This is a genomic window from Actinosynnema sp. NPDC091369 (assembly GCF_044757065.1).
GTDB lineage: Bacteria > Actinomycetota > Actinomycetes > Mycobacteriales > Pseudonocardiaceae > Actinosynnema.
On the sequence record NZ_JBIVUG010000004.1, the window covers coordinates 57,672 to 115,342 of the forward strand.

General features: G+C 70.9%; 45 protein-coding genes (2 of these 45 cut by a window edge). 15 read left to right on the forward strand and 30 right to left on the reverse strand.

The genetic code is table 11. From position 1 onward, the window contains the following. From mmsA to ACIQMJ_RS16820, 7 genes are all read right to left on the reverse strand, one after another. Window positions 1–18 carry the 5' portion of a multiple monosaccharide ABC transporter ATP-binding protein gene (gene mmsA, locus ACIQMJ_RS16790; protein WP_499761872.1) on the reverse strand. The gene continues 1,509 nt to the left of window position 1, outside the view, so the window shows 18 of its 1,527 coding nt (coding positions 1–18); it begins with the start codon at window positions 16–18; its stop codon lies beyond the left edge, outside the window. Between the two features lie 11 nt (window positions 19–29). Further along, window positions 30–1,139, reverse strand: coding sequence for a multiple monosaccharide ABC transporter substrate-binding protein (gene chvE, locus ACIQMJ_RS16795; protein ID WP_499761873.1), 1,110 nt, complete (start codon window positions 1,137–1,139; stop codon window positions 30–32). A gap of 45 nt (window positions 1,140–1,184) precedes the next feature. Continuing rightward, window positions 1,185–2,693 (reverse strand): L-arabinose isomerase, encoded by a 1,509-nt coding sequence (araA, locus tag ACIQMJ_RS16800; RefSeq protein ID WP_499761874.1) that lies wholly within the window; start codon window positions 2,691–2,693, stop codon window positions 1,185–1,187. A 20-nt stretch (window positions 2,694–2,713) separates the two neighbouring features. Beyond that, window positions 2,714–3,367 (reverse strand): L-ribulose-5-phosphate 4-epimerase, encoded by a 654-nt coding sequence (locus ACIQMJ_RS16805; protein ID WP_499761875.1) that lies wholly within the window; start codon window positions 3,365–3,367, stop codon window positions 2,714–2,716. A 3-nt stretch (window positions 3,368–3,370) separates the two neighbouring features. Continuing rightward, window positions 3,371–5,026, reverse strand: a complete 1,656-nt coding sequence (gene araB / locus ACIQMJ_RS16810) for a ribulokinase (RefSeq protein WP_499761876.1) — start codon at window positions 5,024–5,026, stop codon at window positions 3,371–3,373. A 325-nt stretch (window positions 5,027–5,351) separates the two neighbouring features. Beyond that, the gene (locus ACIQMJ_RS16815) at window positions 5,352–6,338 is read right to left on the reverse strand and encodes a LacI family DNA-binding transcriptional regulator (protein WP_499762450.1); all 987 of its coding nucleotides are present in this window, start codon (window positions 6,336–6,338) and stop codon (window positions 5,352–5,354) included. Window positions 6,339–6,596: 258 nt separating this feature from the next. Next, entirely contained in the window at window positions 6,597–8,579 is a 1,983-nt protein-coding gene (locus ACIQMJ_RS16820) for an immunoglobulin-like domain-containing protein (RefSeq protein ID WP_499761877.1), read from the reverse strand. Window positions 8,580–9,053: 474 nt separating this feature from the next. Between ACIQMJ_RS16820 and ACIQMJ_RS16825 the strand changes: the two genes are divergently transcribed. The 4 genes from ACIQMJ_RS16825 to yjfF all read left to right on the forward strand — a co-directional run bounded on the left by ACIQMJ_RS16825 (window position 9,054) and on the right by yjfF (window position 13,657). Beyond that, complete coding sequence (locus ACIQMJ_RS16825; protein WP_499761878.1) at window positions 9,054–10,037, forward strand: ABC transporter substrate-binding protein; 984 nt, start codon at window positions 9,054–9,056, stop codon at window positions 10,035–10,037. A 136-nt stretch (window positions 10,038–10,173) separates the two neighbouring features. Beyond that, complete coding sequence (locus tag ACIQMJ_RS16830; protein ID WP_499762451.1) at window positions 10,174–11,685, forward strand: sugar ABC transporter ATP-binding protein; 1,512 nt, start codon at window positions 10,174–10,176, stop codon at window positions 11,683–11,685. Then, a complete protein-coding gene (locus ACIQMJ_RS16835; protein ID WP_499761879.1) occupies window positions 11,682–12,644 on the forward strand; it encodes an ABC transporter permease in 963 nt (320 codons plus the stop codon). Before ACIQMJ_RS16830 ends, ACIQMJ_RS16835 begins: the two co-directional genes overlap by 4 nt. Window positions 12,645–12,679: 35 nt before the next feature. After that, complete coding sequence (gene yjfF / locus ACIQMJ_RS16840) at window positions 12,680–13,657, forward strand: galactofuranose ABC transporter, permease protein YjfF (RefSeq protein WP_499762452.1); 978 nt, start codon at window positions 12,680–12,682, stop codon at window positions 13,655–13,657. Window positions 13,658–13,782: 125 nt separating this feature from the next. Here yjfF and ACIQMJ_RS16845 read toward each other — a convergent pair whose 3' ends face one another. The 5 genes from ACIQMJ_RS16845 to ACIQMJ_RS16865 form a co-directional block, all read right to left on the reverse strand. Then, complete coding sequence (locus ACIQMJ_RS16845; RefSeq protein WP_499761880.1) at window positions 13,783–14,385, reverse strand: hypothetical protein; 603 nt, start codon at window positions 14,383–14,385, stop codon at window positions 13,783–13,785. A 64-nt stretch (window positions 14,386–14,449) separates the two neighbouring features. After that, window positions 14,450–15,118: a response regulator transcription factor gene (locus ACIQMJ_RS16850; protein WP_499761881.1), complete on the reverse strand. Its 669-nt coding sequence runs from the start codon at window positions 15,116–15,118 to the stop codon at window positions 14,450–14,452. Window positions 15,119–15,179: 61 nt separating this feature from the next. Then, on the reverse strand, window positions 15,180–17,141 hold the full coding sequence (locus ACIQMJ_RS16855; protein ID WP_499761882.1) for a sensor histidine kinase: 1,962 nt from the start codon (window positions 17,139–17,141) through the stop codon (window positions 15,180–15,182). A 46-nt stretch (window positions 17,142–17,187) separates the two neighbouring features. Beyond that, window positions 17,188–17,664 (reverse strand): hypothetical protein, encoded by a 477-nt coding sequence (locus ACIQMJ_RS16860; protein ID WP_499761883.1) that lies wholly within the window; start codon window positions 17,662–17,664, stop codon window positions 17,188–17,190. 474 nt (window positions 17,665–18,138) lie between these two features. Then, the gene (locus tag ACIQMJ_RS16865; protein ID WP_499761884.1) at window positions 18,139–20,568 is read right to left on the reverse strand and encodes an NB-ARC domain-containing protein; all 2,430 of its coding nucleotides are present in this window, start codon (window positions 20,566–20,568) and stop codon (window positions 18,139–18,141) included. A gap of 153 nt (window positions 20,569–20,721) precedes the next feature. On the opposite strand from ACIQMJ_RS16865, the gene ACIQMJ_RS16870 reads away from it, so the two are divergent. The 5 genes from ACIQMJ_RS16870 (at window position 20,722) to ACIQMJ_RS16890 (ending at window position 28,411) form a co-directional block, all read left to right on the forward strand. Then, complete coding sequence (locus ACIQMJ_RS16870; RefSeq protein WP_499761885.1) at window positions 20,722–20,895, forward strand: hypothetical protein; 174 nt, start codon at window positions 20,722–20,724, stop codon at window positions 20,893–20,895. A 208-nt stretch (window positions 20,896–21,103) separates the two neighbouring features. Continuing rightward, a complete protein-coding gene (locus ACIQMJ_RS16875) occupies window positions 21,104–24,934 on the forward strand; it encodes a galactose-binding domain-containing protein (protein WP_499761886.1) in 3,831 nt (1,276 codons plus the stop codon). 494 nt (window positions 24,935–25,428) lie between these two features. After that, the gene (locus ACIQMJ_RS16880) at window positions 25,429–26,166 is read left to right on the forward strand and encodes a GntR family transcriptional regulator (RefSeq protein WP_499761887.1); all 738 of its coding nucleotides are present in this window, start codon (window positions 25,429–25,431) and stop codon (window positions 26,164–26,166) included. 92 nt (window positions 26,167–26,258) lie between these two features. Continuing rightward, on the forward strand, window positions 26,259–27,599 hold the full coding sequence (locus tag ACIQMJ_RS16885) for an MBL fold metallo-hydrolase (RefSeq protein WP_499762453.1): 1,341 nt from the start codon (window positions 26,259–26,261) through the stop codon (window positions 27,597–27,599). Then, window positions 27,596–28,411: a sulfite exporter TauE/SafE family protein gene (locus ACIQMJ_RS16890; RefSeq protein WP_499761888.1), complete on the forward strand. Its 816-nt coding sequence runs from the start codon at window positions 27,596–27,598 to the stop codon at window positions 28,409–28,411. Before ACIQMJ_RS16885 ends, ACIQMJ_RS16890 begins: the two co-directional genes overlap by 4 nt. Before the next feature lie 92 nt (window positions 28,412–28,503). Here the strand turns inward: ACIQMJ_RS16890 and ACIQMJ_RS16895 are convergent, their stop codons facing one another. From ACIQMJ_RS16895 to ACIQMJ_RS16955, 13 genes are all read right to left on the reverse strand, one after another. Then, a complete protein-coding gene (locus ACIQMJ_RS16895; protein WP_499761889.1) occupies window positions 28,504–29,442 on the reverse strand; it encodes a pectate lyase family protein in 939 nt (312 codons plus the stop codon). An 83-nt stretch (window positions 29,443–29,525) separates the two neighbouring features. Further along, a complete protein-coding gene (locus ACIQMJ_RS16900; RefSeq protein ID WP_499761890.1) occupies window positions 29,526–30,677 on the reverse strand; it encodes an enolase C-terminal domain-like protein in 1,152 nt (383 codons plus the stop codon). Next, window positions 30,674–31,960, reverse strand: coding sequence for an ABC transporter substrate-binding protein (locus ACIQMJ_RS16905; RefSeq protein ID WP_499761891.1), 1,287 nt, complete (start codon window positions 31,958–31,960; stop codon window positions 30,674–30,676). The genes ACIQMJ_RS16900 and ACIQMJ_RS16905 overlap by 4 nt, the downstream gene beginning before the upstream one ends. 8 nt (window positions 31,961–31,968) lie before the next feature. Beyond that, entirely contained in the window at window positions 31,969–32,862 is an 894-nt protein-coding gene (locus ACIQMJ_RS16910) for a carbohydrate ABC transporter permease (RefSeq protein WP_499761892.1), read from the reverse strand. Then, entirely contained in the window at window positions 32,859–33,734 is an 876-nt protein-coding gene (locus tag ACIQMJ_RS16915) for a carbohydrate ABC transporter permease (RefSeq protein WP_499761893.1), read from the reverse strand. Before ACIQMJ_RS16915 ends, ACIQMJ_RS16910 begins: the two co-directional genes overlap by 4 nt. Beyond that, a complete protein-coding gene (locus tag ACIQMJ_RS16920; protein WP_499761894.1) occupies window positions 33,731–35,908 on the reverse strand; it encodes a pectinesterase family protein in 2,178 nt (725 codons plus the stop codon). The genes ACIQMJ_RS16915 and ACIQMJ_RS16920 overlap by 4 nt, the downstream gene beginning before the upstream one ends. Window positions 35,909–36,229: 321 nt before the next feature. Beyond that, complete coding sequence (locus tag ACIQMJ_RS16925) at window positions 36,230–37,318, reverse strand: NsdA family TPR-like regulatory protein (protein WP_499761895.1); 1,089 nt, start codon at window positions 37,316–37,318, stop codon at window positions 36,230–36,232. A 93-nt stretch (window positions 37,319–37,411) separates the two neighbouring features. Then, window positions 37,412–37,807 carry a DnaJ family domain-containing protein gene (locus ACIQMJ_RS16930; RefSeq protein WP_499761896.1) on the reverse strand — a complete coding sequence of 132 codons (396 nt, stop codon included), beginning with the start codon at window positions 37,805–37,807 and terminating at the stop codon, window positions 37,412–37,414. Further along, window positions 37,804–39,030, reverse strand: coding sequence for an RNA polymerase sigma factor (locus ACIQMJ_RS16935; protein WP_499761897.1), 1,227 nt, complete (start codon window positions 39,028–39,030; stop codon window positions 37,804–37,806). The genes ACIQMJ_RS16930 and ACIQMJ_RS16935 overlap by 4 nt, the downstream gene beginning before the upstream one ends. After that, the gene (locus tag ACIQMJ_RS16940; RefSeq protein WP_499761898.1) at window positions 39,027–39,431 is read right to left on the reverse strand and encodes a YciI family protein; all 405 of its coding nucleotides are present in this window, start codon (window positions 39,429–39,431) and stop codon (window positions 39,027–39,029) included. Before ACIQMJ_RS16940 ends, ACIQMJ_RS16935 begins: the two co-directional genes overlap by 4 nt. 150 nt (window positions 39,432–39,581) lie before the next feature. Then, a complete protein-coding gene (locus ACIQMJ_RS16945; protein ID WP_499761899.1) occupies window positions 39,582–40,700 on the reverse strand; it encodes a cellulose binding domain-containing protein in 1,119 nt (372 codons plus the stop codon). 9 nt (window positions 40,701–40,709) lie between these two features. Beyond that, a complete protein-coding gene (locus tag ACIQMJ_RS16950; protein ID WP_499761900.1) occupies window positions 40,710–42,326 on the reverse strand; it encodes a cellulase family glycosylhydrolase in 1,617 nt (538 codons plus the stop codon). 533 nt (window positions 42,327–42,859) lie between these two features. Next, entirely contained in the window at window positions 42,860–43,879 is a 1,020-nt protein-coding gene (locus tag ACIQMJ_RS16955) for a LacI family DNA-binding transcriptional regulator (RefSeq protein WP_499761901.1), read from the reverse strand. A 104-nt stretch (window positions 43,880–43,983) separates the two neighbouring features. Here ACIQMJ_RS16955 and ACIQMJ_RS16960 point away from each other — a divergent pair, with 104 nt between their 5' ends. Next, window positions 43,984–44,952: an acetylxylan esterase gene (locus ACIQMJ_RS16960; RefSeq protein ID WP_499761902.1), complete on the forward strand. Its 969-nt coding sequence runs from the start codon at window positions 43,984–43,986 to the stop codon at window positions 44,950–44,952. A 57-nt stretch (window positions 44,953–45,009) separates the two neighbouring features. On the opposite strand, the gene ACIQMJ_RS16965 is transcribed toward ACIQMJ_RS16960, so the two are convergent. The 3 genes from ACIQMJ_RS16965 to ACIQMJ_RS16975 are packed head-to-tail and all read right to left on the reverse strand — an operon-like array spanning window position 45,010 to window position 51,407. Then, a complete protein-coding gene (locus ACIQMJ_RS16965; protein WP_499761903.1) occupies window positions 45,010–48,057 on the reverse strand; it encodes a glycosyl hydrolase 115 family protein in 3,048 nt (1,015 codons plus the stop codon). A gap of 33 nt (window positions 48,058–48,090) precedes the next feature. Next, the gene (locus tag ACIQMJ_RS16970; RefSeq protein ID WP_499761904.1) at window positions 48,091–50,424 is read right to left on the reverse strand and encodes a beta-xylosidase/alpha-l-arabinosidase; all 2,334 of its coding nucleotides are present in this window, start codon (window positions 50,422–50,424) and stop codon (window positions 48,091–48,093) included. Next, entirely contained in the window at window positions 50,418–51,407 is a 990-nt protein-coding gene (locus ACIQMJ_RS16975; RefSeq protein WP_053716050.1) for a LacI family DNA-binding transcriptional regulator, read from the reverse strand. The genes ACIQMJ_RS16970 and ACIQMJ_RS16975 overlap by 7 nt, the downstream gene beginning before the upstream one ends. A gap of 193 nt (window positions 51,408–51,600) precedes the next feature. On the opposite strand from ACIQMJ_RS16975, the gene ACIQMJ_RS16980 reads away from it, so the two are divergent. From ACIQMJ_RS16980 to ACIQMJ_RS17000, 5 genes are all read left to right on the forward strand, one after another. Continuing rightward, window positions 51,601–52,896 carry an extracellular solute-binding protein gene (locus ACIQMJ_RS16980; protein ID WP_499761905.1) on the forward strand — a complete coding sequence of 432 codons (1,296 nt, stop codon included), beginning with the start codon at window positions 51,601–51,603 and terminating at the stop codon, window positions 52,894–52,896. Next, on the forward strand, window positions 52,896–53,750 hold the full coding sequence (locus tag ACIQMJ_RS16985) for a carbohydrate ABC transporter permease (RefSeq protein WP_499761906.1): 855 nt from the start codon (window positions 52,896–52,898) through the stop codon (window positions 53,748–53,750). The genes ACIQMJ_RS16980 and ACIQMJ_RS16985 overlap by 1 nt, the downstream gene beginning before the upstream one ends. Continuing rightward, window positions 53,747–54,565, forward strand: coding sequence for a carbohydrate ABC transporter permease (locus ACIQMJ_RS16990; RefSeq protein WP_499761907.1), 819 nt, complete (start codon window positions 53,747–53,749; stop codon window positions 54,563–54,565). Before ACIQMJ_RS16985 ends, ACIQMJ_RS16990 begins: the two co-directional genes overlap by 4 nt. 27 nt (window positions 54,566–54,592) lie before the next feature. Continuing rightward, window positions 54,593–55,621, forward strand: a complete 1,029-nt coding sequence (locus tag ACIQMJ_RS16995; RefSeq protein WP_499761908.1) for an endo-1,4-beta-xylanase — start codon at window positions 54,593–54,595, stop codon at window positions 55,619–55,621. Between the two features lie 400 nt (window positions 55,622–56,021). Continuing rightward, the gene (locus tag ACIQMJ_RS17000) at window positions 56,022–57,065 is read left to right on the forward strand and encodes a LacI family DNA-binding transcriptional regulator (RefSeq protein WP_141976779.1); all 1,044 of its coding nucleotides are present in this window, start codon (window positions 56,022–56,024) and stop codon (window positions 57,063–57,065) included. 10 nt (window positions 57,066–57,075) lie between these two features. Here ACIQMJ_RS17000 and ACIQMJ_RS17005 read toward each other — a convergent pair whose 3' ends face one another. Both ACIQMJ_RS17005 and ACIQMJ_RS17010 read right to left on the reverse strand, forming a co-directional pair. Beyond that, complete coding sequence (locus ACIQMJ_RS17005) at window positions 57,076–57,639, reverse strand: hypothetical protein (RefSeq protein ID WP_499761909.1); 564 nt, start codon at window positions 57,637–57,639, stop codon at window positions 57,076–57,078. Beyond that, window positions 57,639–57,671, reverse strand: the 3' portion of a protein-coding gene (locus tag ACIQMJ_RS17010; RefSeq protein ID WP_499761910.1) for a lytic polysaccharide monooxygenase. It continues 1,260 nt past the right edge of the window; the window shows 33 of its 1,293 coding nt (coding positions 1,261–1,293); the start codon falls outside the window, past its right edge; it ends in the stop codon at window positions 57,639–57,641. Before ACIQMJ_RS17010 ends, ACIQMJ_RS17005 begins: the two co-directional genes overlap by 1 nt.

Here is a 57,671-nt window from a genome sequence, read left to right on the forward strand (position 1 = left end):
CAGGATTTCGTCGGACATGGTGTGCAAACCTACTTCAGCTGATCCGCGGTGTAGTAGCCGCTGTCCACGAGGACCTTCTGGTAGTTGCCCTTGTCCACGATGACCGACTCGAGCAGGTACGACGGCACGACCTTCTTGCCGTTGTCGTAGTCCTTGTCGTTGTTGACCTCGGGCTTGCCGCCCTTGAGCACGGCGTCGGCCATCTTCACGGTGGTCGCCGCGAGCTCGCGGGTGTCCTTGTAGATGGTCGAGTACTGCTCGCCCGCGATGATGGACTTGACCGACGCGACCTCGGCGTCCTGGCCCGTGACGACCGGGTACGGGTTGCCGCTCGTGCCGTAGCCGCTGCTCTTGAGCGCGGACAGGATGCCGATGGACAGGCCGTCGTAGGGCGACAGCACGCCGTGCACCTTGTCACCGCCGTAGGTGGAGGTCAGCAGGTCCTCCATGCGCTTCTGGGCCGTGGCCGGGTCCCAGCGCAGGATGGCGACGGTCTTGAAGTCGGTCTGGCCGCTCTTGACCACCAGGGTGCCCTTGTCGATGTGCGGCTGGAGCACCGACATCGCGCCGTTGAAGAAGAACGTGGCGTTGTTGTCGTCCGGCGAACCGGCGAACAGCTCGACGTTCAGCGGGCCCTTGGCGTCACCGGGGGTGCCGTCGACCTTGATCACGTTCAGGCCGGTCAGCAGCGAGGTCGCCTGCTGCACGCCGACCTTGAAGTTGTCGAACGTGGCGTAGTAGTCGACGCTGTCGGTGTTGCGCAGCAGCCGGTCGTAGGCGATGACCGGGATGTTGGCGTCCTGCGCCTGCTGGAGCTGCGAGGTGATCGCGGTGCCGTCGATCGAGGCCACGATGAGCAGCTTCGCGCCCTTGGTGATCTGGTTCTCGAGCTGGTTGGCCTGCGTCGGGATGTCGTTCTCGGCGTACTGGAGGTCGACCTTGTAGCCCTTCTCCTCCAACGCCTTCTTGATGTTGTCGCCGTCGTGGATCCAGCGCTCGGACGACCGGGTCGGCATGGTCACTCCGACCAGCACGTCACCCGACGACCCGGACTGCTGGTCGACGGTCTTCTCGGCCGACCCGCAGGCGGCGAGCATCAAACCGGCCGCGGCGATGGCGGCGATCCGCGGAAACCTCATTGTTTCTTCTTCTCTCCCTAGATGGTGGTGCAAGCCCAGGGCCTGCTAGCGCAGGCCCTGCGCGAGTCGGAAGTACGCCTGGTTCCAGCGCAGGCGGTCGCCGAACGACGCGGTCGTCGTGTCCTGGTCGATGACCACCAGTTCGGTGCTCACCATGGTGGCGAAGTCGCGCAGCGTATCCGAGCCCACGGCCTGCGTCATCACGGTGTGGTGAGGGCCTCCCGCGGTCAGCCAGGACTCGGCCGAAGTGGACAGCGACGGCGCGGGCTTCCACACCGCGCGCGCCACCGGCAGGTTCGGCAGCGGCTCGTCCGGCGGCACGACCTCGACCTCGTTGGCCACCAACCGGAACCGCTCGCCCAGGTCGGCCAGGCCCACGACCACGGCGGGACCCGCCGCCGCGTCGAACACCAGCCGCACCGGGTCCTCCCGGCCGCCGATGCCCAGCGGGTGGATCTCGCACGACGGCCGGTCGGCCGCGATGGTCGGGCACACCTCCAGCATGTGCGCGCCCAGGATCTTCGGCTCGCCCGGCCCGAAGTGGTAGGTGTAGTCCTCCATGAACGACGTGCCGCGGCCCGTGCCCGCGCCCATCGCCTTCACCGCGGCCAGCAGGGCGGAGGTCTTCCAGTCGCCCTCGCCGCCGAAGCCGTAGCCGTCGGCCATCAGCCGCTGCACGGCCAGGCCCGGCAGCTGCCGCAGCCCGCCCAGGTCCTCGAAGTTCGTGGTGAACGCGCCGAAGCCGCCGTCGGTGAGGAACCGGCGCAGGCCGGCCTCGATGCGGGCGGCGTAGCGCAGCGACTCGTGCTGCTCGGCGCCCTTGCGCAGCGAGTCCGCGAGCCGGTAGGTGTCGGCGTACTCGGTGACCAGGACGTCGATCTCCGAGTCCTCGACCGCGTCCACCAGCTCGACCAGGTCGTTGACGCCGTAGGTGTTCACCGAGACGCCGAAGCGCAGCTCGGCCTCCACCTTGTCGCCCTCGGTCACCGCGACGCCGCGCATGTTGTCGCCGAACCGGGCCAGCTTCATCCCGTTGAGGTGGCTGTAGCCGGTCGCGGCGCGCACCCAGCCGTCGATCCGCTCGGCCAGCAGCGGGTCGCTCGCGTGGCCCGCCACGGTCTTGCGCGGCACGCCGATCCTGGTCTGGATGAACCCGAACTCGCGGTCGCCGTGGGCGGCCTGGTTGAGGTTCATGAAGTCCATGTCGATGGTCGACCAGGGCAGCGCCTCGTTGAGCTGCGTGTGCAGGTGCAGCAGCGGCTTGCGCAGCGCGTCCAGCCCGGTGATCCACATCTTGGCGGGCGAGAACGTGTGCATCCACGCGATCACGCCGATGCACGACGGGTCGGCGTTCGCCGCGAGCATCACGTCGCGGATGGCCGCGGTGTCGGTCAGCACCGGCTGCCACACCACCTCGGCGGCGATGCGGCCCGACTCGGTGAGCATCCGCTGGATCTGCTGCGACTGCTGGGCGACCTGTTCGAGCGTTTCCGGGCCGTAGAGGTGCTGGCTCCCGGTCAGGAACCAGACCTGCGGCTTCCCAGCAGGCGACATGCGGGTCTCCCCTCGTGGGCTCATTGCCCGTAGACGTTCTGGTAACGGGCGTACAGGCTGTCGACGTGGTGCTGCTCGATCGGCTTCGGCGTGCCGAGCTGGTGTGCGAAGTGGACGGTGCGGGCCACGTCCTCCAGCATCACCGCGGCCTTCACCGCCGACCGGGCGTCCTTGCCGATCGTGAACGGGCCGTGGTTGCGCATGAGCACGGCCGGTGACCGGCTCTCGCGCAGCGTCTCCACGATGCCCTGGCCGATCGAGTCGTCGCCGATGAGCGCGAACGGGCCCACCGGGATGTCGCCGCCGAACTCGTCGGCGATCATGGTCAGCACGCACGGGATCGGCTCGCCGCGCGCCGCCCACGCCGTGGCGTACGGGGAGTGCGTGTGCACCACGCCGTTCACCTCGGGCATGTGCCGGTACACGTAGGCGTGCGCGGCGGTGTCGGAGGACGGCGAGTAGTCGCCCTCCACCAGGTTGCCGTGCAGGTCGGTGACGACCATGGCCTCGGGGGTCAGCTGGTCGTAGGACACGCCGGACGGCTTGATGACCATGAGGTCCTGGCCGGGCACGCGGGCCGAGACGTTGCCCGCGGTCCAGATGACCAGCTCGTAGCGGGTCAGCTCGCGGTGCAGGTCGGCGACCGTGCGGCGGAGGTCTTGGATGGCGGACACCGGTCACTCCCCCTTCGCGGCGCGGCGGCGCGCCTTCAACCGGTGCATGACCTCGTTGACGCCGCGGCCGAAGTAGTCGTGCAGCTCCTGGTACTCCACGAACATCCGCTCGTAGGCTTCGACGTTCTCCGGGATCGGCAGGTACGCGCCCCGCTTGATCGAGCCCATCGCCTTGGCGGCGGCGTGGATGTCCGCGTGGGCGCCGGCCGCCACGGCGGCGTGCATGGCCGAGCCGAGCGCCGGGCCCTGCTCGGAGCCGATGACCGACAGCGGCAGGTTCGTCACGTCGGCGTAGATCTGCATCAGCAGCGGGTTGCGCAGCAGACCGCCCGCGATCACCAGCTCGGTGACCGGGATGCCCGCGTCGGTGTAGGAGTCGACGACCACCCGCGTGCCGTAGGCCGTGGCCTCCAGCAGCGCCCGGTAGGTGTCCTCGGCGCGGGTGGCCAGCGTCTGCCCGACGACGACGCCCGACAGCTCGTGGTCGACCAGCACCGAGCGGTTGCCGCTGTGCCAGTCCAGCGCGATCAGGCCGTGCTCGCCGATGCGCTGCTGCGCGGCCAGCTCGGTGAGCAGCTCGTGCACCGAGATGCCGCGCGCCCTGGCCTGCTCGTGGTACTCCGGCGGCACGTTGTGCTCGACGAACCAGGCGAAGATGTCGCCCACGCCGCTCTGCCCGGACTCGTAGCCCCACAGGCCCGGCACGATGCCGCCGTCCACCACGCCGCACATGCCGGGCACGTCGGCCAGCACGTCGGCGTTCATCACGTGGCACGTGGACGTGCCCATGATCGCGACCATCTGGCCGGGCTCCACGGCGCGCGCGGCGGGCGCGGTCACGTGCGCGTCGACGTTGCCGACGGCGACCGCGATGCCGGGCTTGAGGCCGGTCCACTCGGCGGCCTGCTCGGTGAGCCCGCCCGCGCGGTCGCCGAGCTGGCCGAGCTGGTGCTCCAGCTTGTCGGTGACGAAGTCGGAGAAGTCGGGGTTGAGCGCGGACAGGAACTCCCGCGACGGGTAGCCGTCCTGGTAGATGCCCTTGTAGCCGGCCGTGCACGCGTTGCGCACGTAGGTGCCGGCGAGCTGCCAGACGATCCAGTCGGCGGCCTCGACCCAGTGGTCCATCGCCGCGTAGACCTCGGGGGCCTCCTCCAGCAGCTGGAGGCCCTTGGCGAACTCCCACTCCGAGGAGATCAGGCCGCCGTAGCGGGGCAGCCAGCTCTCGCCGCGCTGCGCGGCGAGGTGGTTGATCCGGTCGGCCTGCGGCTGGGCCGCGTGGTGCTTCCACAGCTTCACGTACGCGTGCGGGTTGTCCGCGAACTCGGGCAGCTCGTTGAGCGGCGTGCCGTCGGACTTGACCGGGACCATCGTGCACGCGGTGAAGTCGGTGCCGATGCCGATCACGTCGGCCGGGTCGACCCCGGCGTCGGCGATGGCCGCGGGCACCGCGTGCTTGAGCACGTCCACGTAGTCCTGCGGCACCTGCAACGCCCAGTCCGGGGGCAACGGGCGCCCGTCGGGCAGGGCCCGGTCCAGCACCCCGTGCCGGTAGTCGTGCACCGCGGTGCCGAGTTCGAGGCCGTCGCGCACCCGCACGACCACCGCGCGGCCGGACAACGTGCCGAAGTCGACACCCACCACCAATGGATCGCTCGCCATGATGAGCAGTGTTATCGCTAACATTCGCGACGTCAAGACCTGCCCGCAACGTGGCCTTAAAGACGTGGTGAGCGTGCACAACAGCGGGTAGATCGGCGGCGGGGCAGGCCCGCCCCGCTCCACCCCAGCCTAGGGGCGATCGGGGCACGCGCGGGGCCGCAGATGCGCGGAAATCGCACGAAACGTTTTCGGGACGCTCCGAGCGGCGCCACGGCGGGGCGGTGTGACGGTATACGGCCACCCCGGACGGCCCGGCGGCGGCACGACGGACAGGCCACCTCGAACGGCCAGGCGGCGGCACGACGGGCGTGCCGCCGCCGGCGGGTCACTGCGCGGGAGGCGCGACGCTGTCCCGCTTCACCAGGGCGGGCGCCACGTTGCGCTGCGGCGCGCCCACGTCGCCGTCGCCGACCTGGGCCAGCAGCAGCTCCAGCGTCTCCTTGGCCACGGCGTGGAAGTCCGGCTTGATGGTCGTCAGCGGCGGGATGAAGTACGCCGCCTCGGGCACGTCGTCGAACCCGACGATGCTCACGTCGTGCGGCACCCGGCGACCGCGCTCGCTCATCGCGCGCAGGATGCCCAGCGCCAAGTGGTCGTTGGCCGCGAAGATCGCGGTGACCTCCGGCATGCGGGCCAGCATCTGGCCCGCCCGGTAGCCCGAGGCCGCGCTCCAGTCCGCAGGCACCACGGGCGGCACCTCCAGGCCCGCCGTCTCCAGCGCCGACCGCCAACCCCTTATGCGGCCGAGGCTGTCGAACCAGTCCGACGGGCCGGAGACGTGCCACACCGTGCGGTGGCCCGCCTCCAGCAGGTGCGTGGTCGCGGCGAACGCGCCCGCCGCCTGGTCGACGGTCACCAGCGGGGTCGAGCGCTCCGGGTCGCCGTCCACGGTGACCAGCGGGATGCCCGCGGACACGTCGCCGACCGCGTCATTGGCCGACGCCGTCGGCGCGATGACCACTATCCCGGCGACCCGCTGGTCGCGGTGGCGCTCCACGGCGTCGGAGATGGAGTTGCGGTCCAGCACGTTCACCCGGCCCACGCTCACCGCGAACCCGGCCTCGGCCGCCGCGGCCTCGAACGCGGCCAGCAGCGACGCCGGCCCGTAGAGGGTGGAGTTCTGCGCCACCACCCCGATCAGCTGGGACCGGCCGGTCACCAGCGCGCGGGCCGCCTTGTTGGGCCGGTAGCCCAGCTCGGCGATGGCGGCGCGCACGCGCAGCCGGGTCTGCTCCCGGACGTTGGGGTGCCCGTTCAGCACCCTCGACACCGTCTGGTGCGAGACCCCGGCGAGCCGGGCGACGTCCGTCATCGCGGGATCGCGCGAGGTCTTGTGCTCCACTACCGCCCCATCTCCCCTGTCGACACTGCAACCTTCGAACGTGATGTTAGCGATAACACGCCCGGTTCACCGCGAAGGTGCTCGTGGTCCATTGTCCACCAGGGACCGTTCCCACCAGCGCAGGGACGCGGCGTCACCACTGAAAAGTCGTACTCACCCGGCCGGGTGACCACCGTCGGGCGGCACGTCGGCCGCCCGACGGTGCGCCGGGCCCGCTCCCCCCGCGGGTCAGGGGAAGGCGGCGCGGACGCGGTCCAGCTCGGCCTTGGTGACCGGCAGGACGGTGCCGTGCCGCGGTCGGCTGGGCAGCTGGTAGCCGGTGGCGAGGGTCCACTTGCCGGACGCGAGGTCCGTGGTCTCGAACGGCACGTAGCCGCGGCCGCCGAACTCGTCGATGAACAGGTACCAGCGGTCCTCGGTGTTGGACTTGAACACCGTCGGGCCCTCACCCTGGTTGATCGAGCCCTTGCCGATGCAGTCGGCGACGAAGTCGTACGACGTGTCGCGCAGCTGAGTCGACCTCTCGGCCAGGATGAACTTGCTGCACGGCGTGGAGGACGTGTTGTTCCGCTCGTCCTTGGTGAACCGGTAGTACTCGTCACCGTGCTTGATCACGGTCGAGTCGATGACCGAGTAGCCCGGGTCGACCCACACCTGCGGCTCGCTGAACGTGCGGAAGTCGCGCGTGGTCGCGTACAACATCTTGTTGTAGGTGTTGCCGGCGTGGTCGGGGTCGTTCTCCGCGTACAGCTTCGAGGCCCAGAACACGACGTACGCGCCGATCGACTCGTCGTAGTACGCCTCGGGCGCCCACGTGTTGCCCGCGGTCTCCGGCGACACCAGGACGTGCCGCTGCTGCCCCCAGTTGACCAGGTCGGTGGACTCCCAGACCTCGATGTACCGGCTGCCCTTGCGCTGCACGAGGTCCCAGTTGCCGTTGCCGTGGATCTTCAGGTCGGTGGCGATGAGGTAGAACTTGTCACCCTCGGGCGACCGGATGACGAACGGGTCGCGCACGCCCTTGTCGCCCAACGAGGACGTCAACACCGGGTTGCCCTTGTTCAGCTCGTCCCACTTGAGCGCGTCGTTGCCGCGGCTGGCGGCGAAGTACACCTGCTCGCCGGTGGCCGAGCCCTCGCCGGTGAAGTAGCCGAACAGGTAGCCCTCGTACGCCTGCTGCTCGGGCAGCGGCGTGACGGTGACCTTGAACTTCTTGCGGGTCGTCTCCTCGCCGGCGCGGATCTCGGCGGTCAGCTGCACCTTCACCGGCTTGTCGCCGAACGCGGGCCGGGTGACCTCGCCGGTGGGCGTGACGACCCCGGGCTTGTTGCTCTTCCAGGTGATCGTGGTGCCGTGCAGGCCGGTGGTCGGCAGGGTGATGTTGCCGCGGATGTCGTCCTCGTCCCACACCACGAGCGCGGCGTCGGCCTCGGCGACCTTCTCGTCGTCGGTGAGCTCCGGGCGGACGGTGACCGTGAAGTCGCGGGTCTGGTCGAACGCGGTCGCGGTGAGCGTCACGGTCGCGGGCGCGCTGCCGGGCGCGGGACGGGTGACGACGCCCGCGGTCGACACGACCGCCGGGTCGCTGGACCGCCAGGTGATCGCGGAGCCGTACGGGCCGGTGGTCGGCAGGGTCAGGTTCGCGGTCACGGCGGAGGTGTCGCCGAGGTCGATCGAGGCCAGGTCTCGTCGACCCTTCTCGTCGTCGGGGATGAAGCCGAGGGCGTGCGCCTCGGCCGCGGTGAGGGCGCGGTCGTAGAGGCGGAAGTCGCGGACCGCGCCCTTGAGGTAGCGGTCGCCGCTGTAGACGGAGCGTCCGATGTAGTTGGCGGTCGTCGTGCCGCCGCCGATCATCGCCGGAGTGGTGGTGACGCCGGTCCTGCGGCCGACCTCCACGCCGTCCTCGTACAGCACGGCGGTGCCGCCGCCGAGCGTGTAGGTGAGCGTCTTCCAGACGCCGCGGGCGAGGTTGCGCCCGGCGGTCACGGTCTGCTCGGTGGACCAGTTCCCGGTCGCGATGGACGACCGGTAGGCGTTGCCGGTGGTGAACAGGTAGCCGTTGCCCGCGGTGCCCGAGGAGTTGCCCAGGCCGTAGACGAAGTAGGGCGTCGCCTGGTCGGGCGCGAGGCGGACCTGAATCGAGACACTGACCTCGGTCAGCCCGCGCAGGACGTTGTCGGGCAGCTTCACGTGGCCGGTGGCGCCGCCCAACTGGAGCCCTTCAGCACCGCCCGGGGTGGCGTCACCGATAACGGTTCCGTTGCGACCTCCGCCCGAGGTGTCGGCAGCGACGGCCCCTTGGGTTTCGGTGAGGGGGTAGTGGAGTACGAGACCGTCGGCGGCGGACGCCGTCGGAGCGCTCAAAACGGCCGCGGCCACCGCCGCGACGAGGGTGGCGACGAGGGTGCGTGGGCGATGACGAACGGTGACCATAAGGCGTCGCTCTCGTCTTGCGCGCGGCGCGAAGCCGCGGCGGAACAGGGGCATCCGGAGGTACGGGTGTGCTGCATCACAAAAGTGAGCGCTAACATAGGTCGGCCCTAACGAACGTGTCAAGGATGCGAAGTTGACGTTTCCGGGGGGTTGACTGGCCGATTGTGAGCGTTCACTCTTGTGCCCCAGGTGACCACCGTCACGCGGTTCGCCGTTCCCGTCAGTGTCTCGGGTTCACACGGAGGAAGACCAGTGTTGAAGAAGATCACGACCGCCGCCGCCGCGGTCCTTTTGGCCGCGTTGACCGCGTGCGGGTCCGGTGGATCCGGGGACGCGGGGTCGTCGGGCAACACCAACGCCAACAGCGACGGCAAGATCACCATGGGCTTCGCCCAGGTGGGCGCCGAGAGCGGTTGGCGCACCGCGAACACCAAGTCGGTCCAGGAGTCCGCCGAGAAGGCCGGGATCGAGCTGAAGTTCTCCGACGCGCAGCAGAAGCAGGAGAACCAGATCAAGGCGATCCGCTCCTACATCCAGCAGAAGGTGGACGTCATCGCCTTCAGCCCGGTGGTGGAGACCGGGTGGGACGCCGTGCTGCTGGAGGCCAAGCGCGCGAACATCCCGGTGATCCTCACCGACCGCGCGGTCGACTCCGACGACACGTCGCTGTACAAGACGTTCCTCGGCTCGGACTTCGTGGAAGAGGGCAAGAAGGCCGGCGAGTGGCTGAAGGCCAACGCGGCCGGCGCCAAGAACGTCGTCGAGCTCCAGGGCACGACCGGCGCGGCGCCCGCCATCGACCGCAAGAAGGGCTTCGAGGACGCCATCGCGGGCACGGACCTCAAGATCGTGGCCACGCAGACCGGTGACTTCACGCGGTCCGGCGGCAAGCAGGTCATGGAGGCGTTCCTGAAGTCGGTGCCGCAGATCGACGTGGTCTACGCGCACAACGACGACATGGGCCTGGGCGCGATCGAGGCCATCAAGGCCGCGGGCAAGGTGCCCGGCAAGGACATCAAGATCATCACCGTGGACGCGGTGAAGGACGGCATGACCGCGCTGGCCGCCGGTGAGATCAACTTCATCGTCGAGTGCAACCCGCTGCTGGGCGACCAGCTGATGGAGCTCGCGAAGAAGGTCGTGGCGGGCGAGGAGGTCCCGCCGCGCGTGGTGACCGAGGAGACCACGTTCACCTCCGAGCAGGCCAAGACCGAGCTGCCCAACCGCAAGTACTGATGCACAAGCCGCGGCCCCGCCACCCTCCGGGTGTGGTGGCGGGGCCGCATCCGTCGTTGACGTGAGGATCCGGTCGTGAGGGTCGTGAGGGTCTTGTCGTGAGGGGAGTTGTCCGGTGACCGAGCCGGTCGTCGACATGCGGGGCATCTCGGTGGAGTTCCCCGGAGTGAAAGCCCTGCAAGAGGTGGATTTCCGGCTGTTCCCCGGCGAGGTCCACGCGTTGATGGGTGAGAACGGAGCGGGCAAGTCCACGCTCATCAAGGCGCTGACGGGCGTGCACCCGCTCGCCGCGGGCGAGGTCCGCTACGCGGGTGAGCCGGTGTCGTTCCACGGTCCCGCGCAGGCGCAGGCCGCCGGGATCAGCACGGTGTACCAAGAGGTCAACCTGTGCGGGAACCTGACCGTCGCGGAGAACATCCTGCTCGGGCGCGAGCCGCGCAAGCTCGGCCGCATCGACGGCAGGGCGATGCGGGCGCGGGCGGCGGAGCTGCTGGCGCGCATCGGGCTGCACATCGACCCCGGTTCGGTGCTGGAGAGCCACCCGATCGCCGTGCAGCAGCTCGTCGCCATCGCGCGGGCCGTGGCGGTCGACGCGCGCGTGCTCGTGCTGGACGAGCCGACGTCCAGCCTGGACGCGGACGAGGTCGCGGAGCTGTTCCGGATCATCCGGGTGCTGCGCGACGAGGGTGTCGCGGTGCTGTTCGTGACGCACTTCCTGGAGCAGGTCTACGAGATCTCCGACCGGATGACGGTGCTGCGCAACGGCCGGCTGGTCGGCGAGCACATGACCGCCGCGCTGAGCCGGATCGACCTGGTGTCGGCGATGCTCGGCCGCGAGATGGGCGTGCTGGAGGAGATCGAGCGCCGTTCGGGCACGCCCGGCGAGCCGCTGCTGGTCGCCGAAGGGCTGGGGCGCAAGGGCTCGGTCGCGCCGTTCGACCTGGAGATCAGGGCGGGCGAGGTGGTCGGGCTGGCCGGGTTGCTGGGCTCCGGCCGCACGGAGGTCGCGCGGTTGCTGTTCGGCGCGGACAAGGCCGACTCGGGCCGGGTCCTGGTCAACGGCAAGCCGCTGCGGCTGACCGGGCCCAGGGCGGCGATCGAGGTCGGCATCGCGTTCTCGTCGGAGGACCGCAAGGCCGAGGGCATCGTCGCGGACCTGAGCGTGCGCGACAACCTGATCCTGGCGATGCAGGCCGCGCGCGGCTGGGCGCGGCCCGTGCCGCGCAAGCTGGCCGACGAGCTGGTGGCCAAGTACATCGACCTGCTCGACATCCGGCCCGCCGACCCGGACCGGGCGGTCGGGAACCTGTCGGGCGGCAACCAGCAGAAGGTGCTGCTGGCCCGGTGGCTGGTGACCCAGCCGAAGCTGTTGATCCTCGACGAGCCGACGCGCGGCATCGACGTCGGCGCGAAGGCGCAGATCCAGAAGGTCGTCGCGGACCTGGCCGCGGAGGGCATGGCCGTGCTGTTCATCTCCGCCGAGCTGGAGGAGGTGGTGCGCGTGTCCGACCGCGTGGTGGTGATGCGCGACCGGCAGAAGGTGGCCGAGTTGGACGGTGGAGCGGGCGTGGACGACGTGATGGCGCTCATCGCGGGCGGCGGCGCGGACGGCGTGGACGCGGTGGCGGAGACGGCGGTGGTGTCGTGAAGAACCGACTGCTCTGGCCGGTGCTGGCGCTGGTCGCGCTGCTCGTGCTGAACGTGGTGGTGACGCCGTCGTTCTTCTCGTTGCGGTTGCAGGACGGGCACCTGTACGGCAGCTTGATCGACATCCTGCGCAACGGCGCGCCCACGCTGCTGATCGCGCTGGGCATGACGCTGGTGATCGCGACCCGCGGCATCGACCTGTCGGTCGGCGCGGTGGCGGCGATCGCGGGCGCGGTGACGTGCACGCACATCGCCGCCGGCGGCAACCCGTGGGTGGCGATGGGCCTGGCGCTGGCGCTGTGCGCGGTGCTCGGGCTGTGGAACGGGTTCCTGGTGTCGGTGCTGGGCATCCAGCCGATCATCGCCACGCTGGTGCTGATGACGGCCGGGCGCGGTGTCGCGATGCTGATCACCGAGGGGCAGATCGTCACGGTCGACTCGCCGACCTACCGGCAGGTGGGCGCGGGCTTCCTGGTGCTGCCGATCGCGATCCTGATCAGCCTGGCCGTGCTGGGCCTGGTGGCGCTGGTGACCCGGCGGACCGCGCTGGGGCTGCTGATCGAGTCGGTCGGGGTGAACCCGTCGGCGTCGCGGCTGGCCGGCGTGCGGGCGCGGACGATCATCTGGACGGTGTACGTGTTCGCGGCGCTGTGCGCGGCCGTGGCCGGGTTGATGATCAGCTCGAACGTGAGCGCGGCGGACGCCAACAACGCCGGGTTGTGGATCGAGATGGACGCGATCCTGGCCGTCGTGATCGGCGGCACGTCGCTGGCGGGCGGCCGGTACTCGCTGACCGGCACGCTGCTCGGCGCGCTGATCATCCAGACGTTGACCACGACGGTCTACACGATCGGCATCGCGCCGGAGATCACGCTGGTGTTCAAGGCGGTCGTGGTGATCGCGGTGTGCCTGATGCAGGCGCCGGTTCGGATTCGGGTCAGGCAGGGGGTGCCCGCGTGAAGCAGTCAGTGGTCGTGGAGCCGGAGTCGGTCGCGGTGCCGGCCCGCGCGCGTGGCGGGCTCGTGCGCGTGCCCAAGCGGTTCCTGCCGGTGATCGCCACGTTCGTGGTGTTCGTGGCGACGTTCGGCGTGGGCTCGGTGCGGTACGAGGGGTTCGCCTCCGGTCAGGTGATGGCGAACCTGTTCATCGACAACGCTTTCCTGATCGTGCTGGCGGTCGGGATGACGTTCGTGATCCTGACCGGCGGCATCGACCTGTCGGTCGGGTCGGTGGTGGCGCTGTCGACGATGATCGCGGCGGCGGCGCTCCAGGCCGGGTGGCCCGCGTGGCTGGTGGTCATCACGGTGCTCGCCGCCGGGTCCGGGCTGGGGCTGGCGATGGGCTGGGTGATCCACCGGTTCGGCGTGCAGCCGTTCATCGTGACGCTGGCCGGCATGTTCCTGGCCCGCGGGCTGTGCTTCGTGATCAGCGTCGAGTCGGTGTCGATCAAGGACCCGGCGTTCCGGGACCTGGCCACGGGCTCGATCGAGCTGCCCGGCGGCGTGACGATCACCTACGGCGTGGTCATCGCGCTGGTGGCCGTGCTGGCGGCGGTGTACGTGCTGCACCTGACGCGGTTCGGGCGCACAGTGTACGCGGTGGGCGGCAGCGAGTCGTCGGCGCGGCTGATGGGTCTGGCGACCACGCGGGTGAAGATCGGCGTGTACGTGATCAGCGGGTTCTGCTCGGCGCTGGGCGGGCTGCTGTTCAGCCTCTACATGCTGTCGGGCTACAGCCTGCACGCGGTGGGCATGGAGCTGGACGCCATCGCCGCGGTGGTGGTCGGCGGCAGCCTGCTGTCCGGCGGGGTCGGGTTCGTGATCGGCTCGGTGGTGGGCGTACTGGTGCTGGGCACGATCCAGACGCTGATCTCGTTCGAGGGCACGTTGTCGTCGTGGTGGACCAAGATCGTGATCGGTGCACTGCTGCTGGCGTTCATCGCGTTGCAGCGGATCATCGTGCGCAGGACCTGAGCCCCCACGACCTCGTCGACCACCAGGACCCGCCACCCGATCAGCTCGGGCGGCGGGTCCTGGCGTCGACGCCGATCCGGTGCGCGGCCACACCGGTCGACCGCCGGTGGCCACCCGGCCGGGCTTCAGGTGGCGGACGAGTCGGGCACGTGCACCCACCCCTGCCGGGGCGCGGACCCGATCTGCACGTTCACGTAGGGTGCGAAGGCGGACGGCGAGATCCCCTCGTAGCCGTGGTGGACCACAGCCCGGTACAGGTCGTCGGACACCACGAGGACCAAGGGCTCGGCCGTCTCGCGCAGCGCCAGCTTGAGCCGGGGCGCGTCGAGCAGGCGGCACGACACGTCGAGCAGCTCGCCGTACTGGCCGCGTTCGTCGTAGTGGACCTCGCCGGCGTGCACCACGGTCCGCAAGCGCACCGGCAGGTCCGGCCGGTGCGCGTTGTGCAGCGCCAGCAACCGGCTCAGCTGCGGCACCACCGACCCCAGCAGCAACGTCTTCGGCGTCCGGTCCGACGGCCGGATGAGCACGAGCACCCCGTCCCCGAGGTCCACCAAGCGGTCGATGTCGTCCTCTCCGACGCCGTGCAGCGCCAACGAGTTCATCACCACCTCGTACACGACCTGCCGCAGCGCCGCCTTCTCCAGGTTGCCGCGGGTCGTGGAGCCCTCGATGTCCACACCGAGCGCGATGCGGTACAGGGGGTGTCGTGCAGTCGCGTTCACCATGTCGGCAACACTGCCCATCCCCGGTTCCCGGGAACAAGCAGCGCGCCTTCCCGCATTTCCGGGTTCACGCGTCCGTGCCGCCGATGCCGTGGCGGCGGGCCTTGTCGACCAGCTCTTGGCGCGAGCGCACCTGGAGCTTGCCCTGGATCTCCAGCACGCGGTTGGCCACCGTCTTCGCCGACAACCCGATCTCGGTGGCGATCTGGGCGTTCGTCAGCCCTCGCACCACCAGCAGGAGGGTCTTGTACTCGGCCCGGGTCAGGTGCAGCGGCAGCTCGCCGCCCGCCGCGGCGACCGACATGGTCAGCAGGGCCTGCCAGACCTTCGGGTCGAAGACCATCTTGCCCTTGGCTACGATGCGCACCGCCTGCACGACTTCCAGCTCCTCCTTGCGGAGGTAGCCGTGGGCGCCCGCCCGCACGGCCGCGAAGACGTGCTCGGGTTCCTCGTGCATGGACAGCACCAGCACCCTGCTGTCGGGTACGACCTCGGCGATCCGGCGGATGACGGCAGGTCCGCACATCACCGGCTCGGTGTCCGGGGCCCGCGGGATCCTGAGGTCCATGACGACCACGTCGGGGCGGTGCCGTCCGACGGACACGACGGCGTCCTCGGCGTTCCCGGCGTCACCCACCACGGTGATGTCCGGGGCACCTTCGAGCTCGCCCCTCAGTCCCTTGAGGAAGATCGGGTGGTCGTCGACGAGCAGCACCCGGTACCCGGCCTGCGTCATGTGGCGCTCCCAACGCGTGCGCGGGACGACGGCCACGCCGCCGCCCCGCCACCCGCGCAGCTCAATTCGGATCGAACGGGATGTGGGCGGTGATGCGGGTGCCGGGCGCGAGGTCGTCCACGGAGAACTCGCCGCCCAGCCCCGTGCAGCGTTCCTCCATGGACGCCAGCCCGATGCCGAACGGGGGTTCCTGCGGCATGCCCCGGCCGTCGTCGGCCACGCTCACCGCCAGACCGGAACCGGTCCGGGTCAGGGAGATCCGGCACCGCGAGGCGTGGGCGTGGCGGACGACGTTGAGCAGGGCCTCACCGGCGATGAGGAACGCGGCGCGGCCCACCACGGGCGGAACGTCGTCGAGCTGCCCGACGGTGGTCACGTGGACGTCCACCTCGTCCGCGAAGCGCTCCGTGCGTCGGCGGACCGCCTGCGCCAGGTTCGGCCCGAGGTCGAGTGCCCGCGCGTCGCGCACGACCCGCCGCACCGTGCCGGTGAGCGCCGCCAGGTCCCGCGCGGCCTCCTCGATCAGCGTGCGGGCGCGGGAGTCGGTCCGGTCCATCGTCCGCAGCGCCACGCCCATCTGCTTGCCGATGCCCACCACGCTCGGCCCGATGTAGTCGTGCAGGTCGTTGCCGATCCGGCGCAGCTCCTCCCGCCGCTCGCGCTCGAACTTCGCGTCGGCCTCGCGCAGCGCCAGGGCCATCCTCGCCGAGTGCACCGCCGGGGCGGCCTGCCCGGCCATGTCCTCCAGCAGCCTGACGTCCCGCCGGCCGAGCGCCTCGCCCCTCGACCGCGCCTCGGCCACGAGCAGCCCGACCTCCCGGCCCTGGTGCTTGAGCACGACCTTGTGGCTCGCCGCCCCGATCGGCGTGCCGTGCTCAGCGGTCGGCGCGGAGCCGGACGAGTCCAGGTGCACGGCCACGTACGGCAGCTTCAAGCCCTTGCCGACCCAGGCCGCGACGGCCGGGAGCAGTTCGTGCCGCGGCATCGGGTGCGCGAGCGTCCGGCCGAGTTCCACCAGCGCCCCGTACGGGTCGGACCGGGCGCCGTACAACGCGCGGTTCACGCCGCGCAGCAGCACCTTGTAGAGGGGCGCGAGCAGCGCGACCACCACGACGGTGGCGATCACGTTCTCCTCGGTGGGCGCTTCCGTCGTGGTGATCAGCACGACGGTGGAGTACACGCCGATGAGCAGCGCGCCCAGGAACCCGTACAGCAGGGTGCGGTGCACGATCAGCCCGATGTCGTACAAGCCGTAGCGCATGATCGCGATCACCACGGCCGCGGGGAACGCCGCCGCGGCCGCCAGCCACGCCCCCCACGCCCCTCCGAACGCCAACTCGAGGCCGAGCGCGGGCACGAAGACGACCGAGCCGGCCAACACCCACCAGACCACGCGGCGTTCCGCACCCGGCGGGGTCCTCCACCCGCGCACCGCCAGAGATGCCATCGCCGCGCACAGGGCCACGACGAACGCCGCGAACCCGATCGCCGCGACCACGACCGGCGCGCCCCTGCGGGCGGTCCCGGTGAAGACCTGCTGCCAGAACGCGGCCGGATCGCCCCAGGCGGCCCACCCGAGGCCGACGACGGGCAGGAGCACGCCGGCCGCCGCGATCCCGACGGCCGCCCACCAGTGCCGGCCGGGCGGGCGACCGGTGGGGAACACCAGGAGCACGACCGGCAGCAGCGAGTAGGTCGGCCACCACGCCCACGCCCCCACCCACGCAGGCCAGCGCTGGTCGGGCACCAAGGTCGCCCCGGCGGCCAGCGCGCCGCACACGCCCGTCGCGAGCAGGCACCAGCCGACCGCGTTGCGCGGGGCGTGGGCGACGACCCGCTCCCCCAGCAGGCAGTACACGACCGCGGTGAACCAGCTGTGCGGGTGCGACGACGCGGCGGCGCCGCCGACGTGCGACACCACCGACACCGCCACCAGCCCGACCGCGCCGACCGCCACCAGCCGCGCGAGGAGCAGGACCCGATCGCGTCGTCGCTTCCCTCTGTCCCCTAAAGCCCTGTCCACCACACGTCTCCCCCGCTGCGAGCCTGCGATCGAACCCCGTACGGCCTCACGAGGTGCCGTTGAGCCAGTGCCAGAAGTTGTGGCACGGAGAGCCCTCGTCCTGCGTGACGACGTCCCCGTAGACGAACTCGACGACCCCCGGCGTCCCCGCCAGTCCGAGCGCGACGACGTCCGGTTCCCCGGCGGCCGGCGCCTTCCCCCCGTCGTCCCCGGCCACCCGCGAGTGCCGGTGCACCTCCACGCCCGCCTCGACCTGGACACCGGCGCCCAGCGCCGCGCGCATCGTCGCCAGGTCGGGCAGCAGCCCCGGTCCGACCAGCGCCCCGTGCCGGGACTCGAACCAGGCCAGCCCTTCGGCGAGGCGTTGCGGGGTGACCGGCGCGGCGGTGGCGTGCGCTCCGCTGAAGTGCGGGTTGCCGACCGGTGCGGTCGCCGCGTACAGGCGGAACACCTCGTACCACTCGGCCACGTTCCCCAGCTCTGGGTGCGCGAGCTCTCCCCGGTCTTCGGTGGGTGCGGTCATCGGCTCTTCCTCCGGTTCGCTGATGTCGTCGTGGAGCCTGTCGAGCCCCCGGTCCCGGGAACAAGAGGTGGCCGTCCCGGATTTCCGGGCGGTGCGACCAGCGAATGCGACCGAGCCCGGGAATGGCTCGTGAATGCTCGTCCGGTCATCGCAATGGGGCTGCCTCTCGGAGGACCACGACTCGGCACGCCAAATGATGACGACTGTTCACAGTCTTGGCAACCGCAAAAAAGCAACCGGCCCGACCACTGGGGTGGGCCCACTACCAGCAGGAACGTCGACCGACAAGGTCACTTGACGCAGAACGGCCGCGGAATCCCGGGGCCGAATTCCTGGACCTTTTGCGGGAAAGAATCGACACCCGCACAAACAGTCGTGACCCGACCGGGCACTTCGAGTGGCGTTACGCGGGCGAGCCAGGTCGCATTCGTGCACCGGCGCGTCGGTGGGTGCGCGTGGGCCGGCGCGATCCGGTCAGCGCTCGGCTTCCCAGCCCGCCAGCAGGTCGGCGGCTTCCCTGGTCCGCGGGTGGTTCGCGCCCTGCACCTCGGACATCTCCGCCAGCACCTCGCGCAGTTCGGCGACGGCCCGGTCGCGCTGACCGGCGCGGTGGAGCAGGTGGGCCCGTTGCTGCCTGATCCGCAGTGCGCGGGGGTGGTCGGGGCCGAAGGTCCGCTCGACCGCGTGGCGCAGGGCGGTCAGGTCGTCCACGGCGCCGGGGTGGCCGGCCATCCCCCGCCAGAACGCCAGGTTCGAGCGGTAGGTCAGGGTGGTCGGGTGGGATTCGCCCAGGGCTCGTTCGGCGTCGGCGGCGGCGGTGTCGAACTCGGTCAGGGCCCGGGGCAGGTCGCCCGCGACGGCGCGCCAGTAGGCCAGGTTGTGCCGGGCGATGAACGTGTCGTGGTGCGCGCGCCCCACCACGGCCTCCAGGCCGTCGACCGCCTCCTGGAAGGTGGCCACGGCGAGCCGGGCGTCACCGGTCTCGCCGATCCACCGGCCCAGGCCCAGCATCACGCGCAACGTCCGCTTGTCCCTCGGCCCCAGCTCCTCCCGCAGCACGTCGACCAACGCGCTCGCCGCGTCACGGGCGCCCGCGAAGTCGCCGGACAGGCCCAGGCACAGCACCCGGTCGTCCTCGGCGGCCACGCGCAACGGGTGGGCGGCGGGCAGGCCGCAGGTGTCGACCAGGGACGTCAGCTCGGCCAGCGCGGTCTCGATGAGCCCCGTCTCCAAGCGGTAGGTGGCCTGGTGGAAGCGGGCCCACAGGGTGTCGGTGTCGGTCGCGCCCAGGGTTCGTTCGGCGAGCGCGCGGATCTCGCCGAAGTGGGTCAGGGCGGTCGCCGGGTCGCCCAGGTCGCCGATCGCCTCGGCCACCTGGGTGCGGAGGATGACCACGTCCCGCGGGTCGGTCGCGTGGGTCAGGAGGTCGGCGGCGAGGTCACGGGCCGCGGCGGGCCTGCCGATCTCGGCGAGGTGCCGGCCGAGCCGGCGCAGGACGGGGTGCATGCCGCCGTGCCACAGGTGCTCCCCCGCGACCGAGCGCAGCACCTCGGCGTTGCGGTACAGCGCCGCGGCGGTGTCGGGGTCGGCGGTCGACCACGCGCGTTCGATGGCGTCGGCGGCGGTCACCGCGACCGGCGCGAGGTCGGGGACCAGGTCGCGCGCGGCCCGTTGGACCAGCGCGTGCGCCTCGACCCGACCGTGGTGGGTGACGAGGTTGAGCCGGTGCAACGCGCGCAGCGCGGGCAGGTTGCGGCCGTCGTCGAGCAGCACGGCCTCGGGGATGCCGTCCGGTGCGAGGACGCTGACCAGGCCGAGCACGTCCACGGCGTTGGGCGCCAGTGACGCCGCCCGCTCCACCGCGAGCCGCACGCTGCCCGCGACGGTGTCGTGGTGCTCGTCGGCGGGCGAGGTCGGCGGGAACAGGTCGGCGACCCGCTGCCTGCGGTCGGCCAGCAGGGCGAGGTAGGAGGGCACGTCGGTGCCGCTGTCGATGAGGAACGCGGCGGCCTGCGAGAGCGCGAGCGGGAAGCGGCCGAGCGCATCGGCGAGGGCGGCCAGGTGGTCCGGGTCGTGCCGGGGGTCGACGGCCAGACGGGCGGACAGGTAGGCGGCGGCCTCGTCCGGGTCGAACATGCCGACGGGGACCAGCCGCGTGTCGGGTCGCAGCAGCGACGCGTCCCGCCGCTGCGTGGTGATCAGGCTGCGCCCCGCGTCGCCCGCGGGCCACAGGCCGGCCAGGTCCGCCGGGTCGTCCACGTCGTCCAGCACGACCAGCCACGACGTGGTGGTGGACCGGAGCCAGGCCAGGAAGAGGTCGGCCTGCGTCTCGTCGTCCGAGCCCGCGGTCTTGGCCAGCGCGCGCCACGCGCGGGCGTAGCCGGCGAGCACGGACTGCCGGGTCCGGGCGCCCACCCAGACCAGGACCTCGGCGCGGGCCCGGTGGAACGCCGCGGTCGCCAACTGCGACTTGCCCACCCCGCCGGGACCGCTGAGCAGGACCTGTCGGACGTCCGGCGCGCGCAGGGCGGCGTCGATGGCGTCGGCCAGCTCGGCGCGGTCGCGCAGCGCCGCCGCGTCGCTGGGCGGACGCCCCACGACCACGCGCCCGGACTTCGGCGTCGCGCGGCGGTCCTGGTGCGCGGCCCGCCACAGCTCGCGCAGCTCGGCCGGCTTCGACACGCCGCCGGTCGCGAGGGCCACCGCCAGCACGCCGTCGAAGTCCCGGGGCACGGACTGGCCGCCGACCCACTCCCCCAGCCGCCGGGCGTTCACCGCGACGCGCCGGCCGGAGGGCAGGACGACCGCGCTCGCACGCCGGGCCACCGCCTCGTCCGACACGTCGGCCACCCGTCCCCGCAACCGCGCGAGCGCCTGCGCGAACGCCGCTTTCGGGTCGCTCACCGCCACCTCCAGATGATCACCAGTCTAGAGGCCCGCACCGGCCCGGAACGGAGCCCGGACGACCTGTCCTGAACTGCGTGAACGCCACCGGCCCTGGCGGGGACGGCGGGCGGCGCGGCTAGCTTGCGCCGCAGTCGAGCGGAAGGAGCAGAGGTGGAGCGACAGCAGGGGAACGGTGTGGCGGTGTGGAGGGGGCTGCCGATCCTCGGGGCGCTGCTCAACGGCATCGGCCTGGTGGCCGGGATGCCGCTGATGCCACTGGTCGGAGCACCGCTCGGGCTGGTGGGTCTGATCGGTCTGCTCGCCACCCGGCGCAGGACCTCCTGAGTTCCGACGCCCTGCCCACCGAAGGCCGCCCCACGCCGGGGGCGGCCTTCGCCGTGTTGGTACGGATGGCCCACTCGGGCGGCTGACCGTTGACTTTCCGGCCGGCGCTCTGCAACGCTGCGAACCGGTTACGCAAGAAATCGACAACTACGCGGAACTTTCTGACAAGAAGCCTGGAATTGCCCTAAGAGAAGGGCCTTGCACGACGATGTCAACGACGACACGCGCCCGTTCGCGCCTTGCCGCCTCCCTGCTCGCCCTGTCCCTCACCGCGTTCACCCTGAGCCCCCCTGCCGCTCAGGCCGCGCCGTCCGCCGGGGTGCTCGACCTCGGCACACCCACCCGCGTCGACCAGGTCCGGCTGTCGCTGCCGAACGACGAGTCCACGTTCTCCGTCCAGACCAGCCTCGACGGCAGGGGCTTCGCCACCCTCGTGCCGTCCGCGCCGCGCGAGGGCGACCGCCAGACGTTCGACGTCGACCCCACGCTGGTGCGCTACGTGCGCGTGGACGGCGCGCCGGTGCGGGACATCGACGTCCGCGCGGCGGCCGACGTGACCGCCAAGCTCGCCGCCACCTACAGCGCCAGCAGCCACGCCGACGTCTACCAGGCGGCCAACGCGGGTGACGGCAACCAGGCCACCTACTGGGAGAGCGCCAACAACGCGTTCCCGCAGTGGCTGCGGGCCGACCTGGGCGCGGCGGTCAAGGTCGACCGGGTCGTGCTCAAGCTGCCCACGGCGAACTGGGGCGCGCGCACGCAGACGTTGGCCGTGCAGCACAGCACCGACGGCCAGAACTTCGGCGACCTCGTCCCGGCGGCGCAGCACACGTTCAACCCCACCTCGAACAACACGGTGACGATCCAGTTCACCGCCGCGACCACGCGGTACGTGCGGCTGCTGATCACCGGCAACACCGCCTGGCCCGCCGGTCAGATCTCGGAGTTCGAGGTGCACGGCCCGACCACGGGCGACACGCAGGCGCCCACCGCGCCGACGAACCTCGCCTACACCTCGCCGCAGTCCGGGCAGGTCCGGCTGACCTGGTCGGCGTCCACCGACAACACCGGCGTCACCGGCTACGACGTCTACGCCAACGGCGCGCTGCGCACCAGCGTCGCGGGCACGGTGCTGACCCACACCGACTCCCAGCCCGACGGCCTCGCGGTCACCTACCACGTGATCGCCAAGGACGCGGCGGGCAACCAGTCGCCGCCCAGCAACTCCGTCACCCGCCCCGGCTCGCCGGGCTCCGGCGCGAACCTGGCCAAGGGCAAGCCGATCACGGCCAGCTCGCACGTGTTCACCTTCGTGGCCGGCAACGCCAACGACGACGACGTGACCACGTACTGGGAGGCCGCGTCCCACCCGGGCACGCTGACCACGCAGCTCGGCTCGAACGCCGACATCAGCTCGGTCGTGCTCAAGCTCAACCCGGCGTCGGCGTGGGGCGCCCGCACGCAGAACGTCCAGGTGCTCGGCCGCGAGCAGAGCGCCTCGGGCTTCACCACCCTGGTGTCCGCGCGCGACTACGCGTTCAACCCCGCCTCCGGCAACACGGTCACCATCCCGCTGTCGGCCCGGGTCGCGGACGTGCAGCTGCGCATCACGTCCAACACCGGCGCGCCCGGCGGCCAGGTCGCCGAGTTCCAGGTGTTCGGCGTGGCCGCGCCCAACCCGGACCTCACCGTCACCGGCACCTCGTTCAGCCCGACCAGCCCGGTGGAGACCACCCCGATCACCCTGTCCGCCACCGTGCGCAACGCGGGCACGGCCGCGTCCGCCGCGACCGACGTGACGTTCTTCCTGGGTTCCGACGCCGTCGGCACGGCCCAGGTCGGCGCCCTCGCGGCCGGGGCTTCGGCGACCGTCACCGCGAACATCGGCCCACGCGGCTCCGGCTCCTACTCCTACACCGCGAAGGTCGACGAGACGAAGAAGGTCGTCGAGCAGAACGAGGCCAACAACGCCCTGCTGCACCCGACCGCCCTCGTCGTCACGCCCGTGCCCAGCTCGGACCTGGTCGGCGCGTTGAGCTGGTCGCCGAACAACCCGGCCAACGGCCAGAACACGACCTTCACCCTCACCCTGCGCAACGAGGGCTCGATCGCCACCACCACCGGCGCGCACGGCGTCACGCTCACCCTGGTCAACGCCGCCACCAACACCGCGGTCCGCACGTTCACCGGCAGCTACACCGGCGCGATCCAGCCGGGCCAGTCCGCCCCGCCGATCACCCTGGGCACCTGGGCCGCCGCGAACGGCAAGTACACCCTCAAGACCGACATCGCGGTGGACGGCAACGAGATCGCGGCACGGCAGGCGAACAACGTCACCACCCAGTCGCTGTTCGTGGGCCGCGGCGCGAACGTGCCGTGGGAGCACGTGGAGGCGGAGGACGCCGTCACCGCGGGCGGCGCGCAGAAGATCGGCCCGAACCGCACCATCGGCGACCTCGCCGGCGAGGCGTCCGGGCGGCGCGCGGTGACGCTGAACAGCACCGGGTCGTCGGTCGAGTTCACCACCAGCGGCTCGACCAACACCCTCGTCACCCGCTTCTCCATCCCGGACTCGGCGGGTGGCGGCGGCATCAACTCCACGCTCAACGTCTACGTCAACGGGTCGTTCCACAAGGCGATCGACCTGACCTCGCGGCACATCTGGCTCTACGGCAACGAGGCGAGCCCCGGCAACTCGCCGGGCGCGGGCGGGCCGCGGCACATCTACGACGAGGCGAGCGTGATGCTCAACGGCACGTTCCCCGCCGGCACGAAGATCAAGCTCCAGAAGGACGCGGCCAACACCACCAACTACGCCATCGACTTCGTCGACTTCGAGCACGCCGTGGCGCAGGCCAACCCCGACCCGGCGCGCTACATCACGCCGACCGGGTTCGGCCACCAGGACGTGCAGAACGCCCTGGACCGGTTCCGCATGGACACCAGCGGCACCCTGCTCGGCGTCTACCTGCCGGCCGGCACCTACACCACCGCGCAGAAGTTCCAGGTCTACGGCAAGCCGGTCCGGGTGATCGGCGCGGGCCCGTGGTTCACCCGGTTCGTCGTGCCGACCACGCAGGAGAACACCGACGCGGGCTTCCGGGCCGAGCAGTCGGTGAACGGCTCGACGTTCAGCGGGTTCGCGTTCTTCGGCAACTACACCTCCCGCATCGACGGCCCCGGCAAGGTGTTCGACTTCGCCAACGTCTCCAACATCACCATCGACAACATCTGGGCCGAGCACATGGTGTGCCTCTACTGGGGCGCGAACACCGACTTCATGACCATCAAGGACTCCCGCATCCGCAACATGTTCGCCGACGGCGTCAACATGACCAACGGCAGCACGGACAACCGGGTGGCCAACATCGAGGCCCGCTCCACCGGTGACGACAGCTTCGCCCTGTTCTCCGCGATCGACGCCGGTGGCGCCGACGAGAAGAACAACGTGTACGAGAACCTGTCGTCGCTGACCACGTGGCGCGCCGCGGGCCTGGCCGTCTACGGCGGCTTCCTCAACACGTTCCGCAACATCTACATCGCCGACACGCTGACCTACTCCGGCGTCACGATCAGCTCGCTGGACTTCGGCTACCCGATGAACGGCTTCGGCCCCGAGCCGACGACGTTCAGCGGCATCACGCTGGTGCGCACCGGCGGCCACTTCTGGAACGGGCAGACGTTCCCGGGGATCTGGATGTTCTCGGCCTCCAAGCCGTTCCGCGGCATCCGGGTCAACGACGTCGACATCATCGACCCGACCTACGCCGGGATCATGTTCCAGACCAAGTACAACGGGACGACACCGGAGAACCCGATCCAGGACACCGTCCTGACGAACGTCTCGATCTCCGGCGCACGCCTGAGCGGCGACCAGTTCGAGCACAAGTCCGGGATCGGCGTGTGGGCCAACGAGATGCCGGAAGCGGGCCAAGGCCCGGCAGTGGGCTCGGCCACCTTCAACAACCTCAGGTTCAGCAACAACAACGAGAACATCCGCAACCGGACGTCCACCTTCACGATCACCGTCAACCCGTGATCCGGTGAGCGCCGCCCCGTCCCCCGGGGCGGCGCTCCCCTGCGGAAACAGTGGTTGACGCGGTCTGAACCACATGCCCAGCTTCGCCGCGAGAGCGCTCTCACACCTACTAACCCCCTGCCAAGGAGCCGTAGCGAGACTCATCGCGCAGTGCCGCGCGGCGGTGGCCACCGCCGCGCCGCTCGTCCTGCCCACGCCGCCGACCTGCACACCGCCCTCTCCTGGGACAACGGCGCGGCCATCCAACTGGCCCACTACTCCGGCAACCGGCCCGACAATTCGTCCTGAGCGCCGGACCCGCCACCAGCCCACAAGGCTCGATTGACATGGGCTCGAGTGCTTCAGGCTGGTCGAAGCCGGCAGGAGTGCCCGTAAGAGCCCCATGTCAAATCGAGCCGGACTCGCACCGCGCCGCCCCAACATCCGTACATTTGCCTCAACCGGACCCCACCCCCACGCCCATCCTCACCCCGCCCCCGCCCCCAGGAGCCACCATGGCCGCCCGCCCACTCGACCGATCCGGCGGCACCCCCCTCTGGCGGCAACTCCAGAACGACCTGATCACCCGCCTCCGCTCCGGCGAGTTCACCACCGGCTTCCCCGGCGAACTGGCCCTCGTCGACGACTACGGCGTGAGCCGCCACACCGTCCGCCAAGCCCTCCACCAACTCCGCGCCGACGGACTGGTCGTCGCCGAACGCGGTCGCCAACCCCGCGTCACCCCCGCCGCCGACGTCGAACAACCACTGGACACCGTCTACAGCCTCTTCGCCTCCGTCGAAGCCGCCGGTCTCGAACAGCGCAGCGTCGTCCGCGTCCTCGACACCCGCGCCGACGGCGTGATCTCCGACCAGCTCGGTCTGGAGGGCTCCACCCCCCTCCTCCACCTGGAACGCCTGCGCCTGGCCGGCGACGAGCCCCTGGCGATCGACCGGGTGTGGCTGCCCGCCGACCTGGCCGCACCGCTCCTGGACGCCGACTTCACCCGGACCAGCCTCTACTCCGTGCTGCTCAAGCGCACCGGCATCCGCCTCGACCACAGCCGCGAGACGATCAAGGCCGTCGTGCCGACCCCGACCGAGCGCGCCCTCCTGCACTGCGGCCCGGACGTCGCGTGCCTGTCGATCCACCGCCTCGGCCGATCGGGGGGCCGCCCGGTCGAGTGGCGGCACACCCTCGTGCGCGGCGACCGCTACGCCGTGACCACCGAATCGACCACCCGCCGACACTGAACCCTCAAATGTACGGACATTAGTCACACCACCTTGCTTCACCCGCGGGCCCGGACTTAATGTACGGACAAATAGGGGAGGTGAGGCGCGTGATGCACGTCGAAACGATGACCACGGCAGCTCTGGGTGACCGCGGCTACCTGGTGCACGACGGCGAGGCGGCCCTCGTCATCGACCCGCAGCGCGACTTCGACCGCGTCGAGGACCTGGCCACCCGCCTGGGCGTCCGGATCACGCACGTCGCCGAGACCCACGTGCACAACGACTACGTCACCGGCGGCCTGGCGCTCGCGAACCGCCACCACGCCACCTACCTCGTGGCCGCCGCCGAGGACGTGTCGTTCGACCGCCACCCCGTCCACCCCGGTGACGAGTTCACCGTCGGCGCGATGACGGTCACCGCCGTCGCCACCCCCGGTCACACCGAGCACCACCTGGCCTACCTCGTGGAGCACGACGGTCGGCGGGCCGTGTTCTCCGGCGGGAACCTGCTGTTCGGCTCGGTCGGCCGCACCGACCTGGTCTCACCGGACCGGACCACCGACCTCACCCACGCCCAGTACCGCTCGGCCCGCGCGCTGGCCGACCACGCCGGCGACGACGCCACCCTCCACCCGACGCACGGGTTCGGCAGCTTCTGCTCCTCCGGGCCCGCCATCGTCAGCGACGGGTCGACCATCGCCGAGCAACGCCGCTCCAACCACGTCCTCATCGACGACGACGAGCAGCACTTCGTGCGGGACCTGATCGCGAACCTGACCGCCTACCCGTCGTACTACTCGCACATGGCCCCGCTGAACCGCCTCGGGCCGGGCGCGCCCGACCTCTCGCTGCCCGAACCGCTCCGCCCCGCCGAACTCGCGTCCCGCATCGCCGCCGGCCAGTGGGTCGTCGACCTGCGCTCACGGGTCGCGTTCGCGTCCGGGCACCTGGCGGGCACGGTCAGCGTCGAGTACGGCCAAAGCTTCACCACCTACCTGGGCTGGACGCTGCCGTGGGGCGAGCCGGTCACGCTCGTCGGCTCCGAGGAGGACGTGCGCGCGGCGATCCGCGACCTGTCCCGCATCGGCGTCGACCGCCCCGACGCCGCGATCGGCGACCCGACCGACGGCCTCGCTCCCGGTCACCCGGTGGTCTCCTACCGCCGCGCCGCCTGGTCCGACCTGCTCCAGGCCGACCGACCGGTCGTGCTGGACGTGCGCCGCACCGACGAGCACGCCGAGCGCCACGTCACCGGCTCGGTCAACATCCCGCTGCACGACCTGATCGCCCGCTTGGACGAGGTGCCGCCCGGTGAGGTCTGGGTGCACTGCGCCTCGGGCTACCGGGCCGGCGTCGCCGCGAGCCTCCTGCACCGCGCCGGGCGTGACGTCGTCCACCTCGACGGCGACTGGACCGAGGCCACGCACGCGGGCGTGCCGACGACACCGTGACCCCGCTCATCCTCGCCCTGATCGCCGGGGCCGTCGTCGGGCTGGCCCTGGGTGCGCTCGGAGGCGGCGCCAGCGTGCTCGCCGTGCCCGCGCTGATCTACCTGCTGGGCTTCACCCCGGACCACGCCACCACCGCGAGCCTGCTGGTCGTCTCCGCCACCTCGCTGACCGCCCTGATCGCGCACGCCCGGTCCGGCGCGGTCCGCTGGCGGCTGGGCACGGCGTTCGCCCTCGCCGGCACGCTCCCCGCCGCGGCGGCCGGCGTGCTGACCCCGCACGTCCCGGCACCGGCGCTGACCGGCGCTTTCGCCCTGATCGCCGCCCTCGCCGCCTTCTCGATGCTGCGCCACCGCCCTCACCCCACCCACACGCGCCCCACCGACACCCACCCCACCCGAACTCACACCCGCACCCGAACCCGCCCCACCCGAACCCGCGTCCTGCACACCACCGGCCTCGGCGCGAGCCTGGGCGCGATGACCGGCTTCCTCGGCGTGGGCGGCGGCTTCCTCACCGTGCCCGCCCTCGTCGGCATCCTCTCCGTCCCCATGACGGCCGCCGTCGGCACCAGCCTCCTCGTCATCACCGCGAACGCGACCGTCGCCCTCACCACCCGCCTGGGCGACATCGCCCTCCTGGACTGGACGCTGATCGGCCCGTTCGCCGCCACCGCGCTCCTCGGCGCCTGGGACGGCAAGCGGCTCGCCGCCAAGGTCCGCGCCACCACCCTGCAACGGCTCTTCGCCGCCGTCCTGCTCGTCGTCGCCGTGTTCATGGCCGCCGACGCCGTCCGCCGCGCGTTCACCGGCTGACCGCGCGGAGACGGCCCCTGGCTGGGAGAGGGCGCCAGGGGCCGTCGGTTCACCGCACTACGCGTTCAGCCGTACCAACGAGATCAGCCAGGTCAGCCGACCTTGCCCACACCGGCACCGTTCTGCACGATCGACTTCACGCTGCTCGCGCTGTCGAGGGTGTAGCCGTACGGGATCGACTTGACGCTGCCACCCTGGTCACCCGAACCCGAGTTGACGAAGTGGTTGTTGCGCGCCACCAGGTTGGCCGGGTCGGAGCTGCCCTCGCCCCGGTGGAACGGGTCGCGGGTGTTCTCGAAGTAGTTGCCCTCCACGAGCACGCCCGCCTCCTCCGTGGAAGCGACACCGTACGACGTCACGCCGCCGTAGTAGTTGTTGTAGACGTGCACGGGGTTGCCGAACCGGACCCGCGGGTGGCGCTGGTTGGTGCCGTCGAACCAGTTGTTGTGGTACGTCACCCGCAGCTTGCCGCGGTCCTCGCTGCCGTTGTCGTCACTGTGACCCAGCAGCATGGTCTTGTCGTGGGAGCTGACCTTGTTCCACGACACGGTCACGCAGTCGGACGCGCGCTTGATGTCGATCGCACCGTCGTAGCCGTTGCGCAGGCTGTTGTGGTCGATCCAGACCCGGGTCGAGTACTGGACGTTGATCGCGTCGTCCGCCCAGTTGGTGAAGTTCAGGTTCCGGATGATCACGTTCGACGCGTTCGACACGTTCAGGCCGTGCCCCGTGATGGTGGCGCCCGAGCCGACGCCGATGATCGTCTTGTTCGACGCCACCTTGGTCATGCTCGACAGCGAGATGGTGCCGGACACGCGGATCACGGAGGCGCTGGAAGAGCCGACCGCGGAGACGAACGCCGAGGTGGTGCTGACGGTCACCGGCGAGGCGCTGCCACCACCGGTGGTGCCGCCGCACTGCGTGGCCCAACCCTGGAGGTTGTACGACGCGGCGGTCGCCGAGGGCGCCATGATCACGGACGCGGCCAGGGCCGTCGTCGCGAGCAGCGCGCGGGAGATCTTGCGGGACATGCGGTTTCCTCCATGCAACTGTGGATGAAAAGGGAACCGGCGGCGGTTGACCACGTGGCGGCGACCGAAGGCTTACACCGGACTCACCACCTCTCCACGGTGTGGGCGCGGATGTGCTCGACGTCGAACTCGTCGCCCAGACCGGCAGAGGACGTCAGGGTGACGTGCCCGTCCGCGTCGAGCGGGTCGGCGATCGCGAGCCGGTGCGGCGGCACGCGGTCGAAGTCGTGCAGCGGGTGCAGCAGGCCGCGCTCGTACCAGCGACCGTTGTCGGTCCCGCCGAGCACGGCGAGGCTCGCCGAGCCGTCGCCGTGGATCTCGCAGTCCATGTTGAACGCCTCGGCCAGGTGCAGCGCCTTGATCGTCGGCGAGATGCCGCCGACGTCGGTGGGGCCGGCGCGCAGGATGTCGCACGCCCCGGACGTGATCCACTCGGCACGGGTCATGTGCTTGCCCCAGGCCACCTCCGGCCCGATCACCGGGATGGACAGCTGCTCGGCAAGCCACCGGTAGGAGCTGATCGACGCCTCCTCCATCGGCTCCTCGAACCAGTAGAAGTCCAGCGCCTCCAGCGCCCGGCCCAGCTCCAGCGCCTCGGTGCGGGAGTACCAGTGGTTGGCGTCCAGCATCAACGCGATCTCCGGCCCGACCGCCTCGCGCACCGCCTCGCACGCCGCGATGTCCGCGCGCACGCTGGGCGCGCCCGGCACCGGCGGCATCCAGGTGTGCAGCTTGATCGCCCGGTATCCGCGCTCGACCAGCTGCTTCGCGAACGCCGCGTAGTCGCCGGGCGTGCTCAGCCCGCCGGGGATCTCGTCACCGCACATGGTGCTGGCGTAGGCGGGGACGCGCTCGCGCGCGCCGCCGAGCAGCTTCCACACCGGCTGCCCGACCTTCTTGCCCACCAGGTCCCACAACGCGGTGTCGACGTAGCCCAGCGCCCGGTCGGTGAACCGGCCGTGCGACCCGCGCTGCTTGCGGGCCATCTTGCGCCAGAGCCCTTCCCGGTCCCACGGGTCCGCGCCGATCAGCACGGGCTTCACGATCGAGTCGAGCACGGCGGGCCGCAGCTGGTCCGGGTGCACCTGGACCCGCCCGACGGCACCGTCGGAGTCGGTGATCTCCAGCAGCGCCTCGCGGACCTCGTGCTCGGCGCTCGGGTGCCGGTGCCCGTGCGGGTCCACCGCGGTCCACGCGGTGGTCGTGAACACCGACACCTCGACGCGCTCGATCATTTGCGGTCCTCCCACTCCTTCTGCGCCTCGGTGAGCTTGTTCGCCATCTCGTCCAGGAACTGCTGACCGCTCAGCTCGCCGAGGAGCACCTTCTGGTACTGGGGCTCGCTGTCGGTCTTGGTGATCGACGAGTACTGCGGCAGGTAGACCGGCGCGGGGACGAGCACCGTGGCCGGGTCCTCCAGCACGCCGAGCGCCATCTTCACGTGGGCGGCCTTGTCGATCCACGCCGCGCCGCGCACGTCGGTGTTGGCCGGGATCTGGCCGACCTTCTCGTTCCAGTAGCTGTTGGAGTCGGCCGAGGTGAGGAACTCGGCGAACTTCCACGCCGCGTCCTGGTGCTCGCTGTTCTTGAACACCGCGAAGCCGTCGGTCGGGTTGGGCACCACGGTCCGCTTGCCGCTCGGGCCGACCGGCAGAGGCATGGCGGCGACCTTGTCGCCCAGCGCCTTGGTGACGTCGCTGTAGGAGCCCAGGTTGTGGTGCATCATCGCGACCGAGCCGCCGGTGAACTGGGCGATCATCTGGGTGAAGCTGTTGTTGACGTCGGCCTCGGGCGTGGCCTTCTTGTAGAGGTCGGCGATCTTGTCGACGAGTTCGGCGTTGGCCTTGTCGTTGAGGGTGCTCTTGCCGTCCTTGAAGAAGTTGTCCACGCCGGAGTACGCGTACGCCTCGGTGATCAGCTGGAACACCGAGCCGGCGCCACCGCGGATGGTGTAGCCGTACTTGTTCGCGGCCGTGTCGGTCAGCTTCGTGGCCGTGGTGATGAACTCGTCCCAGGTCTTCGGCGCCTCCAGCCCTGCGTCCTTGAACCAGTCCGTGCGGTACCAGATGATGTCCATGTTCGCCGACGACGGGACGATGTAGAGCTTGCCGTCCGGCGCGGTCTGGCGGACCGTCTCCACCAGCGAGGGCAGCAGCTTGTCCTTCAGCGCGCCGCCGTTGATGCGGTCGTCGAGGGGCGCCAGCGCCTCCTGGCCGACCAGGTGCGCGAGGTACGAGGTGGTGACGCCGCCGACGTCGGGCGTCTCGCCGCCCGCGATGGCGGTGTCGTACTTCTGCTGCACCGACGCGCTCGGGATGCCGACGTACTCGACCTTGATGGTCGGGTTCGCGGCCTCGAAGCGCGAGATCAGCTCCTTGTAGATCGGCTCACGCGCGGGGCCGCCGTTGTTGTCCCAGAACGTGATGGTGACGTTCCCGTCGCTCCCGCCGCCTCCCTCCGACGAGCAGGCGGACAGCGCCAGCGCGGCGGCGGCCACGGCGACCAGCAGTTTTCTCATGATGCTCCCTATCCCTTGACAGCCCCGGCGCTGAGCCCCTGCACCAGGAACCGCTGCACGACGGCGAAAACCAGGACCACCGGTACGGCTGCGACCACGCCACCGGCGGCGAGTGCTCCGAAGTCGGTGTTGAACTCACCCAACGTGTAGCTCAGGCCGACCGGCAGGGTGAACTTGTCCTGCTTCGTCGCGAACATCAGCGCGAACAGGAACTGGTTCCAGGCGCCGATGAACGCGAACGACCCGACCGCCACCAGGGCGGGCTTGAGCTGCGGCAGGACGACCGCGAAGAACGCGCGCAAGCGCGAGCAGCCGTCCACCATGGCGGCCTCTTCGAGCTCGACCGAGATGTTGCGGATGAACCCGCTCATCAGGATCAGCGACAGCGGGAGCTGGAACGCCACCTCCGCGATGATCAGGCCGGTGAGGCTGTTGAGCAGCCCCAACCCCTTGAAGATCACGAACAGCGGGATCAGCATCATCGCGCCGGGGATGAACTGGCTGCACAGCATCGCCAGCAGGAACACCCGCTGGCCGCGGAACTTGAACCGCGCCAGCGCGTAGCCGCCCATCACCGACAGGATGGTCACGAACACGAGCACGCCCAAGCCCATGATCACGCTGTTGTAGAAGAAGATGCCGAACCCGATGTCGTTCCACACCGTGTCGAAGTGCTCGAACGAGATCGGCCACGGCACGAGCTGCGTCGAACCGCTCGGCCGCACCGCGAACACCAGCATCCAGTAGAACGGGATGAGCGTGAACAGCAGGTACAGCACCAGCGGCACGTGGATCATCCACGGCTTGCCCGGCTCCTCGGCCACGGCCCGGCGGCGCCGCTTGGTCGGCTGCCGGGGCGGCGGCGGGGTGTCCACCGGCGGTCGGGTCAACGTCTCGGTCATGCACGACTCCCGAACTTCGACAACCGCAGGTAGGCGATCGAGAAGAACAACAGGATCAGGAACCCGGCCACGGTGAGCGCCGAGCCGTACCCGAAGTTGTGCGAGTCGACGGCCTGCCTGGCCACGTACAGCGGCAGCGTGGTGGTCTGGTTGGCCGGACCACCACCGGTCAGGGTGTAGATGAGGTCGACGTTGTTGAACTCCCACACCGCGCGCAGCAGCGTCGACAGGATGATCGCGTCCTTGAGGTGCGGCAGGGTGACGCTGGTGAAGCGCCGCCACCGGCTCGCGCCGTCCACGGACGCCGCCTCGTAGAGGTCCTTGGGGATGCTCTGGAGGTCGGCGAGCAGCAGGATGGCGAAGAACGGCACGCCGCGCCACAGCTCGGTCACCACGAGGGCGTCGAACACCGTGTCCGGGTTGCCGAGCACGGAGGTGCCCGGCGAGCCGATGCCCCACTGGGAGAGCTGCTGGAAGATGCCGGTGGACGGGTTGAGCAGCAGGATCCAGATGCCCGTGGTGAGCACGCCGGACACCGCCCACGGCGAGAACACCAGCGCCCGCGCCACGCCCCGGCCGATGAACGTCTCGTTCACGATCAGGGCGAGGACCAGGCCGAGCAGCAGTTGCAGGCCGACCTCGACGAACACCCACTTGGCGCTGAACGCGAGGCTCTGCCAGAACAGCGGGTCGTCGAACAGCATCTGCTTGAAGTTGTCCAACCCCGCCCAGCCGTTCTTCCACGGCTGGGTGACGTTGTACCGCTGGAGGCTGTAGTAGACGACGCTCCCGATCGGGTAGACCAGGAAGACCGCCATCAGCACCAGCGTCGGCGCGATCAGGGCGTAGGGCGCCCACGTGCGTGTTCTCATGCGGGGTTCCAGTCGCCGAGGTACGCGCGCAGGGTGTGCTGCGAAGCCTGGTCCTGCGTGAGCTGCGGCCGGTCCGCGCCGGGCGTCGCACCGGGGCCGGAGTTGCGGAACTCGGCGAACCGGGCGTCGCGCCAGGAGAAGCCGGACATGTCGGTCCACGGCGCGGTCTTCACCGCGGCGGGCAGCTTGGTGTCGCGGATGACGACCGACGCGATGGCGTCCGGGTCACCGCCGGGGTGCCACGGCCGGCCGAGGTAGTAGGTGCCGGCGGGCGCGTCGCTCAGGACGGTGGAGTTCATGATCAGGAAGCCGTGGGGGTTGTCGCGGCGCGTGCTGGCGGCGGTGATGTACCCCGCCGGAGTTCCATCGGGGCGGTCGCCACCCCGGTCCAGCGCGCGGATGGTGACCTGGTCGAACACGGCGGTCGCGCGGCCGAAGATGAAGTCGACGTCGCCGGCGATCTCACCGCCCCGGTAGTACTGGCGCGCCCGCGTGCCGACCGCGCGGGTGTCGGCGTACAGGGTGTCCTGGTGGCCGAGGAAGCGGACCCGGTCGTAGTACTGGCGGTCGCCCGTCGCCTTCACCGCGACGGCCTGCGTGGCGGTGATCTCGGGGTGCGCGGCCCGGTCGAACGAGTTGCTGAACGTCAGGTCGCGCGCGGTGAAGCCGTCCGCCTCGATCGTCGCGGTGGCCGAGCCGGTGGTGCCGTAGGTGGTGCCGTCGGGCTTCTTGGTGCCGCTGGCGTTGTCGTAGTCGATGACGACGTCGCGCGCGGTGCCGGTGGAGCCCTTGAGCGTCAGGTCCGGCTTGGTCGCGGGCACCCGGAGGACCTCGCGGTACACGCCCTTGCCGATGGTGATGGTGGTGCCCGGCGGGGCGGCGTCGATCGCGGCCTGCACCGTGTCGAAGTCCGTGCCCTTGGCCACGTGGTAGCGCTCGCGCTGCTGCGCGCCCGCCTTGAGGTTCTTCACCCGCGTGGTCGGCTCCAGGCCCAGGGTGAACTGGGGCGTCCAGCCCGCGTCGCCGGCGAGCTGCGCGGTCGGGTTCGCCGCGTTGAACGCGTCCAGCGCGTCCACCGGCTTCCCGTCGACCAGCGTGCCGACCTCGGTGATGGCCGTGCCGCCCCAGTTGTGGATCAGGTCCTCGACCGCGCCGCCGTTGCCGAGCTTGACGTAGTTGTTCTCCACGTACAGCTTCGACTGCACGCCGACGCCCCAGGCGTAGACGAACGTCGGTCCGGGCTCGTACAGGTTGTTGTAGACGTGCACCTGGCCGAACCGGACCCGCGGCAGGCGCTCCTCGGCGTTGCGGAACACGTTGTGGTGCACCGAGACCCGCAGCTTGCCGGGATCGGTGGTCGACGTGTTCGACGAGCCGATGAGCATCGTCTTGCCGTGGTCCTCGAAGAGGTTGTACGACGCGGTGACCAGGTCGGTGCCGCTGGTCATGTCGAGCGAGCCGTCGTGCTGCTGGAAGGGGCGGCCGAAGTAGCTCGGCGCCGCGCTGTCCGGGAACGGCTGGTCGGTGAACGTGTTGTGGTCGACCCACACGTTGGTGGCGCGCTGGAGGGACACCGCGTCGTAGGCGGAGTTCCAGTTGCCGGTGGCGCCGTCGGTGGGGTCCCACTGCGGGAAGCAGTCGCGGGTGTCGCGGAACGTGAGGTTCCGGATGATCACGTTGCTCGCGCCGTGGACGCGGACGTTCGCGCCGGTGATGCCCGCGCCCCGCCCGTCGCCGACGATCGTGGTGTCCGAACCGACGTTGAACGCGATGGCCTCCGCCTGGCGGCGGGCCGACGCCGCGCGGGCGTCCTCCAGCGGTCCGCTCGGCTCGGTGTCGCGCCCCCAAACGGCGGGGTCGTATGCGGCCAAATAGCCCGCGAGCGTGTAGCCGTCCGTGGCATATGTTGCGCAATCAGCCCTGACGTCGATGACGCCGCGCACCTTGATCAGGCGCGGGGCGGGCGCCGCCAGGGCGGCCCGCAGCTCCGCCGCCGTGCGCACGACGTGTTCGGTGGTCGCGGCCGACCCACCGGTCGTGCCGGTGCCGCTCGACGCCCAGCCGTCACCGGGCTGGAGAACCTGTCTCCCCAGGTCATGACCTGCGTGCGCGGGTGCCGCCGCGATCACGCCGAGGGCGCAGGAAAGCACGAGCGCAGTACTGAGTATCCGCATGACGAGGGGCCTTCCCCGGCGAATTTGTTCATAAGTGTGAACACGTTCCAGAAGTGCGAACAGAGTATTGCGAAAGTGTCCGCCACACGTCAACGACGTAACTTCGTTCGATCCCCGTTCGACCGCGTGATTCGACGCGCCATCGAATTCGAGTCGAATTCGATCGCGCGACCGGCCCAGAGCACACGGCACCGCCCCCGACCCGAGGCCGGGTCGGGGGCGGTGTGGATGGCGGAACCGGTGCCGGAGCCGCGCGGGTAAGGCGGAGCCGCAGGCGTCAGACCGGCAGTGCCGGACCGGCGGGCATCAGACCCGCGGGCGTCAGACCGGCGGCGTGAACGCGGCGATGCGCGCGGACAGCGTGCGCGCGTGCGCGTTGCCCGGGTGCCGGTCGGCCAGCCGGCGCAGCGGTCGCAACCGGTCGGCGACGCGGGTCGACGCCACCGCGCCCGCGACCGCCAGCGCCCGCTCGCCCGTCTCGGCCGCCTGGTCGAAGTCCCCGTCCACCAGGTGGTTCGCGGCCAGCGCCATGAGGCTGAACGCGCGGCTGCGCGCCATGCCGTCCGAGTAGCCCGCCACGGCCGCGTTCAGCGAGTCGATCGCGGGCCCCGCGTGCGCCGGGTCGACCGTCTGGGCCAGCTCGGTCAGCACCACACCGGTCAACCCGCGCAGGTCCGGCTCGTCGAAGAACCGCGCCCACCCCGGCGCGGGGCCGGACGCGCGGGCGAACTCGTCGTGCGCCAGGTTCAGCCGCCGCGTCGCCTCGCGCCGGTCACCCAGCGCCGCGTACGCCCACGCCTGGTTCGCGTGCAGCATCGCGACAGCCCGCCGCGACCCCGCCCGGCGCGCCGCGACCAGCCCGAACGCGAACGCCTCCAGCGCCGCCCGCCGCTTGCCGCCGTGCAGCCGCATCCGGCCGACGCGGTAGTGGATGTTGGCCTCCAGGTCGTGGTGGCCCGCCTCGCACGCCATGCCCAGCGCCCGGTTCCAGTGCCGGGCGGCGGCACGTTCCCGGCCGGTGTCGAAGCACGTCCACGCGGCCAGGTTGTGCAGGTCGGCCAACGCGACCAGCAGCCGTCTGCGCACCGCACCGGTGGCCACCGCGTCCAGGTAGTGGTCGTGCCACGCCGCGCAGCCGACCGCCGCGTCCCGGCACGCGCCACCGCCCTGCCGGTAGTCCACCCCGCGCAGGCGTTCGGTCTCGGCTTCCAAGCGCTCCACGTCCTCGACCCCGATGTGTGCCGGGACGCGCTGGGGTTCTGCCATCGCCGCACCTCGCAATTCCACTAGAGCGGTGGAGGGGATCCATCTGGCATGTGGCTGCGGGGTACCCAGAGTGACATCGACGGCACCAACACGGGAGCCGCCGTCAGGGGCGCGCGCGGCGCCGGTGGTCCGACCGCGCGTCACTCGCCCGGACCAGATGAGGTCAAGTCCGAAGTGGACAGACGGTTCGCGCAGGCCGACCGCGAACCGTCTTGCCGCGCGCGGCCGGGCCGGGGATCAGCGAGCGGCGCGCCACTCGGCGACGACGTGGTCCACGTCGAACGGCATGAGGTTCAGCGGCGGGCCGGACAGCGGCTTGCGGATCGCCTCGACGATCCTGGCGTTGACGTCGGCCAGGATCGACCTGACCTCGGCCTCGGTGCGGGCCCGACCGGCGGCCTCGCGCGCGTCGGCCGCCTCCTTGCGCAGCAGCAAGGTCGGCGGCAGGGCGGTGCCCTCCTCGCGGCGCAGCTTCTCCTTCACCCACCACAGCTCGTCGTGCGGCTCGTGCAACCCCTTCAACGGCTGACCCGCACCCGGCAGGTCGTCGAACTCGCCGCGGTCCTGCGCCTCGCGGATCTGCCGCTCGATCCAGGTCTCGAAGCCCACCCCGGCCGGTTTGCGCTCGGTCACGACGCACCACCCCCCGTCGAGGATACCGGCGGCGCGAGCCGTGCCGCCTTGTCGATCAGGTAGCGCTGCTCCGGGACGCTGGTGGTGCGCGCCGCAGCCGCGCGGTAGTGCGCCACGGCACGCGGCACGTCCCCCGCCATCTCGTGCAGGTGGGCGCGGACGGCGTCGAGGCGGTGGTGACCGGGCAGGCGCTCGTCCAGCGCGTCGATGAGCGCCAGGCCCTCGGCCGGGCCGTGCACCATGGCCACCGCGACGGCCCGGTTCAACGACACCACCGGGTTGCCGGTCATCCGCTCCAGCAGCCCGTACATGCCCAGGATCTGCGGCCAGTCGGTGTCCTCGGCGCGGGCCGCGTCGTCGTGGATCGCCGCGATCGACGCCTGCAACTGGTACTCGCCGATCGCGCCGCGCTCCAGCGCGCCCATGATCAGGTCGACGCCCTCGACGATCAGCGCCCGGTCCCACCGCGACCGGTCCTGCTCGGCCAGCGGGACGAGCTCGCCGTCCGGGCCGGTGCGCGCCGGCCTGCGGGCGTCGGTGAGCAGCATCAGCGCCAGCAGGCCCGCCACCTCGGGATCGGACGGCAGGCGGGCGTGCACGGCCCGGGTCAGCCGGATCGCCTCACCGGACAGCTCGGTGCGGTGCAACGCGCCGCCGACGCTGCTGGTGTAGCCCTCGTTGAAGATCAGGTACAGCACGTGCAGCGCGGACCGCAGCCGGGCCGCGAACTCGTCCGGGCCGGGCAGGGCGAAGCTCGCGCCGCGCAGCTTCTGCTTGGCCCGGGTGATCCGCTGGGACAGCGTCGCCTCGGGCACCAGGAACGCGTTCGCGATCTCCGCCGTGGTCAGGCCGCCCACCGCGCGCAGCGTCAGCGCGATGGCCGACGCGGGCGTCAGCTCCGGGTGGCAGCACAGGAACAGCACCACCAGCGTGTCGTCCCGGTCCACCGCATCACCCGGCGGCGGCTCGCGGAACACCTCGTCCTCACGGCGGCGGCGCGCGGCCTCGCTGCGGATCAGGTCGGTCATCCGGCGCACGGCGGCCTGCACGAGCCAGCCGCGCGGGTTGTCCGGCAGGCCGTCCGCGGGCCAGTGCCGCGCGGCGGCCAGCAACGCCTCCTGCACCGCGTCCTCGGCCAGCGCGAAGTCGCCGAACCGGCGTGCGACCACGCCGAGGACCTGCGGCGCGCACCGGCGCAGCAGGTCCTCGACGGTCTCGCTCACAGGTCGGTCGTCGCGGGCGCGGACATCAGCTCCCGCACCTCGATCGGCTGGCCGATCGGCACGCCGTTCGGGCCGGGCGCGGCGGAGGCCCGGGCGGCGATCTCCAGCGCGCGTTCCAGCGTGGTGTCGACCAGCCAGTAGCCCGCCAGCAGCTCCTTCGACTCGGGGAACGGGCCGTCGGTGATGACGGGCGCGCCGGAGCCGGTGTACGTCACCGTCTTGGCCAGCTCCGGGCCCGCGAGGCCCTGGGCGTCGACCAGCTCGCCGTTCTCGGCCAGCTCCCGACCCAGGTCCTGCTGGAACCGGATGTGCGCGGCGATGTCCTCGCGCGCCCACTGGTCCATGGGGACGTCGCAGTTGGCGGCCGGGCCGTAGTTCATGAGGAGCAGGAACTTCGCCATGTCGGACTCCTAGGTGTTCGTGCGCCCATCTTGGCGCTTGCACCCTGTGGACGGAGCCGTCGCGGCGTTCCCTACGCGTCCCGATGTGACCTGAGTCACATTACAGGTCTCGCGGTTGTGCCTGGGGGCAGGCACAACCGCGAGGTCCCGTCACGTCAGCGAGCAGAGCGGTTTCGGCGGCACCCAGCCGGTGGCGTCACCCGAACCGTTGAACCCGATCTTGATCGAGGTCGCGGGCGCGATGGCGCCGTTCCAGGAGGCGTTGGTGACCGTCACGGTGGTGCCGCTCTGGCTGAACGTGCCGCTCCACCCCTGGGTCACCGCCAGGCCGGGCTTCAGGTCGAACTGGAGCCGCCAGCTCCTGGTCGGCGAGGTCCGACCGTTGCGGATCTCGATCTCCGCCGAGAACCCTCCCTGCCACTGGCTGATGACCTTGATCAGGACGCCGCACTCGGTCGGCGGGACGGACGTGGTCGTCGTCGCCGTCGTGGTCGTCGTCGTGGTGGACGTGGTGGTGGTCGTGCTCGTCGTGCTCGTCGTGGTGGAGGTGGGCGTGGTGCCGTTCAGCGCGGACACCACGGCCGGGACCCACCGGTCCGCGATCTTGCGATCACCGGACGCGTTCGGGTGAACGCCGTCGTAGGTGTCGCTCGAGGTCGCGAACCCGGTCCACTGGTCGACCACGGTGATCGGCGACTGCGCGGTGGACTTGCCCGCCGCCCAGCCGGGGATCGCCGCGTTCAGGTCGACGACCCGCTGCGGGCACTCCGCGCACGCGCTCGCCGCCATCGGGATGATCTTGGCGACGAGCACCTTCATGCTCGCGTTGTTGGCCCGCATCTGGTCCACCAGCTTGCTGTAGGCGGCCAGGATCGTCGCGGTCGACCGGTTGCTCCACACGTCGTTCGTCCCGAAGTGCATGAGCACCACGTTCGGGTTGGTGGCGCTCAGCCACCCGACGAGCTGGTTCTGGTCGGCCACCGTCGTGACCAGCGCGCCGCCGTGGCCCTCGTTCTCGCCGTCGTAGGCGAAACCGCAGCCGTCACCCGCGCGGGTGCCCACGAAGTCGATGTTCGTGTGCCCCGCCGCCCGCAGGTCGCGGTCCAGCAGCGCCCGCCAGCACCCCGGCGACCCGGTGATCGAGTCGCCCAGCGCCATGATCCGCGTCGGCGCGGCGGCCTCGACCGCCTGCCCGGGCGCGGCCAGCAGCACTCCGACGAGCGTGGCCAACGCGCCCAACAGCGCGACTATCGCCGTCTTCCTCGACATCGCCGCCTCCTAAGCCGTCGTGCAGGCGGCGCCGTTGAGGGTGAACCCGGTGGGCGCCGGGTTCGTGCCGTTCCACGACCCGATGAAGCCGAAGCTGACCGAGCCGTTCACCGGGATGCTCCCGGTGTAGGACACGTTGGTCGCGCTCAGCGTGGCGCCGGACTGGGTCGTGGTCGCGCCCCAGGACTGGCTGACCGTCTGACCGTTGGCCCAGGTCCAGCGCAGCGTCCAGCCGTTGACCGCGGCCGTGCCGGTGTTGGCGATCTTCACGTCGCCCTGGAAGCCGCCCTGCCACTGGCCCGCGATCTTGTAGGTGACCGCGCAGGCACCGCCGCCACCACCGGACTGGGTGGTCACGTTGACCGTGCCGGAACGGGTCGAGCGGTTGCCCGCCGCGTCCCGCGCGTACACGGCGAACGTGTAGGTGGTGTCGGCCGTCAGGCCGGTGATGGTCGCCGACGCCGAGGCGGTGCCGGCCGCCGCGGTCTCCGTGGTGCCGCTGACGCGCACGACGTCGTAGCCGGTGACGCCCACGTTGTCGGTGGACGCGGTCCAGGACAGCGTGGCGCCGGTGGCCGTGACGCCCGAGGCGGTCGGGGTGCCGGGCGTGGACGGCGCGGTGGTGTCCGGGCCGGTGCCGCTGTCGTAGACGCTGGCCTGCCGGGAGGTCGCCTTGATGCCGTTCGCGCCGTTGACCGCGCGCTGGCCCCACGTCGTGAGCTGGGCGGCGTTGAAGCCGGTGACCATGTCGAGGTACTCGACGCCGCCGCCGTTGCCCGACCACGACCACGCGAGGTAGCCGAGCTTGAGCGACTGCGTGGTGGCGAAGATCGTGTCCTCGTCCGGGTTGCCGTCGGAGTGGTCGAAGCCGAACTCTCCGACCACGATCGGCAGCTTCGCCGTGACGAACCGGTTCAGGTAGTCGTTGATCTCGGCGGCCGTGTCGAACACGCCGTACATGTGGATGGAGAACACGGTGTTCTTCTGCGGGTCGGCGTCGAACACCGAGGCGGCGTTGTCGCGCATGGTGAAGGCCCAGTCCTGGCCCCAGTTCGGCGCGTCCACCATGATCGTGTGCTGGAAACCCGCCGCGCGCAGCGACGTGATGGCGTCCTTGGTGGCCTGGGTCCAGCCGGTGTAGCCGGTGTTGCCCCACGGCTCGTTGCCGATGTTGAGGATGACGTACTTCTCCTGGCCGGCCAGGGCGCTCTGGATGCTCTTCCAGTACTCCACGGCGCGGGCCAGGCTCACGGCGCCGCTCTGCTCCTGGTAGCCGGTGGTGTCGTGCACCTCCAGCACGCAGATGAGCTTGTTGGCCTTGCACTGGCTGATGACGTTCGCGACGTCGGTGGCGGAGTTGAGGGTCCACCGGTCGCCCGAGCTGAGGACCACGCGGACCGTGTTGGCGCCGGTGGCCTTGATGTCCTTGAGCGCCTGGGTGGTGCGGTCGGCGTACCAGGTGTGCGCGTGGTTCACGCCACGCATCACGAAGTCGTTGCCGTTGGCGTCGAGCAGACGCCCGTTGCTGACGGTGAACCCGGCCGCGGCGTGCGCCGGCACCACCGTCAGCAGTGACAGGACCAAGGTGGCGACGGCTGCGCCGACCAAGGCGAATCGCTTGCGCATGGATGTACCTCGCGTAGTTGTCGACGTTGACGTAGCGAGCGCAGGGCAGCGCACCTGCCTGCGGCAGGCCCCAACACCAAAGCAATTAACCGCTTAAGTGTCAACGCTGTCATTCGCCGGAATCCCGGCCTCTCCCCCACCCGCGCACCTACCGCCGGGCACACCTGAACGGACCTTCTGGAACCGCTCCCAGAACGCCTGCCGCCCAGTCTCCCCCACCACCGCCCCTCCGCCAACCCCCACCTCGCGCGAGTCGAACCCTCGTGCCCCGAGAGTCGAACCTCCAGGTCCCGAGAGTCCTACGTTCAGGACCCGAGAGTCCTACGTTCAGGACCCCTGAGTTCAACGCTCAGAACACGCGACCTGGGGTTTTGCGCATCACCACGTGCCGCGACGCGAACGTAGGACACACGCGTTCCGAACGTAGGACTCACGGGACCTGAGCGTTCGACTCACGGGACCTGAAGGTTCGACACGCGGGACCTGAGCGTTCGACACGCGGGGCCTGAGGGTTCGACTCGCGCGCGCGGGGGTCAGGCGGGAGGGTGGGAGGTGCTGGAGCGGGGGACCAGTTCGGGGTCGGAGGTCTTGACCTGGTCGGCAGGGGCGCCGTTGATCACGTCCAGCAGCAGGCGGACGGCGGCGGCGCCGCGTTCGGCGATCGGGCGGCGGACCGCGGACAGGGCCGGGCGGACCAGGCGGCACAGGGCCGAGTCGTCCCAGGCGACGAGGGACAGCTGGTCGGGCACCGACAGGCCCAGCTCGTGCGCCACGCCCAGAGCGGACACGGCCATGACGTCGTTGTCGAACACCAGAGCCGTGGGCACGGTGCCGCTGGTCAGGACCCGCCGGGTCACGCGCGCGGCGGCCTCGTCGGAGTAGTCCGCGTGCACGACCCGCGCGTTGGGCAGGTTCAACCGCGCCGCCGCGGTGGTGAACGCGCGCGACCGGGTCTGGGTGTGCACGAACTTCGTCGGCCCCGCGACCCGGACGATGCGCCGGTGCCCGAGCGCCACCAGGTACTCCAGCACCTCCTCCACGGCCAGCTCGTCGTCGGTCCACACGCACGGCAGCTCCGGCACGACCGGCTCCCCGAGCACGACCGCCGGCAGCCGCAGCTCCTGCACCAGCTCCACCCGCGGGTCGTTCTGGACCAGGTCGACCAGCAGCACGCCGTCGACCCGCCGCTCGCCCCACCACCGCCGGTACGCCGCCAGCTCGGCCGCCGAGTTGTCCGTCACCTGGAGCAGCAACGACGTCGGCCCGCCCGCCAGCGCACCCTGGATGCCCGAGATCAACTGCATGAAGTACGGCTCCACGCCGATCACCCGCGCCGGCCGGTCCACGACCAGCCCGATCGCGTTGGCCCGACCGTCGCTCAACGACCGCGCGGCGCTGCTCGGCACCCAGCCGAGGCGGTCGGCGATGTCCATGATCCGACGGCGCGTCGGCTCGGAGACGCCCGGCCGGTTGTTGAGCGCGTACGACACCGCGCCGGTGGACACCCCCGCGGCCTTGGCGATGTCCGAGATGGTCGGACGCTTCCCTACCACCCGCGCCTCCTCGGTCGGTGATCAATAAGTCTAGACCGCCGCACCCCCGGCCCGGCCCGGTAGGGTAATTAAGCGCTTAACGGATAATGTGAAAGGGGACCGCCGTGCCCTGGTTCGACCTCTCCGAGCGGGAGTTGGCGCTGTACCGGACCGACACCGCCGAGCCGGACAACCTCGACCTGTGGTGGAAGACCCGGTTGGAGGACGCCCGCGCCGCCGCGCTGCCGCCGGTGCTCACCCCTTACGCGGCCGACGCCTACGGCCCGCTGTCGGTCTGGGACGTGGAGTTCTCCGGTTACGGCGGCGACCGGGTGCGCGGCTGGTACATCCGCCCCGCCGGGTCCGGCGTCGAGTCGCTGCCCACGGTCGTCTGCTACATCGGGTACGGCGGCGGGCGCGGACTGCCCTCGGAGCACGCGTTGCTGCCGTCCGTCGGCTACGCGGTGTTCGTGATGGACACCCGCGGCCAGGGCGGGCGGTGGACGCTCGGCGCCACCCCGGACTCCGGGTTCGCGGGCCCCGAGCACCCCGGCGTGATGACGCGCGGCATCGCCAGCCCCGAGACCTACTACGTCACGCGCCTGATGGTGGACGCCGCGCGCGCCGTCGAGGTGGCCGCGTCCCTCGACGGGGTGGACGAGACGCGGATCGCGGTGTCCGGCGGCAGCCAGGGCGGCGGGCTGGCGCTGGCCGCCGCCGCGCTCAACGGCGACGCGGTGAAGGTCTGCCACGCCGACGTCCCGTTCCTGTGCGACTTCCAGCGCGCCATCACCATCACCGGCGCGGAGCCGTACGCGGAGATCGCGCAGTTCCTGGCGCAGCACGTCGACCTGATCCCCACCGCGCTCGACACGCTGCGGTACGTGGACGGCGCGTTGCTGGCCAAGCGGATCACGGCGACGTCGCTGCTCAGCGTCGGCCTGATGGACGAGGTGTGCCCGCCGTCCACGGTGTACGCGGCCTACAACGAGATCACCGCGCCGAAGGAGATGGCGGTGTTCCCGTTCAGCGGCCACACCACGCCCCGCGTGCACGACGAGCGCAAGCTGCGGCACCTGCGCGCTCACCTGTGAGTTAAGGCGGGGCGTGAGGGGGGCCACCGCCATAGTCCCCCTCACGCCCCAGCCCGGTCAGTGGACTCGGCGGCTCTCCGGGGGTCCCAGGTAGCTCGACCTGAGGCCCCCCGTGTCCACGACCAGCTTCTGGACCACCACGGTCGGGTCGACCACCCACACCTTGAGCGTGTGCACGCCCGCGGTGAGGTGGTGCCCGGTGGCGGTTCGGTTGACGTTGTCGGAGGTGTTGCGCTCCCACTGGCGGTTCATGGTGGTGTCGTTCGCGCCGGTGGCGGCGGTGATGTCGACGACCTGCGGCGGCTGGTCGTCGAACGACACCGCGTACCGCAGGCCGGGGCCGGGCAGCACGGGGTTGCGCGGCGACAGGTGCGCCCACACGGTCACCGGCCCGTCGGACCGCACGGTCAGCTCGTACTCCAGGCGCGGCCCCGTCGGCTCTCGGCTCGGCGCGGTCACCGGGAACGGCTCCATGCCGTCGCCGGTGCGGCCGAGGTCCGGGATCCGCTTCCACCGCACGCCGTCGCCGTCGACGACCCGGGTGGCGTGGGCCGCCTCGATGGAGACGTACCCGTTGGCCTCCACGAAGCCCCGCGGGTCGACCAGGTCGTTCTCCACCACCGCCCGCACGGTCACCTCCGCGCCGGCGCCGGTGATCGTGAGGGGCACCTCGGTGCGCCCCTTCGGCGCACGTGACCAGTCGACCCGCACGTCCAACCGGACCTGCTCGGCCACCGTGCCGTGCGGCCGGTCGACCTCCAGCCACGCCGCCCCGGACGTGACCCGGTAGTCGAACGGGACCGCGCCTCGGTTGAACACGTCGACGTACTGCCCCGGCTGGGACTGGTGCGGGCTGAACGCGGGCAGCACCGGGGACCCGCCGGCCGCGGGCCACCACTGGTCGGAGCCGTCGACGGCCACGCCCAGCTCGGCCACCTGCGGCAGCGAGACCCGCTTCACCGCCGGGAAGACCTCGTCCGGCAGCACCCGGTTGTCGCGCTCCGGTTGTTGCCACGGCGCGTTGGGCCCGTACCGCGCGACGTCGCCGTAGCCGATCTTCGGCTGGGTCTGGAAGCCGTTCCACTTCCCGCCCGCGAGCACGGTGTTGTAGTACTCCGACATCGCCTGGTCCTCGGCGAACCGGGCGTCGGTGGCGTCGGCGAGGGCGTTGGCCGACGCACGCCCCTGCTTGGCGTAGAACAGGTTGGTGAACTCGGCCAGCCGCAGCGCGTACAGGTTCGCGGTCGCCTTCACCGGGTAGTGCACCAGCTGGTGGTAGGCGTCCTGTTTGGACTGCGGAAGCGTGCTGCGGATGCGTTCGGCCTCGTCCGCCAACCGCTGCCACTGCTCGGTGACGCGGTCGATCTCGCGGTAGTCGGTCAGGCTGAACGGCGACGCCTGGTCGTCGTAGGTGATCGCGGTCCCGGCGGCGGTGGCCTTGCGGTTGAGCAGTTCCGGCTTGCGGTCGGACTGGAGCTTGCCGTACTCGCGCAGGACCGAGGCGACCTCCCCGGCCCACCGGGAGCCGAAGTTCTGCGCCGCGTAGCGCTTCTCCCACTCCCCCAGCTTCTCCACGGGCCAGCGGTGCGGGTCCCAGGCGTAGTCCAGGAAGAACTGCAACGGCAGCTCGTTGCCCTTCACGTCGCCCGCGTTGACGACCCACAGCCGGTCGATGCCGTACTCGTAGGACTGGTGCAGCTGGTCCCACACGTTCGGCAGCAGGCTGGTGTCGACCCACTTGTAGTTGCGCCCGCCGCCGACGTAGTCGAAGTGGTAGTAGAGGCCGTAGCCGCCGGCGCGCTCGGGCAACGACGGGTCGGGCAGCTTGCGCATGTTGCCCCAGTTGTCGTCGGCGAACACCACGGTCACGTCGTCCGGTGGCCGCAGCCCCTGTTCCCAGTAGCGCTGGACCTCCTTGTAGAGGGTCTGCACCTGCGGGACGTCCGCCATGCCCTCCCGGGCCAGGATCTCCCGCTGCGAGGCGAGGATCTCCCGCATCAGCTCGATGCCGTCGCCGTCGGGCAGGCTCACGTCACCGTTGCCGCGCATGCCGAGGGTCACCACGCCCTCGAAGCCCTCGTCCTTCATCCGCCGCACGCCGTCGGTCCAGTACCGCTCGACGGCGGCGCGGTTGCGGCGGAAGCTCCACCCGCCGTTGCCGCCGTACGGGTCACCCGCTCCGGCTCGCGCGTGCCGGTTCCACTCCTCGATGCCGCGCATCATCGGCGCCTCGTGCGAGGTGCCCATGACGACGCCGTACTCCTGGGCGGTCGCGTGGTTGAGCGGGTCGTCCTCGGCGAACGCCCGGCCCCACACCGCGGGCCACACGTAGTTGGCCTTGAGCCGCAGCGCGGCCTCGAACACCTTGGCGTAGAAGTGGTGGTTGAAGCCCGCCGGGAAGCCCGGCGCGTGCCCGGTGCCGAAGTGCTTCGGCGCCCAGGTGCCCAGCGCCGGGTTCTCGTCGTTGATGAAGAAGCCGCGGTACTTCACCGCGGGCGTGCCCTGGCCGTGCCTGCCCGGCAGGACGTGCAGCTCGGCGCGGTGGGCCGGGGGGACGTCGGCCCACCAGTGCCAAGGCGACACGCCGATCTCGCGGGACACGTCGTACGCCCCGAAGATCGTGCCCCGCTGGTCGCTGCCCGCGATGACGAACGCGCGCCGCACGCCCGGCACCGGGTTGTGCACGACCTGCTGGAGCGAGGTCTCCCACCTGCCCTCGATGCCGGACACGTCGAGCTTGCCGCGCTCGACCAGGCCGTCGATCAGCGGGCTGCGGCCAACCGTGCCGACGATGACCACGTCGCCGCGCGGCACCGCGGTCGGGTCGTCCGCCCCGCCGACGGACGTGATCTCCGGCCGCACGCCCGTGACGCGTTCGAGGTCGTCGCGCAGGTCGCCGACGACGCGCACCACGCCGGGGTGGTCGGCGTCGCTGACCACGAGGGCGGCGACCCCGCCCCGGGACGCGAGCGGGAAGCGCCCCGGTCCCGGGTCGTCGACGACGTACCCCTCGACCCGGGACGGGCCGTCCGGGGTGGGCGTCGCCGCCGCCGGTGCCGCCGGCACGAGGAGTGCCAGCGGCACCAGCAAGGGCACCAACCTCATGGGTCACCTCGTCGTGACGTCGTGGTCAGCGGGTCAACGTGCGGTGGTGGTCACCGGGGTCACCAGCACGCGGTCGTGGCCGACCACGCGCTGCTCGCCGGTGAGGGCGATCTTGTGCTCCCAGCGGATGTCCTCGCTCGAGCAGCCGACCTGGAGCACGACGTCGCCGGTCTCCACGACCCGCTTGCCGTCCCGGCCGGTGAACGAGGTGCGGTCGGCGTGCAGCCGGAACGTCACCTCCGTGGCCGCGCCCGCCTCCAGCTCGACCCGCGCGAAGCCGACGAGCTGGCGCACCGGGCGGGTGACGCTCGCGACCGGGTCGTGCAGGTAGAGCTGCACGACCTCGGCGCCGGACCGGTCGCCGGTGTTGCGCACCAGGCACGACACCTCGACCTCGCCGTCGGTCGGGAACTGCGCGCCGCCGGTGAAGTCGGACAGCTCGAACGTCGTGTACGACAGGCCGTGGCCGAACGGGTAGGCGGGCGACGGGTCGACCGAGCTGACCCCGCCCGGACCGCCCAGCGGCGGGTGCAGGTAGGTGGTCGGCTGGCCGCCGGGGCCCCGGGGCACCTGCACGGGCAGCTTGCCGGAGGGGTTGACCCGCCCGCTGAGCACGCCGGCCACCGCGCCCGCGCCCTCCTCGCCGGGGAAGAACGCCTGGACTACCGCGGCGGGCCGCGCATTCACTGCCGCGGCGGGCTCGACGTACTTCCCGAGCGCGTAGGGGCGGCCGGTCAGCAGCACCAGCACCACCGGCACGTCCAGCGCGAGCAGCCGCTCCAGCAGCTCGCCCTGCACGCCCGGCAGGTTCAGGTCCTCCGCGTCGCAGCCCTCGCCGGACGTGCCGCGGCCGAACAGCCCGGCCCGGTCACCCAGCACGGCCAGCACCACGTCGGCCTCGCGCGCCACCGCGACGGCGTCCTCCAGGCCCGACCGGTCGTCGCCGTCGACGTCGCAGCCCTTGGCCGTGGTCACCGCGGCGTCCGGGAACTCCTTGCGCACGGCCTGGAGCATCGTGTCCATCTCGACACCGAGCGCGACCTCGGGGTGCTGCACGCCCACGTGGTTCGGGAAGGCGTAGCAGCCCATCAGCGCCAGCAGGTCGTCCGCGCACGGGCCGACCACGGCGACCTTGCCCGCGTCACGCAGCGGCAGCAGGTCGGCCGCGTTGTCCAGCAGCACCACGGAGCGCTCGGCCATCGTGCGGGCCAGGTCGCGCAGCGCGGGCGGGTCGAGGTCGACCGGCTCGCCGCGCAGCACCGCGGGCGACTCCGGCTGCCAGCCCTCGTCCAGCAGGCCGAGCTCGCACTTCTGGGTCAGCACGCGCGTCACCGCGCGGTCGACCAGCGCCTCGTCCACCTGGCCGGAGCGCACCAGCTCGGCCAGCGGCTCGCCGTAGCAGCGCACGCTGGGCAGCTCGACGTCGATGCCGGCGGCCAGGGCCAGCGCGGCGGCCTCGCCCGGCGATCCCGCGATGGCGTGCGCGGTCTCCAGGAACGACACCGCGAAGTAGTCCGCGACCACCACGCCGGTGAAGCCCCACTGCTCCCGCAGCAGGTCGGTGAGCAGGGCGTGGTCCGAGGCGGGCGGCACGCCGTCGACCTCGGCGTAGGAGTTCATCACCGAGCGGGCGCCGCCCAGGCGCAGCGCCATCTCGAACGGCGGCAGCACCACGTCGGCGAACTCGCGCGGCCCCATGTGCACGGGTGCGTGGTTGCGCCCGCCGCGCGAGGCCGAGTAGCCCGCGAAGTGCTTGAGCGTGGCCACGATGCCGCTGGACTCCAGGCCCTTGGTGTAGGCGGCACCGAGGAGACCGACGAGGTACGGATCCTCGCCGATGGTCTCCTCGGTGCGTCCCCAGCGCGGGTCGCGCGACACGTCCAGCACCGGCGCCAACCCCTGGTGGACGCCGACGTCGCGCATCGCGAGACCCACCTCGCGTGCCATCCGCTCGACCGTGTCCGGGTCGAAGGAGGCGCCCCACGCGAGCGGGGTCGGGAAGACGGTGGCCTGCCACGCGGTGAAGCCGGACAGGCACTCCTCGTGAGCCATGGCGGGGATGCCGAAGCGGGTGTTGGCGACCAGCTTGCGCTGCGTCTCGGCCAGCACCTTCGCGCCGACCAGCGGCTCGACCGGGCCCGTGCCGAACACCCGGGTCAGCTGGCCGAGGCCGGGCTTGGTCAGCTCGTCCCACGGCGGCAGCGGCTCGGCGAACTCGTGCTGGGCGGGCGCGACCTCCTCACCCTCGGAGATCCCCACCCACACGCCCACCAGCTGGGCCAGCTTCTCCTCCAGGGTCAGCTCGGCCAGCAAGGCGGCGACCCGCTCACCGGTCGGCTTTCCGGGATCGGCCCAGGGGTTCAGCACGGCGGCTCCTTCGTTGACGATCGGACGACGAGTTCGGTGGCCAGTTCCACCCGTTCGGTCTCCACGGGGCGACCCGCGATCAGGTCGGCGAGCATGCGGCCCGCGTGGCGGCCCATCTCGGTCAGTGGCTGGCGCACGGTGGTGAGGGCGGGCGAGGACCACACCGCGACCGGCAGGTCGTCGAACCCGACCACGCTCAGGTCGTGCGGCACGGACAGGCCCACGACGCGGGCCGCCTCGATCACGCCTAATGCCTGCTCGTCGTTGCCGGCGAAGATCGCCGTCGGCCGGTCCGGCAGCGCCAGCAGCTCGGCCGCGCGGCGGAACCCGCCCTCGTGCTTGAAGTCGCCGTGCTTGACCAGTTCGGGGTTGAACGCGATGCCCGCGCGGTCCAGCGCGGCGCGGTAGCCGTCGACCCGCGCGCGGCTGCACAGCATGCCGGCCGGTCCGCCGATGACGCCGACCCGGCGGTGGCCCAGGCGCAGGAGGTGCTCGGTGGCGGCCAGGCCGCCCGCCCAGTTGGTGGCGCCGACGCTGGGCACGTTCGGCTGCGGCAGGTCGACCGGGTCGATGACCACGACCGGGATGCGGGAGTTGGCCAGCACCCGGCGGTCGGCGGCGGTCAGCTGGGAGGTGACCAGGAGCGCTCCCGCGCGCCTGGCCTCGACCAGCGACGCCGCCCACGACGTGTGCTGACGGGGTTTGTCGGTGGACGACACCACGACGTGCAGCCCGGTGTCGACGACGCCACGGATGATCTCCACCGCCCAGGGGCTGTCCAGGGCGGTGAACACGAGGTCCACCAGCAGGTGACCGGAGGCCCTGCGGGACCCGACCGGCACGTAGTCATACTCGGCTAGGAGCTGCCGCACGCGGGCCCGGGTCTCTGCGCCGACGTCGTCCTTCCCGTTGAGGACTTTGGACACCGTCGGGAGAGACACCCCCGCTGCTGCAGCGATCGTGGCCAACGTGGCTCGACGCATGGGCCGATAGTATCGAAACTCGATCGAAACACAAGAGTGACCTCCTGACGTGCAGAAACAACACTCGGACGCGCCGAATGGTGACGCTTGACACCGGTTGGACACGGGCCTAAGGTCTGCGCAAGTCGTGGATGTTTCGAAATGTTTCGATGCCACGAACAAATCCGCAGCGTGGCAGAAGGGTGGCGGTCGCATGTCCCGCCGTTCATGGGTGCGTCCCCTCATCGCGATGGGGCTGGTCGCCGTGACAGCAGTGGTGTCCGCGTGTGGCACGTCCGGTCCGGGCGAGTCGAGCGCAGGCGCTCTGAAGATCTGGGCGCTCGAGGACCCGGTCCTCAACAAGATCGAGAACAAGTCGATCGACTCGTTCAAGGCGGGTGGCGGCAACGCCTCGCTGGAGACGTTCGGCAACGACCCGTACAAGCAGCGGCTCCGGGTGGCCATCGGCTCCCCGCAGGCCCCGGACCTGTTCTTCAACTGGGGTGGTGGCAACCTCAAGGAGTACGTCGACGCCGGCAAGGTGGCCGACCTCACCCAGGTGCTCGAGGAGAACAAGGCCGCCAAGGACGCGTTCATCCCCAGCGTGCTGAACGGCGCCAAGCTCGGTGACAAGTACTACGGCGTGCCGATGCGCGGCATGCAGCCGGTGCTGCTGTTCTTCAACAAGAAGGTGTTCACCGAGGCGGGCGCCAAGCCGCCGACGACGTGGGACGAGCTGCTCACGGCCGTCGACACCTTCAAGGCCAAGGGCATCACCCCGATCGCCCTGGCCGGCACGCAGGCGTGGACCGAGCTGATGTGGGCCGAGTACGTGCTCGACCGCGTGGCGGGCCCCGAGGTGTTCAAGAACATCCGGGACAAGGGCCCCGAGGGCTGGAAGGACCCGGCCGTGGTCGAGTCCATGACCAAGCTCAAGGACCTGATCGACCGCGGCGCGTTCGGCAGCAACTTCGCCTCCGTCGGCTACGACGCCGGTGGCGCGTCGACCATCCTGGCGCAGGGCAAGGCCGCCATGCACCTCATGGGGTCGTGGGAGTACACCAACCAGCTCGACCAGAGCCCGGACTTCGTGAAGAACGGCGACCTGGGCTGGATCGCGTTCCCGTCGATCGCCGGCGGCAAGGGCGACGCGGGCAACCTCGTCGGCAACGTGAGCAACTTCTACTCCGCCACCCAGGACTCGAAGAGCCTGGACGCGGCCAAGAAGTTCGTCACCACCGAGCTGCACAAGGACTCCTACATCGAGGCGCTGGTCGAGGCCGGTGACGTCCCGCCGGTCGTGGGCGCCGAGGAGAAGCTGAAGAAGTCCCCGAACCCGGAGTACGCGTCGTTCATCTACGAGCTGGTGCTGGACTCGAAGAACTTCCAGCTGTCCTGGGACCAGGACCTGCCCGCCGATGACGCGACCTTCATGCTCACGCAGCTCCAGGAGTTCTTCCTGGGCAAGGTCTCGCCGCAGCAGTTCGTCGACGCGGTGGCCGCGCGCTGATGTCGTCCCAGCGGCCTTCGGCCTGGTATGCCGTGCCGGCGTTCGCGTTCTTCGCCCTGTTCGCCGCGTTGCCCATGCTGCTCGTGATCTACCTGAGCTTCACCGCTTGGGACGGTCTGGGCACGCCGGCGTTCAACGGGGGCGAGAACTGGTCCCGGCTGCTCGAAGACAGCGAGGCTCGCGCCTCGGTGTGGCGGACCCTGGTGCTGATGGTCGTGTCGTGGCTCGTCCAGACCCCGATCGCGTTGCTGATCGGGGTCTGGGCGGCCGGCAAGCAGCGGTCCCGGGCGGTGCTCAGCTCGATCTTCTTCCTGCCGCTGCTGCTGTCCACGGCCGCCATCGCGTTGTTGTGGCAGGCGCTGCTCGAGCCGAACTTCGGCGCGTTCGTCGGCGGACCGCTGTTCCTCGGCGACCCCGACATCGCGCTCTACACGGTGGTGCTCGTGATCTCGTGGCAGTTCATCCCGTTCCACACCCTGCTCTACCAGGGCGCGGCACGGGCGGTGCCCGCCTCGCTGTACGAGGCGGCGACCATCGACGGCGCCTCGCGGGTGAGCAAGTTCCGGCACATCACTCTGCCGCAGCTGCGGTACACCGTGGTCACGTCGTCGGTGCTGATGCTGGTCGGCTCGCTGACCACGTTCGACACCGTGCTGATCCTGACCAACGGCGGACCGGGCACCGCGACCCGCATCCTGCCGCTGCACATGTACATCACCGGCTTCAGCGGGTTCGAGATGGGCTACGCGAGCACGATCGCGGTCGTGCTGGTCGTCCTGGGCACCGCGCTGTCGCTGGCGGTCATGCGCTGGAGCGGGTTCCGCCAGATGAGCAGCCAGCAGGAGGGGTCGTGAAGTCTCGTCCCAACTGGCCCGCCGGGCTGTTCGCCCTGGCGTGGCTGGCGATCGTCGTCGGACCGCTGCTCTACCTGGTCACGGTGTCGCTGCGCACGCGCGCCGAGTACCTGGGCAAGAGCGTGTGGGAGATGCCGGACTCGTTGTCTCTGGACAACTACGTCACGGTGCTGACCGGCGGCTTCGGCCAGTACCTGCTGAACAACGTGATCGTGACCGTCGCGACGGTGGCGATCGTGGTGCTGGTGACCGTACCCGCCGCGTACGCGGTGGTGCGCAACACCAGCCCGTTCGTGCAGCGCGGTTTCACCCTGCTGCTGATGGGGCTGGCGATCCCCGCGCAGGCGACGATCATCCCGGTGTACCTGATGATCACCCGGATGCAGCTGTACGACACGTTGACCGCGATCATCCTGCCGACGGCGGCGTTCGCGCTGCCGGTGGCGATGCTGGTGCTGGTCAACAGCCTGCGCGACGTGCCGCGCGAGCTGTACGAGGCGCAGGCCATCGACGGCGCCGGGCCGATGCGGGTGCTCGTGTCGCTGGTCCTGCCGCTGGCGCGGCCGGCGATCATGACGGTCGTCGTCTACACCGCGCTCAACGCGTGGAACGGGTTCCTCTTCCCGCTGGTGCTCACCCAGTCGGAGTCGTCGCGGGTGCTCACCCTCGGGTTGTGGGACTTCCAGGGGCAGTTCGGCACGAACGTGCCCGCGCTGCTCGCGGCCGTGACGCTGTCCGTGCTGCCGATCTTCGTGGTGTACCTGATCGGTCGGCGGTTCCTGCTCAGCGGCCTCACGGCCGGCTTCGGCAAGTAGTCCACCCCTCGGCTGGAGGAACGCTCCATGCGGGACGTCGCACCCGTTCCGGCCGTGGACACCGCTGCCGCCGCACCCGCGGCGGCAGCGGAGCCGACCCTGCGGCAGCTCGCCGCGCGGCACGACCTCGCGTTCGGCACGGCGGTCAACCTGACGGCGCTGGCCGAGGACGCGGAGTACCGCGCGTGGGTGGCGGCGCAGTTCGACACCGTCACCGCCGAGAACGAGATGAAGTGGGGCGCGCTGGAGCCCGTGCGCGGCCGGTACGAGTGGGACCGGGCGGACGCGCTGGTCGCGTTCGCGCAGGCCAACGGGCAGCGCGTGCGCGGGCACACGCTCGTCTGGCACAACCAGAACCCGGCGTGGCTGGCGGACGTGCCGCCGGAGGAGCTGGGCGCCGTGCTGAAGGACCACGTCCAGACGACCGTGCGGCGGTACCGGGGTCGGATCTGGCAGTGGGACGTGGTGAACGAGGTGTTCGAGGACGACGGGACACTGCGCGACACCGCCTGGCTGCGGGCGCTCGGTCCCGGTTACATCGCGGACGCGTTCCGGTGGGCGCACGAGGCCGACCCGGACGCGCTGCTGTTCTACAACGACTACGAGGTCGAAGAGGTCAACGCCAAGAGCGATGGCATGTACGACCTCGTGAGCGAGTTGGTGCGACAGGGAGTGCCGATCCACGGCGTCGGCGTGCAGGGCCACCTCACCGCGGACCACGCGCCGCTGACGATGCGGAAGAACCTGGGGCGGTTCGACGCCCTCGGCCTGCGCACGGCGGTGACGGAGGCGGACGTGCGGATGCCGCTGCCCGCCGACCCGTGGAAGCTCCAGGCTCAGGCGAACGTGTACCGCACGGCGCTCGACGCGTGCCTGGGGACGCCGGGCTGCCTGTCGTTCACGGTCTGGGGGTACACCGACCGGTACTCCTGGGTGCCCGGGTGGTTCGAGGGTGATGGTGCGGCCACCATCCTCGACGAGGACTTCGCGCCCAAGCCCGCTCACCGGGCGGTGCGCGACGGTCTCTCGTTCGGCGGCCGGCGTCGCCGGGACTGACCCGACCGGCTCGGGCCCGCCACTCCTCTCCCAGCGGGCCCGAGCCTCCCCAACGTGGAACTCACTGGTCCTGAGCGTTCGACACTCGGGACCTGAGCGTTCGACTCTCGCGAGAGTCCTACGTTCAGCACGCGTGAGTCGAACGCTCAGGTCTCGTGAGTCGAACGCTCGGGTACCCCGAGTTCGACGTTCGGGGAAATCTCATTTGGCCGTGAGCACGCCGATACGTTGCGGTAACCTCGGGGGTGCGGTCGGGTGGGAGCAACCGGACATTCGACAGTTTCGATCCCAACGTCGATTGTTTCGACCCTGTTACGCGCACTCCGAGTGACGAACACCCCACCACCGCTCCCCCGCGTCAAACGGCCGGAACTGGGCGGGGCTGCCGTAGACTGCGCTCATGCCGACCAAAGCCGACCCGTCACCCTCGGATGGCACAGCCTCGGGCAAGATCACCATTGCCGCCATCGCGGCAGAGGCCGGGGTCTCGGTTCCGACTGTTTCGAAAGTGATGAACGGTCGCGCGGACGTCGCACCGCACACCCGGGAACGGGTCGAGGCGATCATCCGACGGCACGGCTACCAGCGCCGGGCGGACGAGCGGTCGCGTCGGTCCAACCTGGTGGAACTGATGTTCCACGAGCTGGAGAGCGCCTGGGCGCTGGAGATCATCCGCGGCGCGGAGCAGGTCGCCGCCGAGCAGGGCCTGGCCCTGGTGCTGTCGGAGTCCCAGGGCAGGCTCACGCCCGGTCACGGCTGGCTGGAGGGCGTGATCGCCCGCAAGCCCCTGGCCGTGATCTCCGTCTTCTCCGACCTCACGTCCTCGCAGCTGGCGAAGCTGCGCGCGCGGGACATCCCGGTCGTCGTGGTCGACCCCATCGGCGAACCCCAGCTGGAGACGCCCTCCATAGGAGCCACCAACTGGAACGGCGGCCTCACCGCCACCCGGCACCTGATCGAGCTCGGCCACCGGCGCATCGCCATGATCGGCGGCCCGGAGCGGGTGCTGTGCAGCCGCGCCCGCGTCGACGGCTACCGCGCCGCGCTGGAGACCGCCGGCCTGGCCTACGACCCGGCGCTGGTCCGCTACGGCGACTTCCACGTGGAGTCCGGCCGGGCCCAGTTCGCGCCGCTGCTCGACCTGCCGGACCCGCCCACGGCCGTCTTCGCCGGGTCGGACCTCCAGGCCCTCGGCGTCTACGAGGCCGCACGCGCGGCCGGCCTGCGCATCCCGGAAGACCTCAGCGTCATCGGCTTCGACGACCTCCCGGTCGCCCAGTGGGTGGGCCCGCCGCTGACCACGGTCCGGCAGCCGCTGCAGGACATGGCCGCGGCGGGCACCCGTCTCGCCATCACGTTGGCACGTGGTGAAGAGCCCGAACACCGCCGAATCGAGCTTGCCACCACGCTGGTGGTGCGTCAGAGCACCGCCGCGCCACGCTGACGAGCCGCCTCTAGTGGTGGTGGCCCGGTTTCTGGACGTAGGTGCACCCGTCCGCCTCCGCGGGCAGGGTGTGCCCCACGTCCGCACCGGTCACCACCGGTGTGCAACGCAGTTCGTGCAGTCCCAGCAGTTCCAGGCCGAGCGTGCCGCTGAGCGCGAAGCCGTTGCCGAACCCGAAGTCCGGGTTGTCCGACACCTCGCCGCTCGCCATCGCGCCCTGCCACGCCTGCTGGAAGTCCTTCAGCTTCTCGCGCTGGAACACGACCAGCCCGAGCCGCTCGTACGGCCCCGCCTCGCACGTCGCCCACTCCGCCACGTACGGCGCGTAGAGCTTCGCCCGCAGCGGGCCGACGAACTCGGTGAACTCCTGCATCGTCCGCGGCGCCACCTCGTCGCACTGCCCGGTCTTCTCCTCGACCCACTGGCCGACCTCGGCGGAGGTGGCCAGGGGCGGGCCGAGGGCGTTGGCCCCCAGCCCGTTGGAGCCGACCAGGCCGGCGGAGTCGGTCGCCGCCGAGGAGCAGGCGACCGACCCCACCAGGAGCGCGACCAGGGCCGCGCACCGCCCCAACATCAGGCCGCGGCGCAGGAAGCGCCGTTGAGGGC

Bases quoted from the DNA above. Each gene is read 5' to 3' on its own strand.
- ACIQMJ_RS16950 (WP_499761900.1), bottom strand. From the start codon at position 42,326: ATGCGCAAGCGATTCGCCTTGGTCGGCGCAGCCGTCGCCACCTTGGTC.
- ACIQMJ_RS16980 (WP_499761905.1), top strand. From the start codon at position 51,601: ATGTCCCGCCGTTCATGGGTGCGTCCCCTCATCGCGATGGGGCTGGTC.
- ACIQMJ_RS16830 (WP_499762451.1), top strand. From the start codon at position 10,174: ATGCGGGGCATCTCGGTGGAGTTCCCCGGAGTGAAAGCCCTGCAAGAG.
- ACIQMJ_RS16945 (WP_499761899.1), bottom strand. From the start codon at position 40,700: ATGTCGAGGAAGACGGCGATAGTCGCGCTGTTGGGCGCGTTGGCCACG.
- ACIQMJ_RS16850 (WP_499761881.1), bottom strand. From the start codon at position 15,118: ATGACGCAGGCCGGGTACCGGGTGCTGCTCGTCGACGACCACCCGATC.
- ACIQMJ_RS16845 (WP_499761880.1), bottom strand. From the start codon at position 14,385: ATGGTGAACGCGACTGCACGACACCCCCTGTACCGCATCGCGCTCGGT.
- ACIQMJ_RS16905 (WP_499761891.1), bottom strand. From the start codon at position 31,960: ATGAGAAAACTGCTGGTCGCCGTGGCCGCCGCCGCGCTGGCGCTGTCC.
- ACIQMJ_RS16910 (WP_499761892.1), bottom strand. From the start codon at position 32,862: ATGACCGAGACGTTGACCCGACCGCCGGTGGACACCCCGCCGCCGCCC.
- ACIQMJ_RS16985 (WP_499761906.1), top strand. From the start codon at position 52,896: ATGTCGTCCCAGCGGCCTTCGGCCTGGTATGCCGTGCCGGCGTTCGCG.
- ACIQMJ_RS17005 (WP_499761909.1), bottom strand. From the start codon at position 57,639: ATGTTGGGGCGGTGCGCGGCCCTGGTCGCGCTCCTGGTGGGGTCGGTC.
- ACIQMJ_RS16885 (WP_499762453.1), top strand. From the start codon at position 26,259: ATGCACGTCGAAACGATGACCACGGCAGCTCTGGGTGACCGCGGCTAC.
- ACIQMJ_RS16920 (WP_499761894.1), bottom strand. From the start codon at position 35,908: ATGCGGATACTCAGTACTGCGCTCGTGCTTTCCTGCGCCCTCGGCGTG.
- araB (WP_499761876.1), bottom strand. From the start codon at position 5,026: ATGGCGAGCGATCCATTGGTGGTGGGTGTCGACTTCGGCACGTTGTCC.
- araA (WP_499761874.1), bottom strand. From the start codon at position 2,693: ATGTCGCCTGCTGGGAAGCCGCAGGTCTGGTTCCTGACCGGGAGCCAG.
- ACIQMJ_RS16995 (WP_499761908.1), top strand. From the start codon at position 54,593: ATGCGGGACGTCGCACCCGTTCCGGCCGTGGACACCGCTGCCGCCGCA.
- chvE (WP_499761873.1), bottom strand. From the start codon at position 1,139: ATGAGGTTTCCGCGGATCGCCGCCATCGCCGCGGCCGGTTTGATGCTC.
- ACIQMJ_RS16900 (WP_499761890.1), bottom strand. From the start codon at position 30,677: ATGATCGAGCGCGTCGAGGTGTCGGTGTTCACGACCACCGCGTGGACC.
- ACIQMJ_RS16965 (WP_499761903.1), bottom strand. From the start codon at position 48,057: ATGAGGTTGGTGCCCTTGCTGGTGCCGCTGGCACTCCTCGTGCCGGCG.
- ACIQMJ_RS16895 (WP_499761889.1), bottom strand. From the start codon at position 29,442: ATGTCCCGCAAGATCTCCCGCGCGCTGCTCGCGACGACGGCCCTGGCC.
- ACIQMJ_RS16860 (WP_499761883.1), bottom strand. From the start codon at position 17,664: ATGACCGCACCCACCGAAGACCGGGGAGAGCTCGCGCACCCAGAGCTG.
- ACIQMJ_RS16880 (WP_499761887.1), top strand. From the start codon at position 25,429: ATGGCCGCCCGCCCACTCGACCGATCCGGCGGCACCCCCCTCTGGCGG.
- ACIQMJ_RS16940 (WP_499761898.1), bottom strand. From the start codon at position 39,431: ATGGCGAAGTTCCTGCTCCTCATGAACTACGGCCCGGCCGCCAACTGC.
- ACIQMJ_RS16975 (WP_053716050.1), bottom strand. From the start codon at position 51,407: ATGCGTCGAGCCACGTTGGCCACGATCGCTGCAGCAGCGGGGGTGTCT.
- ACIQMJ_RS16875 (WP_499761886.1), top strand. From the start codon at position 21,104: ATGTCAACGACGACACGCGCCCGTTCGCGCCTTGCCGCCTCCCTGCTC.
- ACIQMJ_RS17000 (WP_141976779.1), top strand. From the start codon at position 56,022: ATGCCGACCAAAGCCGACCCGTCACCCTCGGATGGCACAGCCTCGGGC.
- ACIQMJ_RS16915 (WP_499761893.1), bottom strand. From the start codon at position 33,734: ATGAGAACACGCACGTGGGCGCCCTACGCCCTGATCGCGCCGACGCTG.
- ACIQMJ_RS16815 (WP_499762450.1), bottom strand. From the start codon at position 6,338: ATGACGGACGTCGCCCGGCTCGCCGGGGTCTCGCACCAGACGGTGTCG.